Here is a 56,918-nt window from a genome sequence, read left to right on the forward strand (position 1 = left end):
GCCCATCAGGACCTGCCCTTCGACCGGCTTGTCGAAGAACTCAATCCCCAGCGGTCCGCCGCCCGCCACCCCTTCTTCCAGATCATGCTCACCCTGGGCGAGGCAACCACAGGAACGCGGCAACTGGCGGACATGCAAACCGTGTTGACGTTCGTAGACGCGGCCGCCTCCAAGTTCGACCTAACCTTCGGCTTCACCGAGCGGTTCACCGCCGACGGCCGTCCCGACGGCATCGACCTCGCTATCGAGTACGCCACCGACCTCTACGACCCGCAGACCGTCGACGCCCTCGCCAGTCGGCTCGTGCGCCTGATCGAAGCCGCCGCCGACGACCCGGCCGCCCCCATCGGCGGCCTTGACATCCTCACGCCGGCTGAGCGCTCACTGCTCCTCGCCTGGGGCGGTGCGATGCCCGACACGCCCCCACCCGGACTCGTCGAGCGGTTCGCCGCTCAGGCCGCCCGCACCCCGGCCGCCGTCGCCCTGCGCCACGACGAACAGTCCATCACCTACGAGGAGCTGAGCGTCTGGTCGAACCAGCTGGCGCACCACCTGGCAGCCCGCGGGGTCACCCCTGGTTCCCTCGTGGCGATCCACTTGGAACGCACCCCGCACCTTATCGCGACGCTGCTCGCGGTCCTGTCAGCGGGAGCCGGGTACACCCTGCTCGACCCGCAGTTCCCCGTGGACCGGCTCAACACGGTCCTCACCCAGGTCGACCCCTCCGTGCTCGTCACCCAGACCCATATGCAGCGCCTCGACACGGACGCGGTGGTGGTCGACCTGACCCTGGAGACTCCCGAGATCCACGAACGGCCCGCCACCCGGCCCGCCGTGGCCACGCACCCCGACGCGATCGCCTGCGTGATGTTCACCTCCGGGTCGACCGGCGTGCCCAAAGGCGTCGCCGCCCCCCGCCGCGCCCTGTCGTCGACGTTCGTCGGCCCGGACTATCTCCGCTTCGGCTCCGGACAGACGTACCTGCAGTGCTCGCCCATGTCCTGGGACGCCTTCGCCCTCGAGGTCTTCGGCGCACTGCTGCACGGTGGTTCCTGCGTCCTCCAACCAGGCGAGACAACCGAACCCCGTTACATCGCCGAACTGGTCGCCCACCACGGCATCACCACGCTCCAGATGTCGGCCAGCCTCTTCAATCACATGGCCGACGAGTACCCCGCCGTCTTCGGCCACCTGCGCGAGGCCATGACCGCGGGCGAGGCGGCCTCGCCCGCGCACACCGCGCGGGTCATGGCCGCCCATCCCCACCTGCACGTCGTCAACGGCTACGGCCCGGCCGAGAGCATGGGCTTCAGCACCGCCCACACCGTCCGGGGCACGGACGCCAAGGCCCCCGTCCCGATCGGGCGGCCCATCGCCGGCAAACAGGGCTACGTACTCGACGCGAACCTCGCGCTCGTTCCGCCCGAGGTGCCCGGTGAGCTGTACCTCGGCGGTGACGGGCTCGCGCTCGGCTACGTCGGCCGCACCGACCTGACTGCCGAACGCTTCGTCGCGAGCCCCTTCGGAGAGCCCGGCAGCCGCCTCTACCGGACCGGCGACCTCGTGCGCTGGAACCGGAACGGGGAACTGGAGTACCTCGGGCGTGCCGACCAGCAGGTGAAGGTGCGAGGCTTCCGGATCGAGCCCGGTGAGATCGAAGCGGTGCTCCTCGGCGCCGATGGTGTCGCGCAGGCGGCGGTGGTCGTGCGTGAGGACCGGCCCGGTGACAAGCGCCTGGTCGGGTATGTGGTGCCCGCAGAGGGCGCGTCCGTGGATTCCGGCGCGCTGCGGCGTGCGGTGGCCGCAGCGCTGCCCGAGTACATGGTGCCGTCCGCCTTCGTGGTCCTCCAAGCCCTGCCGCTGACGCCCAACGGCAAGCTCGACCGGAAGCAACTGCCCGAGCCGCGCTACGACAGCGCCGCGCGCGGAAGGGCGCCCCGCACCCCCACGGAGCAGACGCTGTGCTTGCTGTTCGCCGAGGTCCTCGACGTGCCGCAGGTCAGCATCGACGACGACTTCTTCCACCTGGGCGGCCACTCCTTGCTCGCCACCCGCCTGGTCAGCCGCGTCCGGGACGTCCTGGGCGCCGAACTGACCGTCCGGGACCTGTTCCGGCAGCCGGTGGTGCACGCCCTGGCCTCCGGCCTCGCCACCGGCCTGGGCGAGAACGATCTGGACACGGTGCTGCCGCTGCGCGGCGCGCGCGGGGGAGCGGGCGGCCCGGCCCCCCTGTTCTGCGTCCACCCCGTCTCCGGGATGAGCTGGTGCTACGCCGGTCTCCTGCGCCACCTCGACGAGGACCGCCCGGTCATCGGCTTGCAGGCCAGGCAGCTGACCGCCCCGCAGGACGCGCCGCGCACGATGGCGGAGATGGCGGACCAGTACGTCATCGAGCTGCGCACCCTCCAGCCCGAGGGGCCCTACCACCTGCTGGGCTGGTCCTTCGGCGGGCTGGTCGCACACGCGGTCGCGGTACGCCTGGAGGCGGCCGGCGAGACCGTCGGCTCGCTCACCCTCCTCGACTCGTATCCGCTGCCGGACGGCTTTCGGTCGTCTCCGGTCACCGGCCGGGACGTGCTCGTCGCACTGCTGGGCACGGCCGGCGCGGAACTCGACCTGCCGGACGCCGACGGCCCCCCCGACACCGAACGCCTGCTGGACGTGCTGCGCGTCCGGGAACCGGTGCTCGGCATGCTCGAGCGCCCGAAGGCGGCGGCTGTCGTCGAGGCGACCTCCCGCAATCTCGCCCTGCGCCAGCAGCACGAGCTGACCGGGAGGTTCACCGGGCCGATGCTCTTCTTCGACGCCGGCCGCACCCCGTGGCCGGTCACCCCGCAGGACGCCTGGGCCCCCTACACGAGCGGGACGATCGAGGTACACGAGATCGACTGCGATCACTGGGAGATGGCCGGCACCGAGCCTCTGGGGATCGTCGGCAAGACCCTGGCCGGGCAACTGCACGACTGAGCCGACCGCAGGCCTGACGACATCGACGAGAGACCGATCAGGGACCGAAGAGAGACGAAAGGGGGCCGGGGAATTGGTGACTCCGAGCAGTCGGCGGGTGGGCGTCGCGTCGTCCCCCGTACATCACGGCGAGATCCTGCAGGGCGTCTTCCACCACGGGGACGGGCTCAGCCGGGGCCTGGTCACCCTCCCATGTGCCATGTACTCCGTAGCAGCGAGGTTCACCCCGGCGGGCCCGGGCGACGACGCCGGGCTCACGGTGTGGCCGAGCTGGAAGAGCAAGGCGCGGCACGCCGCCGAGCTCACGCTGACCGGCGCGCGACTGCCGGTCCGGGGGCATCTGGAACTCTCCGGGGACGTGCCCCCGTGCCGCGGCTTCGGCTCCTCCACCAGCGATGTGCTCGCCGCGATCGGCGCGGTCAAGGACGCCTTCGCGCTGCCGCTGCCCGCCGAGCACGTGGCCCGGCTCGCGGTGCAGGCCGAAACGGCGTCGGACTCACTGATGTTCGTCTCGACCGCCGTCCTGTTCGCCCACCGGGAAGGCGTGGTCATCGAGGACTTCGAACACCCGCTGCCCCCGGTGCGGGTCCTCGGCTTTGGCTGCCGGCCCGAGGATGGCGGCCGGGGCACCGACACCCTGGCGCTGCCGCCCGCCAGGTACACGGTCGCCGAGATCCAGCAGTTCACCCGGCTGCGGAAGATGCTCCGGGACGCCGTACTGGCCAAGGACGTCGGGCTGCTGGGCAAGGTCGCCACCGCCAGCACTCGCATCAACCAGCGTCATCTGCCGATCCCCGCCCTGGAACGCATCCTCCCCATCGTCGAGGAGGTCGGCGCGGTCGGACTGCAGACCGCTCACAGCGGCGACATCGCGGGGGTCATCTTCGACCGGGACGACCCCGCCGTCGACACCTACACCGAACGTGCCCAGCAGATGCTGGGCGACATCGGAATCCTAGAGCAATGGAAGTTCACAACTGATGACTGAGACACAGTCGATAGCCCACCCCCCGCCCGCCCCCCACATACCCGTCCCGCAGGAGGGGGAGGTGTACCGCTCGGTACTCGAGGCCACGGAACTGCCCCGGATCATCCGGGTCACCGACAACCTCTACGCCGCCGCCTTCAGCCTGATGAAGCTCCTGCCGGCGCGTTACATCATCGACCGCGCCGAAGCCGCGGGCGTCCTCGCCCCCGGCACCCCGGTGATCGAAACCTCCTCCGGCACCTTCGGCCTGGGCCTCGCCATGGTGTGCCGGCTGCGTGGCTACCCGCTGACCATCGTCGGGGACTCGGCCATCGACGACGACCTGCGCAACCGGCTTCAACTGCTCGGCGCCCGGGTCGAGCTCGTGGAGGACCACGGGGCGCCCGGCGGCATCCAGGGCGCACGCCTGGCCAGGGTCGCCGAACTGCAACGGGAGTTCCCGGAGAGCTTCGTCCCCGGCCAGTACGACAACCCCGCCAACCCGGCGGCGTACGCGATGGTCGGCGACCTGGTCACCCGTACCCTCGGCGAGGTGGACTGTCTCGTGGGGCCGGTCGGTTCGGGCGGCTCCACATGCGGCCTCGCGGCCTCGCTGCGGCTGCGCAAGCCCAGCCTGCACCTCGTCGGCGTCGACACCCACGGTTCGATCATCTTCGGCCCTGCCGAAGGACGCAGGGTGCTGCGGGGCCTCGGCAGCAGCATCATCCCCGGCAACGTCGAGCACGTCGCGTACGACGAGGTGCACTGGGTCTCCCCGGCCGAGGCCTTCCACGCCACCCACGAGCTGTACCGGGAGAACGGCCTCTTCATGGGGCCCACCAGCGGCGCGTCCTTCCAGGTCGCCTCCTGGTGGGCGCAGCGCAACCCGTACAGCACCACCTTGATGGTCCTGCCCGACGAGGGCTACCGCTACCAGTCGACCGTCTACAGCAGCAGCTGGCTCGACGAGACCGGGATCGTCCCGTCACCCAACACCGATGGACCCCGCCTGATCGAGCACCCGGACGAGGCGGGCGACACCTGGTCCCGGCTGATCTGGGCCAGACGCAGCTACGAGAGCGTCACCGGCGGGGAGCTCCCGGCATGACGGCCACCGCCCTGCTCCTCCTCGTCGAGAGCAACACCACCGGCACCGGACGGCAGTTCGCCGCGCGCGCACGTGACCTGGGCATCGAACCGGTTCTGGTCACCGCCGACCCCGCCCGCTACCCGTACGTCGCCGAGGACCTCCTGCGGACGGCGGTCACCGACACCTCCAGCGAGGCAGCGGTGCTCGCCACGGCACGCGAACTGGCCGGGCGGGCCCCGATCGCTGGCGTCACCTCCAGCTCCGAGTACTACGTGGCGACGGCCGCGACCACCGCTCACCACCTGAGTCTGCCGGGGCCCGACGCCGACGCGGTGCGCGCCTGCCGGGACAAGAGCCGGCAGCGCCGGCTGCTCGCGGCGGCCGGCGTACCAGTGCCGGACTTCGTCCTGGTGCGGGACGTCGAGGGCGCGGTCCTGGCCGCCGCGGGCTTCGGGCATCCCGTGGTCCTCAAACCGCTGCAGGGCTCCGGCAGCCTCGGGGTGCGCCTGTGCGCCGACGCGGCCGAGACCGCCGCCCACGCGGCCGAACTGACCTCGGCCGTCGTCAACGAGCGGGGCGACGCGGTGCCGCCCGGGGTCCTCGTCGAGCGGTACGCGCGGGGCACCGAGTACTCCGTCGAAGTCCTCGGCGAGACCGCCGTGGTCGTGGTGCGCAAGTACCTGGGCCCGCTCCCGGACTTCGTCGAACTCGGCCACGACCTGCCCGCCGCGCTGGCTCCCGCCGACGAGACCCGCCTGAAGGACTGCGCGGTGCGGGCCGTGCGCGCCCTCGGTCTCGGCTGGGGTGCCGCCCATGTGGAGCTGCGCATGGACGGCGACGACATCCGGGTCATCGAGGTGAACCCCCGCCTGGCCGGTGGGATGATTCCCGAACTCGCCCGCCGGGCACGCGGCATCGACCTGGTCGGCGCACAGGTGCTAGCGGCACTGGGCCGCCCCGCCGACCTCGCCGGCGGTCCCGCCCGCGGCGCGGCCATCCGGTTCCTCACCGCCGAGCGCCCCGGAGCCCTCGCCGACGGCACCGCGACCGCGGCGGCCCTGTCGGCGGCGCGCGCGGTGCCGGGTGTCGTGGACGCGGTGCTCTACCGCGTACCGGGCGAGCAGGTGGCCCCGGCCCAGGACTTCAGAGGCCGCCTCGGCCATGTGATCGCGGTGACCGACCACACCGCCGCGGGCCCGGCCGCCGACAAGGGCAGGCAGGCGCTCGCCGCGGTCCTGGACACGCGTACGGCGGAGAAGGAGGCGGTGCTGTGAGCACGCACGTCACTCCACCCGGGGCACCAAACACCCCAGGGCTCGACACCGGGCGGCTGCGCACCGGGCTGGCCGCCGAGGCCCACCGCATCGTCTACGACCAGTACCTGCCCGAGGAACCGGGGCCGGGCCGGGACGGGCTCGGTGAGGAACTGCGTCTGATCAGCGAGGTCGACCGGGCCCACCTGGTGATGCTCAGCGAGCGCGACATCGTCGCCGCGCCCCGGGCCGCGGCGCTCCTGACGGCCATCGACGGACTGCGCCGCGCCGACTTCGCTCCGGTACGCGACCGCCTCATGCCGCGAGGTGTGTACCTCGCCTACGAGTCCTGGCTGGTGGAACAGCTCGGCGAGGAGACCGGCGGGGTCCTGCACACGGGGCGCTCACGCAACGACCTCAACGCCACCACGGCCCGGTTGCGCGGCCGCGGTCACTACGCCCCGCTCCTGGAGGCCGTCGAGGGACTCGCCGAGGTGCTCCTCGACCGGGCGCGGGAGTACCGGGCGGTGACGATGCCCGCCTACACGCACGGGCAGCCGGCGGTACCCATCACCTACGGCCACTACCTCGCCGGCCTCGGTCACGCCGTCGTGCGCAGTCTGTCCGGGCTCCTAGCCGCCGGGGAGGAACTGGACGTCAACCCGCTCGGCGCGGGAGCGGTCGGCGGCACCTCGGTGGCCATCGACACGCGGCGCACGAGCGGGCTTCTCGGCTTCGCCGGGCCCGCCCGCAACTCGGTGGACGCCGTCGCCTCCCGGGACTTCGGCCTGCGGCTCCTCTCGGCGGCCGCGGTCCTCGGCGTCGCGCTCGCCCGCGCGGCCCGCGACTTCTCGTCGTGGACCTCCGAGGAGGTGGCGCTGATCCGTCTCGGTGACGACCTGGTCGGGTCGAGCTCGATGATGCCGCAGAAGCGCAACCCCTTCCTCCTGGAACACATCCAGGGGCGGGCCACCGCGAGTCTCGGCGCGTTCACCGCGGCGGCGTCCGCGATGGTCACGGCCCCCTACTCCAACGCGATCGCGGTCGGCGGCGAAGGGCTGCGCCACGTCTGGCCCGGGCTGCGTGCCACCACCGACGCCGTGACGCTGCTGCGGCTCGTGGTGGCGGGAGCGGTGCCCGACGCCGACCGGATGACGGCACGCGCGGTGGACGGCTTCACCTCGGCGACGTACCTCGCGGAACAGCTCGTCGCGTCCGGCATGCCCTTCAGATCTGCGCACCACCTGGTGGGCCGCACCGTCCTCAGCGCTCTGGAGACCTCCGACTCGCTGGCCAAGGCGGCGACGGACGTCCCGGAGATCGCCCGGGTCGCCCCGGCGGACGCCGGCGAGGAGTGGCTGCACCCGGCGGCGGTCGCACAGGCCTGCGCCTACGGAGGGGGCCCCGGCACGGACTCCCGCACGGACCTGCTCGCCGAACTAGCCGCCCTGCGCGCGGAATCCGCCGCACGCCGCGAACGCTGGACGATGGCAGCCCGCCACCTCGACGAGGCCGTGTCCGGCCTGATCGCCGGGTCCTGAGCACACCGGCCGGCCCCCTCCCGGAGGGGGCCGGCACAGTGCCGCGCGGAGCCTGCCCGACGAGACGCGCGCTAGCCGCCGATCTCCTCGGCGAGGCCCGCCACCGTCGGCTTCATGTAGAGCGTCTGCGCGTTGAGCTCCACCCCGCAGTCCTGCTTGATCCGCGCGAGGAGCCGCACCGCGAGCAGGGAGTGTCCGCCCAGCTCGAAGAAGCTGTCGTGCACTCCGACCGGCTCCACGTCCAGGATGTCCCCCCAGACGTCGGCGAGGCGCCGCTCGGTGTCGGTGGCCGGAGCCACGTACTCGGAGGGCAGGGTGCGCACGGCGCGGTGCACGGCGGGCAGGACCTTGCGGTCCACCTTGCCGTTCTTGTTGAGCGGAAGCTCGCGGCGGCACAGCAGCGCCCACGGCACCATGTACGAGGGCAGCTCCGCGCGGAGCTCGGCGAGCACCTGCCGGCCGAGGCCTTCGAGGTCGTCGAGGAACGAGTCCTCCACGACCGCGTACGCGAGCAGCCGCTTGTCGCCGGCCGCGTCCCGCTGCGCCACGACCACGGCCTCGCGCACTCCCGAACGCCGCTCCAGGGCCGCTTCCACATGGCCCAGCTCGACCCGGAAGCCGCGCACCTTCACCTGCTGGTCGACCCGGCCAATGAACTCCACGTCGCCGTCGGCCAGCCGCCGCACCAGGTCACCCGTGCGGTACATCCGCGCACCGGGCCGGGACGCGTGCGGGTCGGCGACGAACCGCTCCGCAGTGGCACCGGGCCGTGCCGCGTAACCGCGGGCGAGCCCGTCGCCGCTCGCGTACAGCTCCCCGACGACTCCCACCGGGACCGGTTGGAGCGCCGCGTCGAGGATGGCGATCCTGGTGCCGCTGATGGGCCTGCCGATCGGGACGGGCCCGTCGTCCGGCAGGTCCCGGGAGGTCCAGCACGTGGTGTAGGAGGTGTTCTCGGTCGGACCGTAGCCGTTGGTGAACTTCAACGAGGGGTACGCGTCGAGCAGGCGCCGCACGTGTGCCGGGGACGCGGTGTCACCGCCGGTCAGGACGTGGCGAACGCCCGCGAAGGCGCCCAGCTGCTCGGTCACCATTTGGTTGAACAGGCCCGTGGTGAGCAGCAGCACGGTCACGCCGTGGTCCACGACGTTCTTGGCGAGTTCGCTGAGCTCCAGGGTGCGGTCCGGGTGGATCACCACCCGGCCGCCGTTGAGGAGCGGACCCCACACCTCGATGGTGGAGGCGTCGAAGGCGACCGGTGCCAGCTCCAGGAAGACGTCGTCGGGGCCGATGTCGACCCAGTCGGCACCGCGCAGCAGCCGGGCGACCGCCCGGTGCGGCACACCGACCCCCTTCGGCTCGCCGGTGGAGCCCGAAGTGAAACTCACATACGCGAGGTTGACAGGGGCCACGACCGGCGCCCCGTCCTCGCCGGGGCAGTCGGCGGCGGCTCCCGGCGTCACCAGCGCACGGCCGTAGCCTGCCGCCATGTCCGTCAGTTCCTCGGCGGACACGATCACGTCGACCCCGACCGTGTCGAGGAGCTGCTCGTGCCGGGCCGCCGGGTCGTCCGGGTCGAGCGCCAGGTACGCGCCGCCCGCCCGCAGCACCGCGAGCAGCGAGACGATCAGTTCCGGTGAGCGGTGCTGCAGCACGCCGACCACGGAGTCCGTGGTGACCCCCGCAGCCCGCAGCGCCCACGCCAGCGCGGTGGAACGGTCTACCAGTTCCCGATAGGTCAGGGACACATTGCCGCAGACCACCGCAGTGGCGTCCGGACGCTCGGCGGCCCGGTCGGACACCAGTTCATGCAGGCATCGCGCGGGTTCCGCCGCCTCACCCGTGCCGTTCAGCGCCGTCAGCACGGCCATGTCACCGGGCCCGAGCAGCGAGAGCTCCGACACCGGCCGGGTGCCGTCCAGGGTCCCGGACGCGAGGGCCGCGGCCAGTTGCTCCCCCGGCACCGATACGCCATCGTCGACGGTGAAGGAGATACGGCCCAGTGCGTCGGCCGACGCCCGCACCGCGGGGCCAGCGTCCGGCCCGTCGCCGTACACGAACCCGATGGCATCCTCCGCTTCGCCGGAGCCGGTCGCCCCGGCGAGCTGCTCCGCTGTGAGGTGCACCAGCTCGTCGAAGGTCGGGTCCGGGCCCAGGTCCACCGACACGACACCGCGGAAGGCGTCCACGTCACCACCCGGCTGTGCCACCGTGCAGAACAGGGAGACCTGGTCGTGCCCCTGGCGGCGATGCAGGACGACGAGGGCCGCGGCGATCGCGACGAGCGGATGGCGAGGCGGCGGAGCGGGCGCGAGCCGGTCGTCGCTGAGGAGCCCTGTTGTCATGTCGATCCCTTCGAGCAAAGACGGGAGGTGTGATGAGCCAGGGCAGGGCGTTGCCGCGAGGAAGGACACCCCGTCATGCCACGCGGCAGTGGGCATACGGCGGGCGGGTGAGGCGGAGTGGCCGTCCGGAACCCTAACAAGTCGATTCGGCTTGCGGAACACCGCCAAGCCCAGCTGCCGCCTCAAACTGCCGGTGTGACGGGGGCGATTGAACGATCCTGTCGTACATGGTTGATTTTCACGCCGCGCCCTTTAGAGCAGATCATCGCGTTGTGCGCGCACGGGCAGCCCGGTGGAAGAGGGGCAGGGCGTCATGACCCGGGGGACACCTGGCGGACTGTTGCGCCGGCACCGTGACTTCCGCCTGTTGTGGGGAGGTGAAGTCTCCGGCAAGTTCGGGGCGGCCGTCACAGGAGTCGCGATGCCGCTCGCCGCCATCTCCGCCATGGACGCGGGCACGTTCGCGGTCGGTCTGCTGAGCGCCGCGTCCTGGCTGCCGTGGCTGATCATCGGGCTGCCGGTGGGCGCCTGGGTCGATCGACTGCCACGCCGGCCCATCATGCTGGTCTCGGCGGCCTGCTCACTGCTGCTGTTCCTCACCGTTCCGGTGGCCGACGCGCTCCACCTGCTGGACTTCACCTGGCTGCTGGTGCTCGCCCTGCTCACCGGTGTGGCCGCGGTCTTCTTCCAGACCGCGTACACCGTCTATCTGCCGTCCCTGCTCGGCCCCGAGGACCTCCAGGAGGGCAACGCCAAACTGCACGGCAGTGCCTCCGCCGCGCAGATCGCCGGGCAGGGCGGCGGCGGTCTGCTGGTGCAGACGGTGGGTGCCATCAACGGTCTGCTCGCCAATGCGGCTACTTTCGCGGTCAGCCTCGTCTGCCTGGTGGCCATCCGGCACCGCGAATCCCCGGTCGCCCGGGGCAAGGAGTCACGCTCCTCCGGTTCGTTGTTCAAGGAGATGGCCGAGGGCCTGAGACTTGTCGCCCGCGACCGCTGGTTCCGCGCGTTCGCCCTGTACGGCGCTGCCTCGAACCTGGCGCTGATGGGCTACCAGTCAATCCTGGTGGTCTTCCTGGTCAGGGACGTCGGGCTGGCATCAGGTGTGGTTGGCGGCCTGATCGCCGTCGCCAACGCCGGCGGTGTCGCCGGGGCGATCGTCGCCCGCCTTGTCTCACGGCGGATGGGCACCGCGCGCGCCATTCTGCTCTTCGCGCTCGGCCTGGCCGCGCTGGCCCTGCTCATCCCGCTGACGTTCGCCGGCCCGGGCCTGCTGCTGTATGCCGTCGGAGGGTTCTGCACCTCGGCGGGCGTGGTCGCGGTGAACGTGATCAAGGCCGGTTTCCAGCAGTTATACTGCCCGCCCGACATGCTCGGCCGGCTCACCGCGAGCTCGTACTTCCTCAATTACGGTGCACTGCCGCTCGGCGCTGTATTCGGCGGTGCCCTCGGCTCCGCGCTCGGGGCCCGTGCGGCCATCTGGATCCTCACCGCCGGCGTTCCGCTGGCCGGCCTGATACTGCTGGCCTCGCCGGTGAGAAGCTGCCGGGATCTGCCGGTCGAGGTACGTGGCGGCAACTGCGACAACTCCCCGATGCAGCCCGTGCAGAGCGGCGACTGAGGCAGGCAGTTGGGCGGCAGTTGAATTCTGTTTCGTTGACGTCCAATTGGCAGGATGGAAGTCTTTCGACGGGGCCGGGCGAGAATTCCCCGCCGCAGTGGGCGGTCGGAACATTTAGTTGCTCCACCATTTTGCAACACCGTGGAGAACGCGCCGACGTGCGAATCCAAGAGAGACAGACCAACGATCAGGGATGGAAACCATGACACCTCAGAAGTCCCCGCGTCGGCTCGCCGACGAGATCGCGGCCAGCGGACCCGCGCCGAGGCTCGCCGCCGCCGCGGCCCTCCTCGAAATGGGTGACCGCCTGGGCGTCCTCGACGTGATCCTGCCCGGCAAGGAGTTCACCACCGCCGAGCTCGCTGCCGCCACCGAGCTGCCCGAGCAGGGTGTCGCCGGATACCTCGAGGCGCTGGAGTCGGCCGGGATCATCCGGCACGCCACCCTCGACAAGGACTCCTTCGTCACCGCGGACGACTTCGAGGAACTGCAACACCAGGCGGGCTACATCTCCTGGACCATGAACGCCAACCGTCCCTTCATCGAGAACGCACGGGCGTACCTCACCGACCAGTCGCTGCCGACCGGCGCCTACACCCGAGACGGTCGGCAGGTCGCGGTGAGCTCACAGTGGATGGGCTCCAAGGCCTTCTACCCGGCCGCGCTCGAGACCATCTTCGCGGCGAATCCGCAGCGCGTCGCCGACCTCGGCGCGGGCACCTGCCGCCTCCTCATCGAGGTGCTGCAGGCCTTCCCCGGCGCCAGTGGGGTCGGCCTCGACCTGGACGGCCCGTCGTGCGATGCCGCCACCGCAGCCGCGGAACAGGCGGGTGTCGGCGACCGGCTGACCGTCATCAAGCGGTCCATCCAGTCGATCGCCGACGACGCGACGCCCGTCGAGGGCGCCGATGTGATCCACGCCGGTTTCGTCTTCCACGACATGATGCCGGAGGAGGAGCACATCGCCGACAAGGTCCTCGCCAACTGCCGGGACGCGCTGCGCCCGGGCGGCATCATGGCCATCACTGACGCGGTCCCGTACCTGCGCAACGAGCGAGAGCGTGCCTTCAGCGCGGCTGTGACGTACTACCACCGCCAGTTCATGAAGCGGAAGCTGCTGAGCGAGCAGAAGTGGGAAGCAAAGCTCCTCGGTGCCGGATTCTCCAGCGTGAAGACCGTGGAGCTCGGATTCCCGACCGGTCGTCTCTTCATCGCCAACCGCTGATAGCCGCTGGAGAAGTCAATGTCTGCCACCGCTACCGGTTCCTGGTTTCCGCCGGCTGTTTCGTCGGAGATACCTGAGCTGCGCCTTTTCTGTCTGCATCACGCTGGGGCGGGAGCTTCCGCCTTTCGGGGCTGGCAGGAACTTGTCGGTCCTCGAATAGAGGTGATTCCGGCCCAGCTTCCGGGCCGAGAGGCGCGCTTCGCAGAACCGGCCGAGCGGTCCATGGCCACCCTCGCCGAGCGGCTCGTCGAGCCGCTCGGCGAGCGGGCCGGCTCCGTGCCGTTCGCCTTCTTCGGCCACAGCATGGGAGCGCTGCTCGGGTACGAGCTGACGCGGCGGCTGACCGCACTCGGCCGACCGCCCCTGCTGCTCGGCGCGTCGGGCTGTGTGGCACCGCAACTGCAGCGCCCGGAACGCGATGTTCACGGCCTGTCCGATGACGAATTCCTCCAGCACATCCGGAAGCTGGAGGGCACCCCGTCGGAGATCCTCGACGACCCGTCCCTTCGTGACCTCCTCCTGCCGGTGCTGCGAGACGACTTCATCGCCTGCGAGACGTACGTGTACGAAGAACACCCGCCGCTGGGCACGGCGATCGCTGTTTTCGGCGGCGATGCCGACCCGGGTGTCCCAGCGGACCAACTGGCGAGTTGGGGCGATCTCACCGAAGCGCGGACGGTCGTCAAGATCTTCCCCGGCGGCCACTTTTATCTCGCTGACCAACTCGGCGCGCTGGTGACCGCGCTCGTGGCCGAACTCCGTGCCGAACTCGGCACCCCGACCGGTTCCTGACGGAGGAGAAGAACAATGTCCGGCCCGCGAACCGTGGTGCCTCCCGTGATCCCCGACCTGTCCGACCCCAATCTCTACCACGCGGGGGACCAGTACGAAATCTGGGCACAGCTGCGTGAGCAGGCGCCGGTCTGTCGGGTGGAGCGGCCGAGCGAGCGACCGTTCTGGGCGGTGCTCACGTACGAACACGTCAACGCCTGCCTCGCCGACGCGGCCACCTTCAGTTCCGCGCGGGGCATGCGCCTCGACGCAGACCCGGTCGCCACCAAAGCGGCGACGGGCAAGATGATGGTGGTCACCGATCCGCCGCAGCACGGTAGGATCCGACGGATCGTCAGCAGCGCCTTTACCCCAAGGATGGTGCGTCGGCTCGAGAACAACATGCGCCTCACAGCGATCGACGTCATCGAGAACGCGCTCGCTGCGGGCGACGTCAACTTCGCGGATGTGGCCGCCCGGCTGCCGGTTTCGGTCATCTGCGACATGCTGGGCGTCCCACGTGAGGACTGGGACTTCATGCTGCAGCGCACGAAGGTCGCCTTCAGCGACACTCCGGATGCCGACAAGGGCCAGATCGCCGCGGCTCACACCGACATCTTCCTCTACTACCACGAGCTGATGCGCGAGCGGCGCGAGCGGCCCCAGGACGACATCATCAGCGCCCTGGTGCACGGCACCATCGACGGCCGGGCGCTGACCGACGAGGAGATCATCCTCAACTGCAACAACCTCGTCTCCGGCGGCAACGAGACCACCCGGCATTCGACCATCCAGGGCCTGCTCGCCTTCATCGAGAACCCGGACCAGTGGCACCGGCTGCGCGATGACCTCGAGCTGCTGCCCAGCGCCGTGCGCGAGATTCTGCGCTACACCACTCCCGCCATGCATGTGCTGCGCACCACCACCCGTGAGGTGGAGGTTGGTGGCCAGCTGATCGGTGCGGACGAGATGGTGACCCTCTGGCTCGCCTCCGCCAATCGGGACGAGAAGGTTTTCGCCGACCCGGACCGCTTCGACATCGAGCGCAACCCCACCCGCCACCTCACCTACGCCTACGGTGCGCACTTCTGCATAGGCGCGGCTCTTGCCTCCACCGAACTGAACATCTTCTTCGAGGAACTTCTGCGCCGCGCCGAGCTGGCCGAACTCACGGGTGAGGTGAAGCGGGTGCGGTCCAACCTGATCGGCGGTATCGAACGGATGCCGGTGAGGCTTACCCGGCACGCCGAGGCGGATGCCCGGGGTTCACGGGAATGACCACCACAGTGCCACCGTTGGCCGCTCGAGCCGCGGCAGAGGGGAGCACGGCAGTCGCCGAGATCCTGGCGCTAACGGCTCGACCGGAAGTCGTCTCCTTCGCCGGCGGGTTGCCCGCCCCCGAGCTGTTCGACGCCGAGGGTATAGCGGAGGCCTTCCAGCACGTGCTGACCCACAGCCCGCGCAGAGCTCTGCAGTACTCCACTTCCCAGGGCGACCCGGTCCTGCGCGCGTGCATCGCCGACCGCCTCACCGCCCGGGGCCTTGCGACGGCTGCTGGCGACCTGGCCGTGACGACCGGAGCGCAGCAGGGCCTGAGTCTGCTCGTGACGGCTCTGCTGGAGCCGGGCGACTCCGTCGTCGTCGAGGACCCGTGCTATCTGGCCGCCCTGCAGGCCTTCCGGCTCGCGGGCATCCGAATCGTGCCCGTCCACTGCGATGAAGAAGGAATCGATCCGGACGAACTCGCCCGTGTCGTTGCGGCCGAGCGTCCCAAACTCCTCTATATGGTTCCCACTTTTCAGAACCCCACAGGTCGCATCCTGCCCTCCGACCGTCGGGCCGCCGTGGCCGGAGTCGCGGCCCGGTACGGTCTGTGGATCGTGGAGGATGATCCGTACGGCGAGCTCCTCTACGAGGGTGAGCCGACCCCTTGGCTCGCGGGCTACCGGGGTGCGGAGGACCGTACGGCGCTGCTCGGTTCCTTCTCGAAGATCTTCGCGCCAGGCCTGCGCCTCGGCTGGCTGCGCGCGCCCGCCGAGGTGCGCTCCGCGTGCGTCAGGGTCAAGCAGGTCTCCGATGTGCACAGCTCGACCGTTGACCAGGCCGCTGCCGCGCACTACATGACCACTGCCGACCTCGACGCGCGCATCGCACTGCTGCGCACCGCCTACCGGGCCCGGCGCGACGCCCTTCTGGAGGGCCTCGCGGACGCACTCCCGGACGGCTCCCGGTGGAACCGGCCGAGGGGTGGCATGTTCGTCTGGTCCACGCTGCCGCCAGGTTATGACGCCACCGAGGTACTGTACCGGGCGATGCGCCATGACGTGGCCTTCGTACCGGGAGCGCCGTTCTTCGTGGGGAGCGCGGACCCCGGCGCACTGCGGCTCTCGTTCGTCACGCACTCGCCGGAGGAGATCCTCGAAGGCACGCGCCGACTGGCAAGGGCCTTCTGACGGATCGGGGAAACAACACCGTGAACCGCCACGGGTTCGTGCGGGGCTCGGGTTCACTCGGCGTTCAGGGCAAAGCAGTGCCGACAGGTCTCGCTGGGCTAAGCCCTTCCCGAATCCGGCTCATCGTGCTCGTCGTTCCTGCCCTTGGTCCGCAGCCGCTCCGACTCGGCATGCTCTCCCCATTACCTTTTTGGTGCTCCGCAACGGGGCGCCCGGCCTCCGGAGTTGGCATGACTGTCTCCCCCTGTCGATCGCATGTCTTGGGGGGTGGTGTCACCGGCTCCGGAGGCATCGACAGACCGCTGATTAGGGGCATGACCACCGGCTTCTTCGCAGGTCGGGAGGCTCTTCGTAATGTGGATGTGGCGATCGATGCCGTGGGACGGCCGGGTGGGGACGACCGGAGGACGAACGTGATCGACACCAGCGAGATCGGTGCCTTCCTCGGCCTGGATGTCGGCAAGGGCGAACACCACGCCACCGCCGTCACGCCTGCGGGGAAGAAGGCATTCGATAAACGGCTGCCCAACAGCGAGCCCAGGCTCCGCGAGGTCTTCGGCAAGCTGCAGGCCAGACACGGAACCGTACTGGTGGTAGTCGATCAGCCAGCCTCAATCGGGGCTCTGCCACTGGCGGTGGCCCGGGACATGGGCTGCCCGGTCGCCTATCTGCCCGGCCTTACGATGCGACGGATCGCCGATCTCTATCCCGGCGAGGCCAAGACCGACGCCCGCGACGCGTTCGTCATCGCGGACGCAGCCCGCGTCATGCCGCACACCCTTCGCTCGGTCGATCTCGAGGACGAGACCATCGCCGAGCTGGAGATGATCGTCGGGTTCGACGACGACCTGGCCGGCGAGGCCACCCGGATCAGCAACCGGCTTCGCGGCCTGATGACACAGATCCACCCGCATCTGGAACGAGTCCTCGGTCCGCGGATCCAGCACCCGGCCGTTCTGATGCTGCTGGAACGATTCGGGTCCCCCGCCCAGATCCGCAAGGCCGGACGCCGACGGCTGATCACGCTGATACGTCCGAAGGCGCCCAGGATGGCCGAGCGGCTGGTGGAAGAGATCTTCACCGCGCTGGACGAACAGACCGTCGTAGTCCCGGGCACGGACGCGGCCGCGCTGATCGTCCCGAGCCTGGCCGGCTCCCTCACCGCCGTCCTTGACCAGCGCAAACTCCTGGCCACGCGGATTGAGGAAGTGTTGGAGAACCACCCTCTTTCCAAGGTCCTGACGTCCATGCCGGGGATCGGCGTCAGGACCGGAGCCCGGATCCTCATCGACGTCGGCGATGGCAGTTCGTTCCCCTCCGCCGCCCACCTCGCCGCCTACGCCGGCCTCGCTCCAGCAACCCGAAGTTCGGGCTCCTCGATCCGCGGCGAGCAACCATCCCGGCGAGGAAACAAGCAGCTCAAGCGGGCCTTCTTCCTCTCCGCGTTCGCCGCCCTGGCCGACCCGGCCTCCCGCACCTACTACGACAAGAAGATCAGCCAGGGCAAGCACCACACCCAAGCCCTCCTCTGCCTCGCGAGACGACGAGCCGACGTGCTCTTCGCGATGCTCCGGGACGGCACCTTCTACGACCCCCAACCCGCCCCATCAGCTTGACCAAACCCATAGGGGCACCCCCCCAGCACCCGCGCCGGCCGATGGCTCGAGGCTGCCAGCCGGACGGCGACCGCTGCACCGCGCCCACGAGGCCCAGCCGCTAGCCGGCGCAGTGTATCGATGCCGGGCTGATCCCTACAGCACGGCCAGTTCCGCCTCAAGGTCGTCTAAGCCGAGGGATCCCTGGGACAGGGCTGCCATGTGCCACCGCTTGAGGTCGAATGCGGTGCCAGCGTCCTTGCGCGCGGCATCCCGGCCGCGCAGCCAGGCCCGCTCGCCGAGCTTGTAGCCGATAGCCTGCCCGGGCGCACTCTGGTAGCGAATCAGCTCGTTGTGGACGAAGGCTACGGGTCGGCCGCTATGCCGACGGAAGAACTCCTCCGCCAGGTCGGGGTTCCAGCGCTCGCCGGGGCTGAACGGCGAGTGGACAGGGATCTCCATCCCCAGGTGCATGCCGATGTCGATCACCACGCGTACCGCCCGCATCATCTGCGCGTCGAGATAGCCGAGGCGGTGTTCGGGATCGGAGAGGAAACCCAGCTCGTCCATGAGGCGTTCGGCGTACAGTGCCCATCCCTCGGCATTGGCACTGACCATCCCCACGCTGGTTTGGAAGCGGGACAGCGACCCGGCTACGTGCGCCCACTGGGCGAGTTGGAGATGGTGTCCCGGGACGCCCTCGTGGTACCAGGTCGAGACTAGTTCGTAGGTCGGGAAGCGGGTCCGGCCCGCGGTGGGCAGCCAGGTGCGGCCGGGTCGGGTGAAGTCCAGCGATGGTGGGGTGTAGTAGGGTGCCGGGCTGGCGCCGGACGGGGCAAGGCAGGACTCGACACGTTTGATACGCTCCGTCATGTCGAAGTGGGTGCCGCCGAGCTTGTGGATCGCCTCGTCCATCAGGTCCTGCAGCCAACTGCGCACCTCCTCGGCACCGTCGATGGCGTGGCCGTGGGTGTCCAGGTGCTCCAGGACCGACCAGGGTGTCTCGGCATCAGGCAGGATCTTCGTCGCTTCGACGTGCATCTCGGACAGCAGCCGGTGGAATTCTGACCAGCCGTAGTCGTAGGCCTCGGCCAGGTCGAGTTCGATCCCGTTGTAGTAGCGCGCCGAGCGGATGTAGCGCTCCTCGCCGACGACGTTCGGGGCGTCCGCGACGGCTGGGGCGTACTCGTCGCGCAACCAGTCGCGAAGCTGGGCCAGGGCGTCGGTGGCGGCTCGTGCGCAGCCGGTCAGTTCGGTACGCAGGGCGTCAGGTCCGGGGGTGATGAGGTCGACGAACCAGCCACCGTTATCGCCGATGGATTCATCCAACTGTCCTATTAGCGCGTCGACTTGACGTGGACCGCCGGGCAGGTTGCGATTCAGCCCTTCGGTCAGCGACGCCCGGTAGCTGGTTAAGGATTCAGGGATGGCCCGCAGCCGCCGGGCCAGGATCGCCCAGTCCTCGTGGTTCTGGGTGGGGGTGACGGTGAGGGCCGTACGTATCTGCGGGACGGGCGAGAAGATGTTGGAGACCGAGCGCAGTCGCTCGCCAGCCTCGATCATCGCCAGTTCGGCAGTGAGCCGTTCGCGCAGCAGCCGGGCGCAGATCCGCTCGGCCGGAGGCTCGGTCCCGGCCGGGGCGAGCCGACGCAGGGTGGACCGGGCCAGGTCCGCTAGCTCTTCCTGCCCCGCGGGGGAGAAATCGGGCAGCCTGGCGTGGCTGGCGCGGTCGCCGAGGTGGGTGCCGGTGATCGGATCCAGCTTGATCAGGGCATCCACGTATTCGTCCGCGATCTGCCGGGGCGAGGGAGATGCGTTCTTGGACTTAGACATGCTGGCCATCCTTGTACGCCAAGTGGGAGGTGGGGCAAGTCCGTCGCTCTCATCCGCCGGACAACTGCCTTGTACTTCGCCGGTGCCGGTAGGTGCCGTGCCGTTTACTGGACGGGTGCCCCGTGAATCAGCCGGTCCCTCTGCCGCAGCCGCCCGTCCGGCCGCAACCGCCGCCGTCATCGCCGCCGTCGCCGATGAGATGCCCTGGGCCCGTGCTGCACTGGCCGAGCTGGTCGCGTTCCGTTCGGTGGCGGACCCAGAGCGCTTTCCCGTCGCCGGCTGCGAGGCGGCGGCTGCTTGGGTGGCGGATGCGTTGCGCGCGGCCGGCTTCGCTGAGGTGGCACTGCTTGACACCCCGGACGGCTCCCGTTCGGTCTATGGCTTTCTGCCGGGCCCGCCTGGCTCCGCTACCGTGCTGCTTTACGCGCATTACGACGTGCAGCCGCCCCTGGACGAGGCGGGCTGGGATTCCCCGCCGTTCGAGATGACCGAGCGCACGGACGGCCGCTGGTACGGGCGTGGGACGGCGGACTGCAAGGGCGCCGTGCTGATGCATCTGCTGGCGCTGCGAGCCCTCCGGGCGACGGTCGGGGTACCGGTGAACGTCAAGGTGATAGTGGAGGGTTCGGAGGAGCAGGGCACCGGCGGTCTTGAGCAATACGCTCGGGACCATCCCGAACTGCTTCGCGCTGACACGATCCTCATAGCCGACACCGGCAACGTGCGGGCCGGACTGCCGACGGTTGTCTCCTCGCTGCGTGGCGCGGTCCTGGCCCGGATCGAGGTGCGCACCCTGAGCGGAGACCTGCACTCGGGCCAGTTTGGCGGGGCTGCGCCAGATGCGCTTGCGGCACTCGTCCGCACGCTGGCCTCGCTCCATGACCAGGCGGGCGCCACGGCCGTCGACGGCCTGAGCAACCTTGGTTGCTGGGAGGGAAGTTCGTACAATGAAGAGCTCTTCCGGCGTGATGCGCAGATCCTCGATGGTGTGTCCCTGGTCGGTACGGGCGAGGTCGCCGACCGGCTGTGGGCCCAGCCTTCCGTCACCATCATGGGCATCGACTGCCCTACGGTAAACGGCGCCACCCCGGCCGTTCAGGCACGGGCGCGTGCCATGGTGTGCCTGCGGATTCCGCCTGGGGCGCAGGCGCGGACCGCAGCGGAGCTGCTCACCAGCCATCTGCGCTCGCACGTGCCCTGGGGCGCGCGGGTGTCGGTGGAGGTGGTGGGGCAGGGAGAGCCGTTCACCGTGGACACCAGCACGCCCTCGTACACGGCGATGGCACGGGCCATGGAGACAGCGTATGGCGGTGAACGGATGCGGGTGGCGGGGCTTGGCGGATCGATCCCGCTGTGCTCGGCCCTGGCCGAGCTGTATCCGCAGGCCGAGATACTGCTGACTGGTCTGGGTGAGCCCGAGGCGCGGATCCACACGCTGAACGAGAGCGTGGATCCGCGCGAACTGAGCCGGATGGCAGCTGCCGAGGCGTTGTTCCTGTTGTTCAACGGAGAATCTTGAGACTTCCCCGGCCTGCTGAGGTGCGGGGCAACGCAGGCCATACGCCATGACCGTAGCGCCGCATTGCCTGGCTAACCGCAGTCTCACGCCGCGCCGAACATCCCGCTCACCGGCATCCCAGCGAAAGCCAATCCGGTCGTGATATCCCACCGCCGCCACCGCGTCGAGCGCGCCGCCGCTCGTCAAGACTGGCACCGTCTTGGCCGGCCTGCTCGCCCTGACGGCCTCGCGTCGCTGGGCCCGCCGGCGCGGCCTGCATCCCAGGCCTCCCGGCTAACCGCCGCCCACCGGAGCGTGATACCCGCCCATTCCACTCTCAGCCCGAGGGCACTGCCATGACCAACCTCCGCCCCGGCGACCGAACGTTCGCCTTCACTGCGGCCGCCTCTGTTCTTGTCGTGATCCAAGCCCCCGACGAGCAGACAGCCCGCGCCACCTACGAGCAGATCAACACTGAGACGTTCGCCATCGCGTTCACCACCCGCGTCGGTCATGGCCTCGACGCCCTCACCCTGGCAGACGACACCCCGGAGCTGCATCAGGTCGACGGTGAAGAGCCCGTGGAGAACTGCCCCCAGCCCGACTGTGGAGGCTACCTAATCAACAACTGGTGCACCGACGCCGACTGCCCCACCGCTAACTTGATCTTTAACGTGTGACGTCGAACGGTGCGTCGTACTTGATCACTCGGTTCGGTAACTGCCGTATGGGGAAGTGGCCTTCGTCTGAACATGTGCTCCGGCCAAGGAACACACACGTCCTGCATGAAGGCCGTGAGGACGAGTCTGCTGCATCGCGATGTCCGGCAGGAGCCGGTAGCCGAACTGTCGCGCTTCCGGGGTGAGTTCTACTCGGGCCTTGACCCTTGATCCTGGACACACGAGACACTGGATCCTGAGGATCTGAGAACGGACATCTCGTGGTCATGAAGAACTATCCGCCGCAGTTCAAGGCGGACGCGGTCGCGCTGTACCAGTCGCGGCCCGAGGCGACGATCAGACAGGTCGCCGCCGATCTGGGGATCAACCCCGAGACCCTGCGGAACTGGGTCCGGGCGGCCGGAGCGAGCCGGCCCCGGGGGCGCCGGGCGGAGGTGTCGGCGGAGCCGCCGATGCCGTTGGAGGCGGAGAACGCCGCTCTGCGCAAGAAGGTCCGTGAGCTGGAGGAAGAGCGCGAGATCCTGCGGAAGGCGGCGAAGTATTTCGCCGGGGAGACGCGCTGGTGAACCGCTTCCAGTTCGTCGCCGACCACCACCGCCGCTACGGCGTGAAGCGGCTGTGCACCATCCTCGGCATCGCCCGCTCCAGCTTCTACTACTGGCGCCGCACCGCCGCGGACCGGGCCGCTCGCAAGGCGGCCGACGCCCGCCTCGCTGCCCGGATACGGGCCGTGCACCGCGAGTCGGACGGCACCTACGGCGTCCCCAGGATCACCGCCGAAATCCGCGAGGCAGGCGAGCGCGTCAACCACAAGCGGATCGCGCGCGTGATGCGAATCATCGGCTTGGCAGGCGTGCACTTGCGCCGCAGCCACCGCACCACGATCACGGACCCGGCCGCGGCGAAGGCCCCGGACCTGATCGGCCGCAACTTCACGGCACGCAAACCGAACACGAAGTACGTCGGCGACATCACCTATCTCCCCGTGGACGGCGGGAAGTTCCTCTACCTGGCCACCGTCATCGACCTCGCCTCACGCCGCCTGACCGGCTGGGCGATCGCAGACCACATGCGCACCGACCTCGTCACCGACGCCCTGGCCGCCGCCGAACAAACCCGCGGCAACCTCGCCGGGGCGGTCATGCACACCGACCACGGGGCCCAATACACCAGCCGGGCCTTCGCCGACGCCTGCCGCCAGGCCGGCGTCCGTCAGTCCATGAGCGCGATCGGCTCCAGCGCGGACAACGCTCTCGCCGAGTCCTTCAACGCGACGTTCAAACGCGAGACGCTCCAGGGCCGAAAGCGCTGGTCCAGCGAGCGCGAGGCCCGCCTCGACGCGTTCCGCTGGCTGCACCGCTACAACACCCGACGCCGCCACTCCCGCCTCGGACAACGCAGTCCCATCGCCTACGAGACAGCACTCGACACAACATCAACTACCCTGGCCCAAGCCGCATAGCCCGTGTCCAAGATTCCGGGTCAAGGCCCGTTCGCCTTCGACGAGTTTGGGCCCCTGGGGATCAGACCCATCGCAGGCTCCTGCTGGGCGAAGCAGGGCAAGCCCGACCGCCTGCCGGCAACCTACCGCCGCACCCACGGCGTCACCTACTTCCACGGCTGCTACTCCGTGGGCGACGATCGGCTGTGGGGCGTCAACCGACGCCGCAAGGGCACTGCCAACACACTGGCCGCGCTGAAATCGATCCGCGCCGCCCGGCCAGACGGAGCCCCGATCTACGTCATCCTGGACAATCTCTCCGCCCATACCGGAGTGGACATCCGCCGCTGGGCGGAGAAGAAAAAGGTCGAGCTGTGCTTCACTCCGACCTACGCCTCCTGGGCCAACCCGATTGAGGCCCACTTCGGCCCGCTGCGGCAGTTCACCCTGGCCAACTCGAACCATCGCAGCCACCCCGCGCAAACCCGGGCCCTGCACCGATACCTGTGCTGGCGCAATACCAATGCCCGCCACCCCGACGTCCTTGCAGCCCAGCGCAGAGAACGCGCCCGCATCCGCAGCGAAACGGGCATCCGCTGGGGCGGGCGCCCCCTCGCACCCGCAGCCTGAACACCGCCTGGCGGCCAGTGACTCAGAAGCCTCGGAAAACGCCGTCGTCGTCGACGGCGCCGGCGAACTCCTCGAAGTCCATGTTCGCCTCCGAGAGGTTGTTCTCGATGCTCCACAGCTCGGCTGCCACAACGCGGACACACCGCCCACGCTCACGCCGCAGATCCACTACGAGAAGCGGCAAGTCAGTCGAGGCGACAGCTACAGGGTCTGCAAGGACAAGAAGTGGATGCTGATACTCCGCCGGGATGAGGCCGAGGGCCGACTCGGGCGTCAAGCCCTCGTATCTCCGGTCATCGACAAGTGCGACGTTGGCCAAGAAGCCGTCCCTGCTGGGCGAGTACAGCGCCGCCCGCAGAGCGTCCCAAGCACCGTCTGCCGAGAAATCGGTGCGCACAACGAGGGCTTCCAAAGTGCATGGGAACTGATGCATGCGCGGACAGTACCGCTGTGACTGAGTCCTCTAGTTGGCCAGTTGAGCGAGACCCGGCAGGGTTGGCACATGACACGCGATGACCTCTGCGAGATGCTCTCCGAGCAGACGCCTGCATGCGGCCCCGCGCGGGAGGCCCTGCTCTCCGGAGGAGCCTTCGACGTCTGGGAGGGCCTGGTCCCCGTCGGCCAGCTCTTCCACACCTACCGGGTTCGCCACCGGGTCGCGCAGAGGCACGGGCAACCAACGCTCGGCCTCGATGAGACGCTCGGCATTCTCGACGCCGCAGAAGACGAGGTTCTTCGCATCGGCTCGATCAGGACGGCAGATGGGCATTGGGCGTTCGTGCTCTTCTTCAACGCCGCTGCCACGACAGTGCTGGCCTGCGCTGGCGTCGCCCGCACCTCGCACGACGGACACTGACAGAAGCCGAACACCCAGCTGGCCAACTACAACGCTCAGTGGCCAACTAGAACGCTCAGTCACAACCGCCAACCCGGTGAACCAATCCGGTCACAGCACTGTAGTGCTTCGTTAGGTTCTGCGCTGTCTGTGGCGGCCTCGTCGGGCGGGCAGGGGGCGTCCGCAGGTGGAGCAGGTACCGGCCCAGCACCTCAGCAGGTCCTGAAGGACGTCGAGGACCTGGTAGAGGGTCAGGCCGGTGTGTGGACTTTTGGGTCGAGCCGCCTGAGGGTGAGGAAGGCCTGGGCGGCGGTGACGAGGGTGACGTGGTGGTGCCAGCCGCGCCAGGTGCGGCCCTCGAAGTGGTCCAGGCCGAGGCCGTGCTTGAGTTCGCGGTAGTCGTGCTCGATCCGCCAGCGCATCTTCGCCCACCGCACCAGGTCGGCGACCGGAGTCGAAGCGGGCAGGTTCGATATCCAGTAGTCCGTCGGAGCGTCCTGGCCGTCCGGCCATTCGACCAGCAGGGTCTGGGTGGGCAGGACTCCGTTCCAGTGGTTGCGGCCGCCGCCCGCCTCCTGGGCGGCAGCCAGGGACTGCTTGCCCGCAGGCCGGACGGTCAGCACCGCGAACCGCGAGGTCATCGCGCCTTTGCTGCCGCGGCGCCAGGTCACCTCGGTGAACCGGCCGGCACCGGCCTTCGCCGCAAGGGCGGAAACGGCTCGTGGTGGGGTGCGGTAGCGGGGCAGGGTCGGCGGACCGAGCCCGCCGTAGACGGGCTGGTGCGGCGCGGCCTCCTCCGGGTGAGCGACTTCCTTGCCGGTCAGCGCGAGGACGTAGGACAGTCCTCGCTCCTCGAGACCGAGGCGGAAGGGGGTACTGACGCCGTAGCCGGCATCGGCGACCACCACCAGCGCCTTCAACCGCCAGTCGGTCAGGCTGTCGAGCAGGCCGAGCGCGAGACGCCACTTCTCCTGGTGGACGACGCCGTCGGGGACACCGGCCCGGCGACAGCGGTCCGCTTCGTCCGTCCACTCGCGCGGCAGATACAACTCCCAGTTCAGCGGGCAGGATGCGGTGTCGGTGGCGGCATGGACGCTGACCGCGACCTGGCAGTTCGCCCGCTTGCCGACCGCTCCGCAGTACTGACGAGCCACCCCGACCGATGCTCTGCCGCACTTGGGGAACGACACGTCGTCGACCACCCACACCTCCGGCGTGATCACCTCGGACAGCCGCTCAGCGATCCGCCGCCGCACCGGCAGCGGATCCCATGGCGACTGGTTCACGAACTGCTGCAGGGCCTGCATGTTCCCGTCCGGCAACCGCTCGGCCATCGGCTGGACCGACTTCCGCCGGCCATCGAGCATCAGGCCCCGCAGATAACACTCGCCCCAGCGCCGCTGATCCCGACGCGGCAACGACCCGAACACCTCGGCAACGAACCCCGCCAACTCGCCCCGGATCCGTTCCACTTCCCCCAGCTTCACTCTGGGAGGCTGCCCACCACCAGCCGAGATCACACAACGTAACGAAGCACTACTAGCGGCCTGCGTACCAGTTGTTGCAAATCTCGGTGATGTCGACCACGACGAACGTTCACCTCGCCATCCAGGTGCCCATCGGCCTTCCGAGCTATGGGACGAGGAACATGAGCAGCTCCGCGCGACCAGGTCCCTCGATTCCGGACTCCACCCAGGCCAGTCGACAAAATGCGCATCCATCCATATCGTCACTAATAGGGTTTAACATGCCGAAATTGCACTACTCCACTGGGCGCTGCGAGGTGTAACAACTCACAAAGAACCGGCTGCAAAAGGTCCATTGCAAATATGTCTTTGCGGCGCTACTTTGTAGGCATGAACGAGCACCAGGATCCACTGGTCCGCAGTCTCGACGCCCGATCCCTTCGTGGGCTCGCACACCCACTGCGCATGCAGCTGATGGCTGCCTTGCGCTACGGCGGTCCGGCCACCGCGTCCCAACTCGCCGAAAAACTGGGCGAGTCAAGCGGTGCCACCAGCTACCACCTGCGACAGCTCGCCGTTCACGGCTTCATTGAGGACGCCCCCGAGCGCGGCAAGGGCCGGGAGCGGTGGTGGAGGGCGGTTCACAAGGGCCTGCGCTTCGACGATGCGCTACTCACGGACGCCAACCCGGACGTTCGAGGGGCCGCCGACATGTACCTGCACGAGGTCGCGACCGCCCAGACCCGGGATCTGTCGACCTGGCTCGGCAACCGCGAGGCATGGCCGGAGGAGTGGAACCGCGCCTGGGACATGAGCAGCGCGACGCTGCAACTGACGCCCGAACTGACCCGGGAACTCGTCGAGAAGATGCACACACTCGTCGACACCTACCGCGACCGGGCCGCCGGCGAGGACGACGCCAACACCGCCCAGGTACGCATCCACACACACGCGTTCCCCCTCACCACAGAATGAAAGGCCACAGTCCGATGCACCCCGAGACCTACCTCGCCCTTCACTACGCTCGCGCCGCCGACCTCCGTGCCCAAGCCGACGCATACCGCCTCGCCGCAGCGGCCTGGCGCCCCCGGCATCTCCGTAGCCGCCTTGGCTGGACCCTTGTGGAAGTCGGCCTGCGGCTGGCCGCCGCACCCAAGGCGGCAGCGGCCATTCCTTAGTGTTAACCGCTGCGAACGCCGACAGGCCAACCCATCCGGTCACAGCGGCGTTGGCCGGGCCCCAGGTGGGAGCGGCGCGGAACGGCCGAGTTCTGGAGTGCAGCCTAAGGGCTTGCCGGGAAACAAGTCGTGGCTTCCGGCTGCGGGGATCGTTGTTCTGGTATGGGGAGACCGGAGGGGATCGAGACCGTCCTGGCTGCGAAGTTCCAGGCGTTGTTGCCGCATCTGGACGAGCGTCAGCGTCGACTGGCCATAGGGGCGGAAGCGCGGTCGCTGGGGCATGGCGGGATCAGGCTCGTCGCCGCTGCGGCCGGAGTGCGGGAGGGCACAGTCTCGCGCGGGGTGGCTGAACTTGAGTCCGGTGAGACCCCGTTGGGGCGGGTCCGTCGTCCTGGTGGAGGCCGGAAGAAGGCGACCGAGCTGGATGCGGGGCTGCGGCCGGCGTTGTTGGCTTTGGTCGAGCCCGACGAGCGGGGCGATCCGATGTCGCCGCTGCGCTGGACGACGAAGTCGACCCGGAAACTGGCAGTGGAGCTGACCCGGCAGGGCCACCGGGTCTCCGCCGACACCGTCGCCGGCCTGCTGCGGGAGGAATGCTTCAGCCTGCAGGGCAACGCCAAGACCCTCGAGGGTGCCCAACACCCGGACCGGAATGCCCAGTTCAACTACCTCAACGAGCAGGCACGTAATCACCGGGACGCCGGTGACCCGGTGATCAGCGTGGACACCAAGAAGAAGGAGCTGATCGGCGACTACAAGAACGCCGGGCAGGAATGGCGGCCCGCCGGACACCCTGTGAGAGTCAAAACGCACGACTTCCCCGGCCAGGCCGAGAAGGCGATTCCGTACGGGATCTACGACCTGGCGGCGAACACCGGCTGGGTCAGCATCGGCACCGATCACGACACCGCGGCGTTCGCCGTCGCCTCGATCCGCCGCTGGTGGCAGGCGGTCGGCCAGCACGACTACCCCCACGCTCGCCGTCTGCTGATCACCGCTGACGGCGGAGGTTCCAACGGCTACCGCACCCGCGGCTGGAAGACCCACCTGGCCGACCTCGCCGCCGAGACCGGCCTGGAGATCACCGTGTGTCACCTGCCTCCCGGCACCTCCAAATGGAACAAGATCGAGCACAGGCTGTTCTCCCACATCACCATGAACTGGCGCGGCAGGCCCCTGACCAGCCATGAAGTCATGCTCCAGACCATCGCAGCGACGACCAGCCGCACCGGCCTGACGGTGCACGCCGAACTCGACAGCGGCGAATACCCCACCGGCATCCGCATCACCGACGAGGCCATCGCCGCCCTGCTGATCACACGCCACCGCTTCCACGGAGACTGGAACTACACCTTTCACCCCGCAGACCATCAACCAAGCCCACGCCTGCCCCGGCAACGCGGGCGGGCAGTCGAGGGCTCTCGCCCCCTCCCGCTCCACGACCTGCAGCACCCTGAGCTGACCGGCATGCCCCGCAAGCAACTCAGCGACCTCATCGAAACCTTGATCCCCGCGCTGGAGAAGCACCGCGAACAAGTCCGCCAAGCAGCCCGCGGCGGCCCACGCCGCGTCGCCCCGGGCACCGGCCGCAAACCCACACTCACCCCCGCCGACCAGATCCTGGTCACGATCCTCTACCTGCGGAAACACTCGCTTCAGGAGCTTCTCGGCCAGCTCTTCAACACCACTGCCATGACCATCAGCCGTGCAGCGAAAGACGTCCGTCCACTCCTGGAAGCCAACGGTGTCCGCCTCCCTGCTTCAACAGCCCGTTTCCGGACACCGGACGACGTCGCCCGGTTCCTCGACCTTGACGAAACCAAGATCAAACCAACGTGTTGATTCCCGGCAAGCCCTAAGGGCGTGCAGATTTGTGATCCGGAGGGTTGAGCGGCCTGTGCCGACTGTTCGCGATCACGCATCGGGTGTTCTCGTGATGTGCTCTTGGAGCTGTTTTCGTACCTGTCCGCGCTGCTGATCGAGGAGGTCGAGCGACAGCCGGACGAGGTAGTACTGCGGGCACGCGTGCGGTCGACGACGGCACGGTGCTGATCGACATGGCCACCCACCGGCCGCTGCATCTCCACGACGGCCGCGACGGCGAGGACCTGGCCGCCTGGCTCCAAGGCCATCCCGAGGTGAAGGTCATCTGCCGGGACCGCTCCAGTGGTTACGGGGAGGGCGCGCGGGTCGGGGCGCCCCAGGCACAGCAGGTCGCGGACCGATATCACTTGTGGGCCAACCTCGGCCAGGCGGTTGAGAAGACGGTCAACGCCCACCGCTCCCACCTGGCCGAACCGCTTGCCGCAGCGGAAGACGGCCCTGGCCACCCGGAAACGGAGCCCGAGGTGGTGTAGCCGTCCAAGGAGCTGAAGATCGTGACCCGACTGCGGTAGCAGCATGCCGTCGCCCACGAGCTGCGGGCCCAGGGGATGTCGAAGGCGGTGATCGGCCGGAAGCTCGGGCCGCACCAGGCCACCGTCCGCAAGCTGGTCAACGCCCGCTCCGCTGATGATGTCGTCGCCAAGACCCTGCAGCGGGCGCATGTCGTCGACCCGTACGTCGGCTACCTGCACCGACGCTGGAACGAAGGCATAAGAAATGCCGCACAGCTCCACCGAGAGATCCAAAAACTCGGCTATCCCGGAGGCGAGTTGGCCGTCCAGCGTCAGCTGCGGCGCTACCGCACCGGGCGCGGGTATGCACCCGCCGTCGGCCCCAAGCCTCCCTCGGTCCGCGAGGTCACCTCATGGATCATGACCCATCCCGAACACCTCCACGACGGCGATGCCGACAAGCTGCACCGCCTGCGTGAGCGCGACCCCGAAATGGACCGGCTCACCGGCCACGTCAGGAAGTTCGCTGTCATGATGACCGCACGCCAAGGCGACCGGCTCGAAGAGTGGATCGCCTCGATCTCCTTCGCAAACGCGTCTTGCTCGCACGGTGACGACCTCCGCGCTGGATCACAAGATCGTCGACAGAACCCTGACCTTCACGTTCACGCAGTCGATGAAGACGACCGGGTAGACGCTGTCCAGGGGACGGTTCTGTCATTCCGCCATGCCGGCCATCACGCTGTCGGTGATCGTGGAGATCGCGGACTTGGAGATGTCCGCTCCGTAGCCCTCGGCGAGATGCGCGGAGATCTCCCCGTGCGTCAGCCCTTTCGCCGACAGGAACAGAACCATCTCGTCCACCCCGCCCAACCGGCGCTGCCGCTTCTTGACCAGCTGCGGTTCGAACGACCCAGCCCGGTCCCGCGGCACCACGATCTCAACCGGCTCCGACTCAGTGATCACCGTCTTCGACCGGTGCCCGTTGCGGTAGTTCTCCCGGCCGCCTTCGGCCCGCTCACCGGGCTCATGGCCCAGATGATCGGTGAGCTCGCTCCAGCGCGGACTCCAGCACCCGCTTCGTCAGCTGCTGCAGCAGGCCGCCCTCCCTGGTGAGCTTCACCCCACCAGCCTGAGCCCGGGCCACCAGCTCGGCAACCAGCCCGCCATCCAACGGCGCCCGTCCCACTCACCACCGCCTTCATATCACTCGTCACGTCAGTCATCAACTGTCGCTTCAAACTCGAGAGTTACACCGCTCACCGGGACCTTCCAAGATTTTCGTAGGCGTTGATCGCCCGTGACTGTGCGTCAGTTGAGCAGGATGATGTGACACAGGAGGCGGTGGGCGGCACGGCCATACATCTGCCGCTTGAGGAGCTTGATCTTGGTGTTGGCACCCTCGGTGCGGCCGTTGTGGTGGGGCAGGGTGAGGGAGGCGTCGACGGCGGTTCGGTCGCGCTCCAGGCCGTTCGCGAAGGAGTGGAGAAAGGGCAGGTCAGCGCTGCGGCTCCGGGTGATCCAGGCCGTCAGCCTCGCCGCGTTGCCCTCGCGCGGGATGAGTAGGTCGGCAAAGGCATGGATCTGGCCGGTCAGTACGGCCATGTCGGGGCAGGCGTGGGCGAGCTGGTTGCGCAGAGTGTGCTGGTCCTCGTCGAGGCGGTCGGGGTGGCGGGTGAGCAGGCCGGTGACCTTGCAGGGGAAAGGGCAGCGTGGTCGGCCTCGACGCGACCTTGGTTGATGTAGAGGACCAGGAGGTCGGACGGGAAGCTGAACAGAAACGGATGGGGCGCCCTGAAACGCCCCCAGTCAGAGGATTCCCTTCCATGACCACGGCCGGGGGCCGGATCGACCACGCAGACAGTCGATCCGGTGCTGCGCCTGGGGGATCCACTGTGCGTTGCTGGCTGCGTGCTGGGCTGCGTACGTCACCATCCGCAGCTCTCGGGCTCGCGCGAGGATGGGGTAGCCCTCCCACTCCGTCACATCATGGCTGTAGGTCGCACAGAACTGGTCGTACTCGCGCGTGCTGACGGCACCCGTAGTCTTTGCCCGTACGGCGGTGGACACGAGATCCCACTCCGGGGGCCCAACAGAGAAGCGCTCCAGATCTATCATCAGGACCCCGTCGGCCGTGCGGACGATGTTGCCGGGCCAGGCGTCGCCGTGCACAGCCCGGTCGGGGAGACCAGCCGGCCGCCCGGCCCAGGCCGCTGCGAGGTCGCGGTGAAGGTCCTGCAGCCACTCTTTGTCGTCGTCGCGGATCGTCGTGGCCGCTTGCAGCCGTTCGCCGACCCGGACGAAGGGATCGAGGTACCCCAGTTCGATGTCTGGTGTGGGCAAGGAGTGGAGCTGTGACAGGAGTTGGGCGACTTCTTGGACGGATCCGTGCTCTGGCGGCGGAAGTTCGACCCAGAAGGTCACGGATCTACCGTCTGCCTGAACCGGCTGCTCCACGTCGATCAGGCGAACAGCCGGGACGTTCTCCTGGGCGAGCCAACGTGCGACGCGCACCTCGCGGGCCGCTGCAGCACTCTGGCCTTCCGGTGCGATCCGCACGATCACCCGCTGATGAGGTAGCCGCCATATCTGGTTTTCGGCCAGGCGTAGAGGTTCCGCTCCGTCGGAGTCCAATCCGACCGTTGAGCATGCCTGCTCCAGGACGTGGCGCGCAGGTGCGGCTGCCGAAGAAGTCATGCGGAAACCGTAGCGGCGATCCGCTCTCGCAGCCCCGAAGCCTCTTGGACCCCCCGGTGCTTCGAGGCGAAACGGCCGAGCTGCCGTAGATCGTCGGCAGCTCGCCGGGAGGTGAGCCGGCCAACCTCGTCCAAGGCGTCGTGGCCGAGCGCCGCCGCCTGGCGAGGGTCGCCCTTGGCCATGATCAGGGAGGCCAGTTTGGTCCGCGAGATCGCTCGGGACCGCTTGTAGGCGTCGGTGTGTCCCTTCACCGCTGTGTCGAATCGGCGGGCTGCCCGGCCCGGGTCCTGTCCCGCAAGGATGGCGAGATCAAACAGGGCGTGAGCCGTGTCCCCGTTGTGCTGCGCCTCGTCGTAGTAGGCCATCCACGGCGATTCTTCGGCGGGCCTGGCCCGGGTGAACGCTTCATCCGCGGCGCCGACGGCCGCCATGGTGTCGCGGACGTTGCCCATCTTCCCGAAGGCCCTGGCCCGTGCTGTGTGAAGCATCGCCTGCTCCGTCGCGGTCAGACGGTCGGAGCGCACGAGTCCCTTCTCGGCGTAGGTGAGGCCGTCATCGGGGGCTCCGATCCATACGGCTTGCCGTGCGAGGAACGAGTACGTCTTGGCTCGTAGGTGCCAGTCGCCGGCTTCCTCGGCGCAGTCTGCTGCGAACCGGAACGTCTGGGTGGCTTCAGCGTGGTGGTAGGCATCGAAGGCAGAGGCGCCGACCACGATGCCGAGTCGCGATACAGCGGCGAACAGTTGGGTTCGCAGGTTTTCGGGGCACTGCGCTTGTAGCAGGCCGGCCGACCACTGCATCGCTCGACTGGCTACGTCACGCACCATGCCACCGCCGCCCAGCTCGTTGTCCATGCCGCTGATGGCGGTGGCCGCTGCCAAGACCTGGTCGATGTGGCTCGGGTTGACGTTTGCCGGGAGAGACAGCTCGGCGGGGGCGAAGACGTCGGTGAGGTCGAGGGGGGCTAGGGCGGCGAGGCCGCTGATTTGGAGGAACGAGCGTCGAATCACGGGCTCATGGCTCCCAGGGCGAGGAGTTGGTTCGTCTCTGCCCAGGATGCGGCCTGTCGGCGCCTGAACGGGTTGCTCCCCTCTGCGCTTGGCAGCCTTTTCGGCATCAGCCCGTTCTTTATCGGCATCACGGTTGACGAAGGCCATCGGCCACGCGCGGTCAAGCAGCCCTCCCGTGTGGAGCACATCGTCGAGCCGTTGAGCCACGTCGCGACGGCAGCTCGGGTATTTCCCCTTCTCGATCGACAAGATCATGTCGTCGCTGACCTGTACTAACCGTCCCAGCTCCTTGGCTGACAGTCCCTGCTCCAGGCGCAGTCTGCGCAACTCGTTCCCAAACCACTCCTGGGGGGACGCCCCCGGGTCGAGCTGCTTCATCGGCTGCGGCATGTTCTGTCCCCGAAGTCGTTGATGCCGAACTTTTCACCTGTCGGCATCAGGCTCTGCACGTTCTCGGTGCGCTCTGCCTAAATGGTTGCTGATCGGTTCCAGTCCAGTACACACCGCAACCACCCCTGATGAAGGGGTTCTGGCAGAACGGAGGAAGCAGCGATGGAACTACTCGTCGACCCCCGCAAGCGGGACGCTTCTGTTCGAGCCACGTCCAGAAGCGTGGACGGCCAACTCGACATGAGTTTCGACGTCCGGGCTGAAGACCTGGGGACCGTCCGGGACATCGTTGCAACGCACCTCTGCTGGTGGCGCGTCGACAACGACACCGTGCACCGCATGCTGACCGTGGTCAACGAACTTCTCACCAACGTCTTGCAGCACACTCCTGCGGATGCCGACGGATGCCGGATGGCCAGTCTGCTCCTCCAGAAGGTGCCGGACGGTGTCACCGCCGTCGTCCGCGACCAGGACCCTTGCCCGCCTGTGTACACGTCTCCGGACCTCCTTGCCGAAGAGGGGCGCGGACTGATGCTGCTGCGCGCCTTGGCTGACGACACTTCCGTGTCCGTGACTTCAGCGGGCAAGGACGTGTGGGTCTTCCTAGTGGCCCCGGAAACTACCGAGCACTTCTAGCCCCCCTCACGGCCGGCACTTGGCCCTCTCCAGGAGTTTCGATGTCCCTCACCGTTCTGGTCCCGGAGAACGACGTGGTTCCTCCGCCAGCCGACGAGCCCGGCACACCGAAGTGGACACTTCCACTCGACGCAGAGGGCTTGAGGTGCGTCCTGGAACGGATCAAGGACTGGGAATCGCTTGACGTGGAGGAAGTCTGCGACGACCTCGACACGGCAATCGGAAACCAGCCGCCGCCCGTCGCGACGACCGGCCCCCTGGTCGACCGCCTCCGCGGCCACCTGAAGCAGCTCAGCGACATCGCCGTCGCGGACGAGCGGTACCCGCCCACCGCGGCGATGGTCCAGCTCGTCGAACAAGGGCTCTCCTTGCGAGGCGAGTACACACCGGTCGCATACCGGCAGGCTGTCGGCCTTGCTCGTCGCCTGGCCTTCGTGACCTCCGACCTGGTCGAAGAGCTGATCGAAGCCCGCTACCTCAAGGGGCCGGAGTGATGCACAGCCCCAACTCCGTGAGGCACCCGGCGGTGACCGCCGAGGTGATGGCCGGCCCACGAGACGCGTACGACTTCGACTTCTACGAGCAGCGGATCGCCGACACCTGGCTCTTGGAGAAGAGCGTCGCTGTGCGCACTCTGCGCGTGCCGTTCCTCGCGGTCCCCGTCGGAGGCACGAGGCAAGGCGGGTACTATCCGGTGCCGTGTCTTTGCGTCGGGATCAAGGTCCGTGACCTCCTGCTGGAGCATCCTGGCTTCCCCAATGCGCGCCTGCGGTTGTCGACCCACCCGGATACCTGCGCCGTTGTCGAGTGGGGAGAGAGACCACCGACGCTGTGGGGCAACCGCGACGACACCACCCTTGGACGCTTCTACGGCTACAGCGAAGCAGCCATCGCCGACTTCGTACCGCAGCGCCTTACGACTCCCTCTTCGACAATCTCCGTTCCGTGTTCCCCCACGGCACCGTAGCTCGCCGAAGAGGGCCCGACTTCCCACCCGAGAGGACGAGCACCATGTGTGCGCACAACCCGCCGTGCCCCACGGCTGAGCATCCGGACAGGGAGGCCGCGCGCCCCTTCGCTCACCGCCCTGAACAGGGCTGGAGTCCGCTGTGCGACACAGTGAGCGCAGCCGCGTGAAGCGGGCCGGCGTAGCGCCGAGACTCGTCCCGTACATCACCTCGCGAGAGGGCGAGTACGGCGGGCTGGAGTCGGAACTCGCGCTGAGCATGAACGCCTTCGGCTCCGTGCGTCTCGCCTACCAGGACGAAACCCCGACCGACCGTGGGCCGCGCGGTGAGCTGTGGGCGCGGTGCTCCCAGTCGCTCAATGCTGCCGGGAAGCCGACGGGCAAGCCGCGGTGGCGCTTGGTCAACCCCATCCGGCAGCGGGAGGCGATGGAGCAGCTTCGGTGCCAGGTCGGCTTCTGCCCGGCCGAGACCGACCGGGGGTACATCTTCCTCGCCGGGGCCGCGGAAGACGCGTCTCACCGAGCTGGTGAACCGGTGAGGACGGCGCAGCCGCCGGTGTGCCTGAAGCATCTGCGGCCGGCCATAGAGCTGTGCCCGCACCTTCGGCAGGGGCACGTCGCCTTCCGCGCGCGGGCGACAGCGGTCTGGGGCGTCATCGGCTCCCGGTACCGCCTTACCGCCACCGGCCTGGAGCCGCTTCCGGTCGAGGACGACGATGGGCCGGTGGCGTACGAGCACCCACAGTTGGGCTGGTTCCTGGCGAGCCAACTCGTGTGCGAGCTGCGGGACTACGAGGTCGTCAATCTGGACGATCTCATGCCCGCCGCATAGACGGCCGCCTGACGGCCCTGAGTGATACGGACAGGTCCGCCGGGCGGCTCACCACCGGCGCCAGAGCACTCGCGCGCCGTCCATAACGCCACCGCCCAGCTTGGCCAGTCCGGCGAGAACGGAGATCGTTCGCCGATAACCTCCCGGCCCACCGGCACGCGGTGCTGGTCTACCTCCCCCGAACACGAACGACCGAAGGAAGTTCATGACGAACACGACCGTCGAACCCGACGAGGCGACCCGCCTGCGGAACAAGGTGGTGGACGAACTGTGCGCGGACGGCAACATCTCCTCCCCGGAGATCGAAGCGGTGATGCGCAAGGTGCCCCGGCACGAGTTCATCCCCGACACCTCGCTGGACAAGGCGTACGACCCGTACGCCGCCGTGATCACCAAGACGGACGAGCACGGTGTGCAGCTCAGCTCTGTGTCCGCACCGCAGATCCAGGCCATGATGCTGGAGCAGGCCCAGGTGAAGTCCGGGATGCGGGTGCTGGAGATCGGCTCGGGCGGCCTGAACGCGGCCTACCTCGCTGAGCTCGTCGGCGAGGACGGTGAGGTCGTCACCGTGGATATCGACCCCGTCGTCACCGATCGGGCGCGCCGGCTCCTGGGCGAGCAAGGCTACAGTCGGGTGCACGTCGTCACCGCCGACGCCGCCGAGCCCATTCCGGAGCTCGGCGAAGTCGACGTGGTCATGGTGACTGCCGGGGCCTGGGACATCTCCCCGGCGTGGACCGCGCAGCTCAAACAGGGCGGCCGGCTCGTGGTGCCGCTGCGGATGCGGGGTTTGACCCGGTCGGTTTCCTTCACCCGGATCACGGGCGAGCACGGTCCCTACCTGGAGAGCGAGTCGGCGCGGATCTGCGGCTTCGTCCCGATGCGGGGCTCGACCGCCCACCGGGAAGAACTCCTCCTGGTCAACGGCACCCCGGAGATCGGGCTCAAGTTCGATGATGGCCTGCCGGCCGACCCGCACCGGCTCGACAACGCCGTCGCGACACCGCGGCACGAACTGTGGACCGGGGTCACCGTTCGGATCCAGGAACTCATCGACACCCTCCAGATGGCAATGGCGATCAGCCTGCCGGGCTTCTGCACGATGGCTGTCGATGACGACCTGGACACGGGCCTGGTCGCCCCCGTGAACAAGCGGTTCGCCCTCGCCGCCGTCGAGGACGACACCTTCGGCTACCTCGTCACCCGCCGCACCGAGGACAACAAGCACCTGGAGTACGGCGTGCACGCTCTCGGTCCGAATGCGAAGCAGTTCGCTGACAAGATCGCTTACGTGCTCCGCGACTGGGAGGCCAACAGGCGCGGCGGCCCCGGCCCGGTCATCCGGGTCTATTCGGCCAACACCCCCGATGACCAGATCCCGGCCGACCGGGTCATCGACAAGGTGCACAGCCGGATCTCGCTCTCCTGGCCCGCGGCGTAACGCCGGGAGCCAGGTCGTCCCGCACATCCCAACAAGAGGAAGGCACACCATGACGAGCGCCACTCTGGCCCCGCCCGCCCCGCTGGCAGGCCTGGACGACGACTTCGCGCCTCTGGACGTGAAGGTCGTCATCGCCGAGCACCCGTACGGCAAGCTCATGTGCTCCACGGGCGACGGCTGCGGCACCACCTGCGCGACCGGTGCCTCCGCCTGCGGTTCCTTCACGGAGGACCCGGCCTGATCCAGGCCGTCCTCACCGGTGGGCCGGGCGAAGCACTTCGCCCGGCCTGCCATCCCCTCTCCTACCCGCGCCGCCTCATGGAAGGGCCTCATGGCTTCCCGAGCAGTCGCCAACTACGAGTGGCAAGGCGTTGCGTTGCTGCGCGCCACCACCAGCCCCGGGCCGGCAGACATCCCTCGTACCCTCAATCTGGACAACGTGGCCGTCACCCGCGGATGGCTGAGCCGCGTCTGGCAGCGCGGGGACTTTCGCAGCGCGCTGGAGCTGGCAACTCCCGTCCTGTCCGACGCCATCGAGGCAGTCGTCCAGGGCAGGCAGACCAAGCCCCGTCAGGTCCGCCGCACGGCACTGTCGACGGTCTCCTACCTTCTGCGATGGCAGCACCGACCGACTCCGCTCGGCTTGTTCGCCGGCACCGCGCCGGTGTCTGTCAGGCCCCGGGCGAGCGCGCGGTGGCGCGACAAGCACCGCGCGATGATTCGGCCGGATGCCGAATGGGTCACCGAAATGGTCCTCCGGCTCCAGCGCACCCCCGCATTACTGAAGCGGTTACCGCTGGTCGCCAACAACGCCGCCCGCACCCGCGGTGACCGGCTCGTGGCGCCGGGCCCGCCCTCTGACGGCCACGCCGTCCTTCTGGCCCCGGTCGAGATATCCGTCCGCAACGCCCGGCCGGTGGCCGTCGCCATGGACGCGGCCCGCACCCTCATCCCCTACAGCGACCTCCACGGCCATCTGCGCGACGGATTCCCGCAGGCCACACCCGAGAAGATCGACGCTCTTCTCACCAGTCTGGTCGAGCAGCAGTTCCTCATCACCAGCCTGTGGGCACCCATGACCACCGTGGACGCCTTCCAACACCTGTGCCGCGAACTGAAACGGCACCAAGCGGACAACGTCCCCGAGGTGCGGGACCTGGTTCACGCGCTGTACGCGCTGAGCGACGACGTGTCCACCCACCAGCCGACACTCTCCGGCACCAGCGCGAGCGCCCTCGCCGCGCGGATGCGAGACCTCACCCCCGTGACTCCGACACCGCTGTTCATTGACACCGCCCTCGACTGCGAGACCCAGCTCCCGCAGACCGTGATCGCGGAAGTACAAGCAGCCGTGTCCGCCCTGTACCGGACCACCCCGCAGCCCTACGGCTACCAGCACTGGCGCGACTACCACAGCCGGTTCCGGGCCCGGTACGGCGTCGGCGCCCTGGTGCCGGTTATGGAGCTGGTCTCCGACAGCGGCCTGGGCCTGCCCGCCGGATACATCGGCTCCGAACGTTCCGCCGCCCTGAAACTGCGCACCGACCGCGATGAACTACTGGTGGCTCTGCTGCAACAAGTCCTCCTGGACGGCCGCGATGAACTCCGGCTCACAGACGACATGGTCGAGGCGTTGGAGAAGGCTGCCGGAAGCGACGACCGGCTGTTCGTACCCCGCGTGGAGGCCGCCTTCGAAGTGCACTCCTCCGGCACCACGGCTCTGTCACACGGTTCCTTCGACGTCGTGCTCACGTCAGCGCCTCGCCCCGGTAGCAGCATGGCTGGCCGATTTGCTCACCTCCTGCCACCCGAGCATCAGGACGCGCTCGCCACCACGTACGACGGAGCGCCGGGCGGTCTCACGGCGCAGCTCGTCTTCCCGCCGCGCCGACACCGCAACGAGAACGTCACCCGTACACCGCGGCTGCTGCCGTACGTCATCGAACTGTCCAGCCACCAGGAGGCCGACGAGACGACGATCCAGCTCGCCGACATCGCCGTCACCGCGGACCCGCGCAGCTTCCACCTCGTACAGCTCTCAACCGGCCGGCCAATCGACGTGCGAGTCCTGCACGCGCTGGAGGGCGGGACCCAGACCCCACCGCTGGCCCGCTTCCTCGCCGAAGTGGCCAACGGACGGTACGCCGCCTACAAGCCGTTCGACTTCGGAGCCGCCTCCCGGCTCCCGTTCCTTCCACGGGTGCGCTACCGCCGCACCATCCTCGCTCAGGCCCGATGGCTACTGACGGCCGACGACCTGCCCGGACGTACAGTCCCGACGGAGGAGTGGGAGCACGCCTTCACCGCCTGGCGCGGCCGACTGAGGGTTCCGCTGCAGGTCGCCATCATCGAGTACGACCAGCGCCTCCCCCTCGACCTGTCCCACCCGGTCCACCGCCGGGTACTGCGCGCACACCTCGACAGCACCCGCCGCCTGGAGCTGCGCGAGGTACCGGACGGGGACGCCCACGGCTGGATCGGGAGGGCACACGAAATCTGGCTCTCCCTGGGCCGGTCCCAGTCCGACACCACCGACGCCCCCCGGTTCCGCCCCACCACGCCGTCGGCTCCCGAGCGGCACCTCCCAGGAGCCGGGGAGGTCTTCCTTGCGCAGCTCCATGCCCACCCGCGCCGCTACGACGAGATCCTGAGCCGATATCTGCCCCACCTTCTCGCCGCGTTCGGTGAGACACAGCCGGCCTGGTGGTTCACGCGGCACCGGGAGATGGCTCGCCCGGATGCCGACCAGCATCTCGACCTCATGCTGCACCTGCCGCAAGGCGCATACGTGTCCGCCGCCCAGCACTTCCGTACCTGGGCAGACAGTCTGCACGGGCTCGGGTTGGCGTCAGGGCTCGTGCTGGCTCCCTATCAGCCGCAGACCGGGCGCTTCGGCGGCGGAGCGGCCATGGACGCCGCGCACCAGGTGTTCGCGGCGGACTCCGCCGCCGCCCTCGCGCAGATCCAGCTCGCCGAGCGCACCGACGCCTTCGCCCCGCAGGCCCTCGCAGCGGCCAGCGTCCTGCACCTCGTCACCCCCCTGGCGCCGACCACCGCCGCAGCCGAGGAGTGGTTGGTACGCAACCTTCCCAAGGGTCAGGGACGACTGGACCGGGCACTGCGTGGCCAGGTACTCGAACTCACTGCGCCGAACACTGCCTCCGCTCTCGCGGCCCTCCCCGGCGGCTCTCTGCTCACCAACGCGTGGCGAGCCCGTGCCGCCGCCGTGGAGACCTACCGGAACACCTTGACCGGCGAGCGTGATCCGCTCGATGTCGCCCGGTCGCTACTGCACCAGCACCACGTCCGGGCCCTGGGCGTCGACCCGCGCACCGAGGAGACCACGATCCGGCTCGTACGAACCGCGGCCCTTCAGCACCGGATGGCGACCCGATGACCGCGCAGGCCGCCACCGCCGCGGCGATCCTGGAACAGTACGCCGCCCATCTGGCGCAACCCTCTGCTCCGCCCTCGAACGAGCCCTGGGCGGTGCAGTCCCTCGCCGACGGCGCCGCCGGAATCAGCCTGCTACACATCGAGATGGCCAGCCGGTACGGCGGCTCTTGGCGGCCTGCCCACCGATGGATCACCACCGCAGCGGCCGGGCACATCAGCGCGGCCGACACGACCGGGCTGTTCCTCGGTGCCCCGGCCGTCGGCTTCCTCCTCACCACCGTCCCGCCGCCCTTCCAGCACCTGTACGCCTCCGCTCGCACCACCCTCGACCAGCACATCACCGACCTGACCCAGCGCCGCGTCGATGCCGCGCTGACCCGCATCCGTAAACGCCACCTGCCCACGTTCGCCGAGTACGACCTCTTCTACGGTCTCACCGGTCTCGGGGCGTACTTCCTGCGCACCGATCCCGAAGGGCCCGCCCTGGAGAGGGTCTTGCGGTATCTCGTCACACTGACCCGGCCGCTCGCGCCCGGCCGGCGCGGCTTGCCCGGCTGGTGGGTCCGCCATGACCCGGCTCGCGGGGAGTCACCCCACTTTTCTGGCGGGCACGGCAACTTCGGTGCCGCGCACGGCATCACCGGCCCGCTCCTCCTCCTGGCCCAGGCCATGCGCCGCGGTATCACCGTCAGCGGCCACCGAGAGGCCATGTGGACCATCTGTGAACACCTCGACGCATGGTCCCAGCCCGGGCCCGCCGGCCCCTGGTGGCCCGAGTACATCTCGCGCAACGACCTTGACCGCGGACACCCTCACCACGACGCCCCCGTCCGGCCGAGCTGGTGCTACGGAACGACGGGCATCGCACGGGCCGGGCAACTTGCCGGCCTCGCCCTGCGCGCTCCCGACGTCCAGGCGTTCCACGAGGACGCCCTGTACCGAGCCCTGACCGATCCCAAGCAGCTCGCCCAGGTCACCGACCCTGGCCTGTGCCACGGCTGGGCAGGCATCTACCAGACCGCCGTCCGCGCAGCCGCCGACGCGCTCGACCCCCGGCTACGCACCCTCCCGACGCGCCTCGGGGCCATCCTCGCGGCGCAGGCTCGGCCCGGCACCGTCCCGGCGGCGGGGCTGATCAACGGTGATGCCGGTACCGCGCTCGCCCTCACCACCTTCGCCTCGCAGCAGGCCCCGATCACCGGATGGGACGCATGTCTCCTGATCAACTGATCCAGGCGGAACCGAGTCCGATCCAGCACGCGGTTCTCGCCGTCCTAACCGGTCTTCCCATCGCCGACACGGCACACCAGTACCGGATACACCCCACGACCCTGTCCGACGCCGCCGCCGTCTATGACCAGGCGGGCCGGGATGCCCTGGCCCGCCACGCCGCCACCGGCGACTGGTGGCAGGCTTACATCCACTTCACCGACTGGACGAACGCGGACGCCACCTTCACCACGCACGTGCTGCCCTTGCTGCAAGAAGCGGAGGCCGACGGCACCCTCGACGGCTGGTGGTACACCAGGAAGCACCCCTGCTGGCGTCTGCGCCTCCGCCCACGACCTCGGATCGGAGCCAAGCTCGACATCGGTGACGGCCTCGACCGCCTCGTTGTAGATGGACACCTGCAACGGTGGTGGCCCGGCATCTACGAGCCGGAGACCGCAGCATTCGGCGGCGCGACCAGCATGACAACCGCGAACTCTCTCTTCATCACCGACAGCCGGGAGGCTCAGCGGCTGCGGCGGCGTGGCGACCTTGCCGTCGGGCCAAGGGAACTGTCCGTCCTCCTCTGCACGATCATGATGCGCGCCGCCAGACTGGAGTGGTACGAGCAGGGAGATGTGTGGCATCGCGTCATCACGAAGGAACACCGATCGGCCATCAGCGCCGTACCCGCAGAACGGCTTGACGCCCGTGCCCAGGAGATCCGCTCTCTGCTACTCGCCGACTGTGATGCCCTGCTGCGTTCCGGAGGACCGCTGGAGCCTGTCGCCGAGTGGGCAGCCGCCTTCCGCAGCACGGGGCAGGCTCTCGGTCGCGCCGTACAGGACGGGACACTCGACCGGGGGCTGAGGCAGGTGCTCAGCTATCACGTGATCTTCCACTGGAACCGGCTCGGGCTGTCCATGCGAACACAGAGCATCCTGGCTTGGGCGGCGAGGGCGGCGATCCTGGACCAGGACAGCGGTTCCTAGTCTTTGAGTTGCGCGTTCGACCTTCTCCAGGACGCCGTTGGTGTGACATCCCATGAGTTTCCCTGAGCCCGCCGACGTTCTGCTCCCGTGGCCACGGGTTCCACCTCGTCCAGGAACACCTGGCTGGCTGTGCACAGGCGCTGACCATGTACTTCCTGTTCCTGGAGCTGCGGCCCAGGGTCGAGACCCACCGGATGACGAGCCGCGTGGTCGAGTGCCCGATCGATGAGATGAACAGGCCGCGCGGCTACAAGGATGCGGCTCTGCGGTTCCCACAGGCCGTGCCCGAGGTCAAGACGCTGGTCCCCGGCTGGGGCGGTCAACTGGCTACGTGCCGCATGTACGACCTGATCCCACTGACCTGCAACGAGAACCAGCGCCTGTTCACCACACTCGTCACCCAGCCCATCCACACAGCCGCACACCGGCTCCGCTGGTCCGACTGGCGACGCCGCCGTCAAGCCCGGGCCCGCACCTGCCACTACCAGCGCTAGGCCGCCCACCAACCATGAAGATCACGATCTACGGCTGGAGCCTGCAGGAGCTCCGCGGCCGTTGAGGTCACGCGTGCGACCTCGTTGGGCTGTGGGCGGGGGCGGATAGTACTCACGGCCATACTCTCGCAGACGCTGGACGCGGTCGAGGACCTGAAGAGCGACCCTCAGACTGCTGTTCTGGGGAAGGAAGTCGAGGCCTTCCGGGCCGACGCCGGTGTTCGGCAACCATACGGAGCCGTCCTCTAGGAGGCGGCCAATCTCGACCGACTCGTCACAAACCTGGGGTCAAGGGCCTCGACAAGCACTTGATCCGAACCAGCGCAGAGCGATGCCGTCATCGCGACGTGAGTGCTCTTCAGCCGGGGCCATACTCGAGCCCCTGTAGTTCGTGGTTACGCCAGGACGGGGAGCGACGCAAGTCCGCGGACGAGACGGGTGCGCCGCCAGTCCAGTCGATCAACCGGTATGGCAAGGCGGATACCGGGGAACCGGGTCAGCACTGCTCGCAGGGCGATTTCCAGCTCGGCCTTGGCCAGGGGCGCGCCGACGCAGCGGTGGATCCCGTGGCCGAAGGCGAGGTGGGCAGCCGCGTTGCGGTCCAGGTCGAGCTGGTCCGGCACCGGGAACCGCGCTGGGTCGCGGTTGGCTGCCCCGAGGGCGACCAGGACAGGGGTGTCTGCTGGGATATCGGTATCGCCGAGCGGGACGGCTTCCGTGGTGTACCGGAAGGTGGCCGTGCTCACGGGAGAGTCGAAGCGGAGCAGTTCGTCCAGCGCGACTGGGACCTCCTCCAGATTCACCCGCAGGCGATCCAGCGCAGCCGGGTGCAGAAGCAGCGCGAGGACGGCGTTGCCCAGGGCGTTGGTGGTGGTCTCGTGGCCGGCCACGAGCAGCAGCACGGCCAGAGAGACCAACTCCTCTTCGCTCAGATGGTCGTCTCCGTCGCGAGCCGAAATGAGTCGGTCGAGGAGAGAGCTGCCGGGGTCCGAGCGCTTGGCGGCGATGAGGCCCGTCATGTAGTCGGCCATCGCGTGCGAGGCTGCGTCGATGACGTCGGGCGCCCCTGCCGCGAACAGCTCGGCGGACCAGCGCTGGACATCGGGCCGGTCGGCATGCGGAACTCCGAGCAGTTCGCAGATCACGACGACCGGCAGTGGCACCGCCAGGCCGGCCACGAAGTCGAACGGCTCATCTGCGGGCCACTGGTCCAGCAGTTCGTCGGTGAACCGGGCGATGAACGGGCGCAGCTCCGCGACGGCCCCGGTGGTGAACGCCTTGGTCACCAGCTTGCGCAACCGGGTGTGCTGGGGCGGGTCGCTCGCCAGCATGGTGTGGGCTACCGCGGGGTGTAGGCGGCGCCGTGACTCCTTGCCCGCGAAGAAGACGGCCGTGTCCTTCGAGAGTCGGGCGTCGCCGAGGGCTTCTCTGGCTTCCGCGTAGCCGGTGACCAGGTAGCTGGGACGTCCGCCGGAGCCGGAGCGTACGGGCTGTACCGGGCACGTGGACCTCATGGCCGCGTAGGCCGGATAGGGGTCCTGGAGGAAGCGGGGGTCCTGAGTCGGGTCGGTCATGACCTCAGGCTCCAATGGGTTTCGGCTGGCCGTCATCGGCGACACGCCCGTTACGGCTGGCGTAGGCGCGCGCCACCAGGAGGAGCCACTCTGTGTCCGCGCGCAGGTCTCTGCGGGAGGCGGCCACCGACGAGGGCGGGGCAACGTTGTCAGGGACCCGTCCGGCCTTCAGGCCGACCAGCGCTGCTCTTACGACGGCTGCCTCGACCACAGCGGCGCCTCGCACCGTTCCGGCGTCGACAGTGCCCTGAACCGTTTGCTGCACCTCGAGGGGCCGGTAGGGCCGCAGAGCGAGGATGCCGTCGCTGATCTCGATGACCCGCCGCTGAAGCAGGAAGTCCGAGTCGGTCGCCTCGGCCGATGAGTTCTCGGCGTCCACGGACGAGAGGGCGATATGCGGCATCGCGGCCGACAGGTCCTGCCACAGGGGGCCGAGCTTCTCGAAGGACTGCACCTCCCAGCGCCGGCGGCGGGCCTGGTTGATCGGGTAGGCCACAGCGGGCAAGGTCAGGCCGAGGCAGATCAGCAGGACGGCGAGCGCCGGAGCGGTCACGCTGAAGGCACATCTGCCGCCGAGCGAGGGGCACTCCGAATTGCCGTCGATGATGCCCAGCCCGAGGCCCAGGCCGACGAGTCGCGTCAGCTTGTAGGCGACGTAGACCAGGGCGAAGACGCAACCCGCCGCTGCCATCCGAAGGCCTGTCCGGACGCTGCCTCGCCGTGTCGAGTTCGACTGGCGTACGGCTTGCGTCAGGAAGTCGACGACCGCGAAGCCGAGGTAGGAGACGTAGGGGAGCAAGTAGAGCGCGTACACCTGCGGAGAACGGTGGGTCAGCCCCTCGATGGCGAACAGGACGGTCATGCCGGAGACCGCCGCGACGAGGAGGGCGAGGCGCAAACGGATTCGCTGCCGAGCCTCCTCGGGATCCAGGTTGAGCTGGAGGATGACGGCCACGACCGCCGTGGCAGCAGCCAGTGACGCACAGTTGCTCAGCAGCCGGGCGACGTGCGGCACGATCGTCTCGACGGCGTCGTCGACCAGCGGCGCGTAGGAGGCGAAGGCCAGGGCGAAGGCTCCGAGGAGCGCGCCCATGGCCCATGTGCCAGTCGGACGGGGCGTCCCTCGACCGAAGACCCAGTAGCCGGCTGCCGCAGCTAGCAGGAGAGCCATGCCAAGGAATACAGCGTTCATCGGCCGAACCGACCCTTCCTGAAAGGCTGGGCGAAGAGCGCGTCCCAGCTGTCCGGTCCCTTTTCCGGCCAGCGGGAAGGAGATTCGCGATCGCGATAGATGCGCCGTCGGATGACCGAGGCCATCATTTCCGCCTGACGTTCGTCGCTTGTCGAGTAACTCGTACGTCCCGACATGCGCATCACCAGGGTGGGGTTCACCCCGAGGGCACGGGCCGTCTTCGCGTCGACTTCCAGGTCTCCCGGGTGATCGCAGTACACGTGACAGAGCTCGTGCGTGAGGATGTGCCGCTGATGGTGTACAGAGGTGCCTTCCTCGTAGAAGAGGAGGTCCGCCTCCGGGGTTTCCATCCGTATGCCGCAAGGCGCATTGACGGCGCCGAGCGTGGTCAGCGGTTTCAGGATGATCGGTTTCCCGTGCTGTTCGGATATCGCGTCACGCAGTTCCCGCGTGCTGAAGCGGTACGGCAGGCGCAGGAGATCGACCTGCTCCTCGCACCAATCGCGCAGTCGACTCTCGTCGTTCTCTGGCAAGGGCATGGCAATCCCCCTCGGCCTCGGCTATGTGCCACCTTGCTGGTGAGCGGCCATGAGGATGTCAAGAGGAAGGTGGAACTCGCGCTTCCTGGAAGTCACAGTTCCGATCACGCAAAGTGAGCCGCAAGGGTGCCGCCGACCGGCGTGCGGTATGCCTTTCGATCTTTCCGGAAACGATCTGATGCCGACCGGCTCGGGGTGGCGTATCGCGCTGTCAGGTTGATTGAAAGATTGACCACCCGTTATGTCTGACTACGCTGAATGACTGATCCATGATCCGTTGGCGGTGTTTCGGAGGGTGTTGTGGCACATGTCACCCGGCGACGGTCTCTAATTTCAGGTCATGGACTCTCGGGGTGGGTGGGTCGAGGGCAGTGACAGCAACGGTGAGCCGCTGCCTGCGCTGCTGCGATCATGGCGCAGGCGTATAAACCCCCTGAAGATCCCGGGTCTGGTGGTCGCCGGGCGAAGGGGTGAAGGGCTGACGCAGAGCGATGTGGCCCGCCTGGCAGGGGTGAGTGTCCGTTGGTACGGGGCCTTGGAGCGCGGCGTTGAAGCCGACTACTCGGCCGACTTCCTGGACCGGGTCTCGTCCGCGCTACGGCTGAACCCCGCAGAACGCCGCGCTCTGTACCTGAAGGCGGTCGGCCGCCCACCGGCCCTAGCCACACCGCCGGAAGAGGGTGAGGCGGTAGAGATGGACGCGGCACTGCTGCAGCAGTTCCTGGACAATCAGGCCCCCGCCCCCGCCTTCGCGACGGACCTCGAATGGAACGTGATCAGCCACAACCAGCCGTTGCGGGACTGGTTCCCCTGGGCCGCCCACCGGGCCGCCAATCAGATGCGATGGACGTTCTTGGCGCCGGAGGCTCGTGAGCAGCTCGTGGCCTGGGAGCAGGACTGGGCACGCCCCTTCTTGGGGCAGATTCGCTATGAACGGACCCATCACCCGAAGAACCAAGCGCTCCTGCGCCTGGAGCGGGACATCCTGACGGGGTCGCCGGCTGCGCGGGAGATATGGGATCGCCGTGAGGTGGTCGAGCACTCCCATGGCGCCCTACGCCGACTCAGGCTGCCGTATCACGAGGGTTGCGAGGTGGCTGTTCGCATCGTCGCCTTGCGCCCGATGCGCAGCGATCTCCTCCGCGTGGTCGTACTGATGGAGGACCGCCGTGGAGTCGGTGGCGCCTGAATCCGGGCAGGTGTGTGCCGCGTTCCGGCAGGGACTTACTCGTCGTCGAGCAGTTCCGAGTCTGCCGTCTCCGGCACCCCCTCGAGCCGACGGGCCTGGTTGATCACGGTGGTCAGCATGTCCAGGCTCTCCGGGCTGAGCCCGTTGGCGCGCAGGGCGATCCGGCGCACGCCCTGGTCGCGCATAGCGGCGACCACTTGGATCTCGGCGCGCTGGCGCTCGGCCTCCCCCTCGTCGAAGAAGTAGCTCGGCTCCACCCCGAAGAAGCCGGCCAACGCCCGGATGGTCTGCATCTTCGGGTTCTTGTTGACCCCGGTGCGGAGCTGCTGGATGGCGCTTGCGGAGATTGCCACGCCGGAGGCGTCGCGGATGCCCTGAGAGACCTCCGCGTACGTGTACGAGCCGCGTCCCGTCGGGTGCACCGTCCGGAATAGGTGGTCGAGCAGCTCCGCGAAGCTCTTCTCGGTCGTCATCCCCTGCCCTTCGTCATGACCGACATCCTATCCACTCCAGTGGTGATTGCGTCCAGCCTTGGCCCGCCCACTACCACCGCAGTTGACGATGACGTGCCATTGCAGTGTACGTTTGCCCTCGAAGTCGTCCACTTAAGTGTTCCGCACCTGGTCGGAGTGGGTCTAAAGGGTCTGGACTTGTGCCAGGGGTCCCCATATGGTCTGGTCCCGCGCAACCGGATCACTGGCCGGGGACGGAACAGGAGGGAAAGGGTGATGTAGGTACACGGACCATGAACCTGCAGGGTAAAAGTGACCGGCGCCCGGGAGCTACCAACTCCCAAGCGCCGGGCCGGCACCGCTAAGGATGCCAATCACATCACGCGAGCGGCGGGGCTTTTGCACGAGAACCGCCGCACCGCGCTCCTACGAACAACGGAGTATCGCATGCTCGCCCTTCCGAGCGGAACCTCGGCCTGCCCGGATACCGGCCGCCGGCGCCGCCTCGCAGCCCAGCTCGCCGACATGATCCCGGGCGCTGCCACCATCCGGGTCAGCCTCACGGACCCGAAGCAGACGTGGCCCCATCTGCACGCGACAGTCAAGGGCGAGGCCGGGAAGATCATGGAGCCGTCCCAAACCACCGCCAGGGTGGCGGCCCGCTGGATCCTGCGGGTCTGGCCGGAGGTGGACTGGACGCGTCCGCACACCTTCCACCTCGTCGACGCCACCCTCACCCGCAGCGACCTGATCACCACCGTGCGGGGCCGCTGACATGGCGCGGATACGAACCATCAAACCGGAGGCGTTCATCTCCGAGTCGCTCGCCGAAGTGAGCGTCGAGGCCGAGCGGACCTTTTTCGGACTGCTCACCCAGGCCGACGACCACGGCCGCCACCGCGACTCCGCCGCGATCATCGCCGGACTCCTCTGGCCCCTCCGTGCCGAGCACACCTCGGTCCACGTCGAGGACGACCTCCACCAGCTCGCGACCGCCGGCCTGATTTGCCGGTACACCGGCTGCGACGGCCGCCTGTACCTCCACATCGTGACCTGGTCGGACCACCAGAAGATCGACAAGCCGAGCCAGTCGCGCCTGCCCTCCTGCGCGCAGCACCAGGCTGCCGACCGGTGCGCTCCCTGCAAGGGCGCCTGCACCAAGCGGACCGAGGGTTCGTCCACCGCTCCCCGAGGACTCGCCGAAACCTCGCCGAACGCTCCCCGAGCCCTCGACCTGCCCGTGAAAAGGACCTCGACGTCTCCCGGACGCGCGGGCAGGGCTCCCGCTGATCGGCAGGAAGCCACCGACTGCACGGTCGGCGCTCCCGGCCGCGGTGAAACGAAAAACGCAGGTCAGGACGCGCTCCCCGAGGACGCCCCGAACCTTCCCCGAAACGTCGGAGAGGGCTCGGCGCCTGGATCTAGGATCCTGGATCCTGGATCTCTTGTCCCTACGGGGCGCACCGCGCCCGCAGCCACCGTCTCGGCCAACCAGCTCGTCGGCGAGTATCTCGCCGCCTGCGACGAGCGCCCGCCCAGCGACGTGCTCGGGCACCTCGGGCGGATCGCCAAGAAGCTCCTGGCAGAAGGCATCGCCCCGGAGCACATCAGGGCCGGGCTGGCGAATTTCGCGGCCAACCCGAAGCACCCGAGTGTGCTGACCAGCATGGTCAACGAGGCCATGAACGCACGCTCCGGCGGTTTGGCGCGGCCGGGAATCCGGCCTAACGTCCCCGCCCACCAGGCGTGGACCAACCCGGCCAACGCTGCCGCCGCCTACGCCGAGGAGCTGTGATGCGCACCCGCAACCGCGAACCGCAGCTCCTCGGCGAGGTTGCCCGGGACCGGATGGCCCGGATCCTGGCTGCCCGCAACATCGACCCGGCCGCCGTCGCCGCGCTCCCCGACGAGCCCGAGCCGTTCTCCCCGCTGGACGCCCTGCTGGCCGGGATGCCGCCGCGCTACCAGGCGGCCGTCGCCGACCACCCGCAGGTCCTGGCCTGGGTACGGGAGGTCGTCGAGGCGGCCGTCGCCCCCAGCCGGGGAGCCCGGCGGCAGGTCACTACCGGTTCCAGCCTGCTGATGGCCGGGGTCGTCGGCGCGGGCAAGACACACCAGGCGTACGGCGCGGTCCGGCGGCTTGTGCAGAGCGGAGTCGGCGTGCGCTGGCGCGCGACCACCGCCGCCGACCTGTACGCCGACCTGCGCCCTCGACCCGGCGTCGACAGCGAGCGGGAGCTGGAGGCCGTCAGTCGCTGCCCGCTGCTGATCATCGACGACCTCGGCGCGGCCAAGGCGAGCGAGTGGGTCGAGGAAGTGACGTACCGGCTGATCAACCGTCGGTACAACTACGAGCTCCCGACCTTGATCACCACCAATCTGGCGATCAAGGACCTCCGGTCCTACCTCGGTGACCGCGTCACCAGCAGGCTTGCGCAGATGACCACCCGGGTCGAATTCGAGCCAGTCGACCGCAGACGCCGGAGCGCCGCCGGCTGACCCGCCGCAGGCCGTCACCCCGGGCCGCGCCCTCTGCGCGCCGCCCGGAGCACCTTCCCCGACCCAGCGCACCTCTCCGCCGACGCCCTGTGCGCGGAGAGCGATCGGAGTAACCCGCATGACCATTAGCCCTGCCCGCCACCGGTCGCTCGGCGACCACACCTGGCAGGACGAGGCCGTCTGCCAGAGCACCGAGTACAACCCGGTGGACCCCGAGATCTTCTTCCCGGAGCCCGACGAGACCGACAAGATCACCACCGCGAAGGCGCTGTGCAGTCAGTGCCCGGTGCGCCGCGCCTGCCTGGACGCCGCGCTGGAAGGCGGCAACGCCCACGGCATCCGAGGCGGACTGACCGAGGAGGAGCGCGGGCCGCTGCACGAGAAGATTGCCCACCGCCTCGACTACAGCCGCGTCAACGACACGATCGCCGGGCGCGACGTCCACCTCACCAAGGTTGAGCGCCGCGCGGTCGTCTACGCCGCCTTCCGCCACGGGGTGACCGAGCAGCGCCTGGCCTGGCTCCTGAAGATCACCGAGGAGCACGCCCAGAAGCTGTACCGCGAACTCCGCCGCGCCCTGCGCAACCGAGACCTGGACCAGCCCGCGCCGACCACCCCGCCATCCGAGGCCGGCAGCGAGCGCCTGGTCCGCAATGACTTCGGGACGGCGGCATGACCACCACGAGCGTGCTGAAGACGGCGCACATTTCCGGCTGGGACCGCGCAGTCGTCATTGCCCTGGGCGGCGCGGGATGCGCGCTGTCGTACGACGCCCTCCAGCAGATGGCCGTCGCCATTCACGTCCGAGGCTTCCTCACCTACCTCTTCCCCCTGGTGATCGACGGGTTCATCGCCTACGGCATCCGGGCACTCCTGGTCCTCCGTAACGCGCCCCTGCGCGCACGACTCTACGTCTGGACCCTCTTCGGCACGGCCACCGCCGCCAGCATCTGGGCCAACGCGCTCCACGCGGTGCGGCTCAACGAGGACGCGGTCGTCGGCACCGGGCTCCGGCTCGGCGACACGGTGGTCGCGGTGCTGTCCACCATCGCGCCGCTCGCCCTGGCCGGAGCGGTCCACCTCTACATCCTCATCGCCCGGGGCCCGCTCCAGGGCAGTGACCGCGAGGCCCTGGGTCAGGGTGCCCACCTCGGTCAGACCGACCGGCGCGACGCCACCGAGGTCACCCTGACCGACCGGGTCGGTCAGCAGCCGGAGGTCGGTCAGGTCAAAGCCGGTCAGCCGGTCACCGCCCTGACCGACCGGCCACCACTGTCCCTGGACAAGTCGATCCACGCCTCCCGGTCACTGACCGGGGGCAGCGCTCCGGCGGACAGCAGCGACTCGGCCACCGGTGACCGATGTCAGCCGCACGAGACCGCTGACCTGCACGGACAGCTGGACATGGCGCGGCCGACCACAGACCGCCCCGGCACCACCTCGGTCACCGGCGACCAGGACAGCCCGGCGCCGGTCACAGGACCACCGGTCACTCCTCCGCCGGTCACTGACCGAGAGGCCCGGACACCCGGTGACCGGCGGCCCGATCCGGACACCGAGGAGCTGCTGAAGATCGCACGGTCAGCGGTCAGGGCCGAGGACAAGTTGACCCGCAAGGTGGTCGCCCAGGCAATCCGCGGTCAGCAGATCCCGCTCTCCAGCGACACCTTGACCGCCCTGATGGCCCAGCTCCGCGCCCAGCACGGACAGTCGGTCACCTCCGCCCGGACCTGACCGGACACCACGGAGCGGGTGACCGAGCCGGTCACCCTGGCCGGTCGCCCGCTCCGGATACACGCTCCACGCCCTTCCAGAGCAGAAGCGGAGAACACCCGATGCGCACCCACCCGGCCACTCCCGCAGAAGTCGACTCCTGGCTGACCGTCCTGCACCAGCACGGGCACCTCCACCGCGCCCAGTCCGGCCCCGACACCACCTGGATCGTGCAACGAGAGCAGTGCAGTCGCCCCTGGACCCTGCACCACCCGGTCCTGGCCATGGACTGGATCGAGGAACTCGTCCGCGAGATCCAGCAGCAGAATCCGGATACGAGCCGGTGACCACCGACGACCCGGCGGCGACCACCGACGGACAGCAGCGTGACCCCACGACGGCTCCTGGCGGAGCAAGCTATCGCGTACGACGGTCCTACGGCCCGTCGTACGCACTTGCCCCCGCTCGGGAGGGCGAGGGAAGCCCGGCTGGTCCCCGAGCGAGGGCGCACGGGGACCAGCCGGGCAACCGGCACCAGGGGGTGCCGGTCACCGGGGGAGAAGCCGACCGCCGCGAGCAGCCGAGCCCGAGCACGCCCGCCTTCCCCGACCGCGCACCGCGCCGCCGCAGCCGCAACCCGAGCGAGCGCACCCGCAAGACGACCACCCGCCTCTCTGACACCGAGAAAGCCGAGATCGTCACCGCCGCCGCGCAGCGCGGCGTCACGGTCGCCCGCTTCCTCGCCACCGCCAGCCTGACCGCCGCCCGCGGGCGCGCCGCCGTGCACAGCCACGACCAGCTCGACACAGCGATCGACGAACTCGCCGCCCTGCGCACCGGGCTGGCCCGCATCGGCAACAACATCAACCAGATCGCCTACGTCCTCAACAGCGGCGGCCACCCGCGCGCCGGCGAACTCGAGCACGCGCTGCGCGCACTGACCGAGCTTCTGGCCCGCGTCGACGACGTGGCGAACGACCTGGTGACCAGGCGGCTGTGATGGTTCCCGACATCGGACGCGGTTCCCGCACCCACGGACTCCTCGTTTACCTGTACGGTCCCGGAAGGCGTGAGGAGCACACCGATGCGCACCTCGTCGGCTCCTGGGACGGCTTCGCCCCCGACCCCGGCCGCGACACCAGCCTCGATCCCGACCCGAAGGTCACCCTCTCCCGGCTCACCGCCGCCCTGGACCTCCGGGTCAAGCAGGCCGGCGACCGAGCGCCCGTCAAGCACGTCTGGCACTGCTCGGTCCGCACCGCCCCCGGCGACCGGCGGCTCGGCGACGCGGAGTGGAACGCCGTGGCCCAGCGCATCGTCCACGCCACCGGCATCGCCCCGGACGGTGATCCCGACGGGTGCCGGTGGATCGCAGTCCGCCACGCAGAGGACCACATCCACATCGTCGCCACGCTGGTCCGTGGCGACCTGCGCAACCCACGCCTGAACTACGACTTCAACAAGGCCCAGGCCGAATGCCGCCGCATTGAGAAGGAGATGGGCCTGCGGCGCCTGAACGCCGGCGACGGCACCGCAGCGAAGAATCCGACCAGCGCCGAGAAGCTCAAGGCCGAGCGCACCGGCCGACCCGAGACCTCTCGCGAGACGCTCCGCGAAGCCGTGCGCCAGGCCCTCGCCGGAGCCGACGATGAGAAGGAGTTTTTCACTCGTCTGCGCGAGGCGGGCCTGCGGGTCAAGGTGCGCCACGCCCCGTCCGGTGACCCCCTCGGCTACAACGTGGCCCTGCCCGGTGACCGCAACCGCCACGGCGAGCCGGTCTGGTACCCCGGCTCCAAGCTGGCCCCCGACCTCTCCTTGCCGAAGATTCGCCTCCGGCTGGCCGACGGTACCGCCGAGCGAACAACGCCCTCGGCAGCCGACGGACGGACGGTCTGGCCTGCGCCCGCCCGAGAACGACGGAACGCCACCGGCATCGCCGAACGCGCCGCCGTCCTCCTGGACCGCGACGACGACGGCGAAGCCGCCGCCCAGCTCGTCGGCGTCGGAGAACTCCTGGACGCGGTCGCCCAGACTTCCCCGGCCGCCACCCGTACCGAGCTCGCTGCCGCCGCCCGCGCCTTCGAGCGGTCAACCCGCAGCCACATCCGAGCGGAACGCGAGGACACCCGAGCTCTCCGCTCGGCCGCCCGGGGCATCGTCCAGGCCGGCAGCGCGCTCGGCCGGGGCGAGGACGGCGGCACCACCGCCATGCTCGTCTCCACCCTTGTCCTGGTCACTCTCGCCGCCGCCCGCTGGCACTCCGCCCGCGGTCACGCCCAGCAGGCCCACGCCTCCCGCCAAGCCGCCGCGCACCTGCGCACTGCCTACCGCCAGGCCGCCGCCACCCCGATGCGAGCGCTGCACGACCAAGGCCGCGCCCTGCCCGAGGCCCGGCGCCGCACGCACGAGGCCACCCTCCGCGCCGTTCTGCCGGAGCACAGCGTACGAGCGGACGGCATGCCGACGAGGACCGACGCCCTGGTCGCCACCCTTGACCAGGCCGAGCAGGCGGGCCACGACCCCGAAGCACTCCTGCGGCAGGCCATCGACATGCGCGAACTCGACACCGCCGAGGACGTCAACGACGTCCTGGTCTGGCGCCTTCGCCGCATCGCCCACCTCCCCGCCCACCCGGGCGAAGCTCCGCGTCACCCGCAGGCCGGCGCCCGCCCGGCCAAGACCTCGGCCAGCCGGACCAGCGATCGGAACGCCCCCGCAGCGGCGCCGCGCCCTGCCGTCTCCGATCCGAGCAGCCGCCGACCGCGTCGCTGATCAGCTCGTCCGGATAGCCGGCCACTGGCCGACCGGACTCCACGAAATGCCTGGACAGCCGGTTCCAGCGGCTGTTATGGATGAAAATTCAACCCTCGACCGGGAGATGACGCTCGTGCCCAGAACCACCGACCGCACCACGGAGCCGGCACCCGCGCAGCCCGTCCTCCCCGCCGGCACCGACCCCCTGCTGCAGCTCCAGTACGAGACGCAGCGGGCCGACGGCCCCGGCGCGACCCGCTGCGTCGGCCATCCACGCGAACTCGCTCTCGGCGGCATACCCGTGATGTGCTCCGCCTGCCGGGCCCGACGCGACTGGCTGCTCATCAACCACGGCCGCAAGGTCTGGATCCACTGCCGGTGCGGCAACCAGTGGCTCGAACCCGAGATCAGCCGCGCCGACTTCGACGCCCTGGTCGGCGGTCCGAACGGGACGACCTACCCGAGCGTCGAAGCGGGCCTGTTCGCGCTTGGTTTCGACGGCGTCTTCGCCGGCACCTACCTGGAGTAGGCGAGCAACAGACCAAACGCCGAGGAGCGCCACCGATACGTCGGTGGCGCTCCTCGGCGTTTCAGGTGTGGTCAGTCACGCGCGCGCTGTCCGTCGACAGCCCGCCCCGGAAGTCACACCAGGGGCACGCACTCGTCCTCACCCTGGACATGGCCCTCGTAACAGCCTGGACCATCGCCTGCAGGAGGGCCTCCTCCACGGGGGCCCTAGGGACCGACTCGACGGCATTACTGACGATCAAGCCGAGCACGGCGTTGCCCTACTCGTTCGTCGGGATGAGCGTACGCATCACGCGGGTGGGCGTACGGCAAGGCCGCCCCTGCCTGATCGGCGCGGGGCGGCCGAGTGCCGTTCTCGGTCAGACTCCGGCGAGGCGGTTCGAGAGGTCGAGGGCGTCGGTCGCGAAGGCGAGGGCGGCGCACAGGCCGATCGCCTCGTGGATGGTCGGACGGACCAGGCACGGCCAGTCGTCCGGGGCTGCGGGCCAGGAGCCGAGATGGACCTCTGTGGTGGCCAGACCCAGGTGGGCGGTGACGTCCCAGCCGGCGAGGGAGGCGGGCTCCCAGTGCAGACGGATGCGACCGAAGGGGAGGCGGGGAGTTCCGACGGCGAGCCATGTGACGTCGAGCGGGCCGTTGGGTCGGGCGGAGACGCGCCGGACCAGCGCGCCGCGCACGCCGTGTGGCAT

General features: G+C 69.0%; 51 protein-coding genes and 3 pseudogenes. 41 read left to right on the top strand and 13 right to left on the bottom strand.

Going from position 1 to position 56,918, the window contains the following annotated elements:
- From ACH4NX_RS30035 to ACH4NX_RS30055, 5 genes are all read left to right on the top strand, one after another.
- Positions 1-2,967 (top strand): amino acid adenylation domain-containing protein (locus ACH4NX_RS30035; RefSeq protein ID WP_398129412.1); only part of this gene is annotated, 2,967 nt, incomplete at its 5' end.
- A 199-nt stretch (positions 2,968-3,166) separates the two neighbouring features.
- Positions 3,167-3,955, top strand: a complete 789-nt coding sequence (locus tag ACH4NX_RS30040; protein ID WP_398153371.1) for a kinase — start codon at positions 3,167-3,169, stop codon at positions 3,953-3,955.
- Entirely contained in the window at positions 3,948-5,042 is a 1,095-nt protein-coding gene (locus ACH4NX_RS30045; RefSeq protein ID WP_398129414.1) for a PLP-dependent cysteine synthase family protein, read from the top strand. The genes ACH4NX_RS30040 and ACH4NX_RS30045 overlap by 8 nt, the downstream gene beginning before the upstream one ends.
- Complete coding sequence (locus tag ACH4NX_RS30050) at positions 5,039-6,298, top strand: ATP-grasp domain-containing protein (protein ID WP_398129415.1); 1,260 nt, start codon at positions 5,039-5,041, stop codon at positions 6,296-6,298. The genes ACH4NX_RS30045 and ACH4NX_RS30050 overlap by 4 nt, the downstream gene beginning before the upstream one ends.
- Positions 6,295-7,818, top strand: a complete 1,524-nt coding sequence (locus tag ACH4NX_RS30055) for a lyase family protein (protein WP_398129416.1) — start codon at positions 6,295-6,297, stop codon at positions 7,816-7,818. Before ACH4NX_RS30050 ends, ACH4NX_RS30055 begins: the two co-directional genes overlap by 4 nt.
- A gap of 71 nt (positions 7,819-7,889) precedes the next feature.
- Here ACH4NX_RS30055 and ACH4NX_RS30060 read toward each other — a convergent pair whose 3' ends face one another.
- Positions 7,890-10,163 (bottom strand): amino acid adenylation domain-containing protein, encoded by a 2,274-nt coding sequence (locus tag ACH4NX_RS30060; protein WP_398129417.1) that lies wholly within the window; start codon positions 10,161-10,163, stop codon positions 7,890-7,892.
- Positions 10,164-10,476: 313 nt separating this feature from the next.
- Between ACH4NX_RS30060 and ACH4NX_RS30065 the strand changes: the two genes are divergently transcribed.
- The 6 genes from ACH4NX_RS30065 to ACH4NX_RS30090 all read left to right on the top strand — a co-directional run bounded on the left by ACH4NX_RS30065 (position 10,477) and on the right by ACH4NX_RS30090 (position 17,849).
- Entirely contained in the window at positions 10,477-11,784 is a 1,308-nt protein-coding gene (locus ACH4NX_RS30065; RefSeq protein WP_398129418.1) for an MFS transporter, read from the top strand.
- 202 nt (positions 11,785-11,986) lie between these two features.
- Positions 11,987-13,009: a methyltransferase gene (locus ACH4NX_RS30070; protein ID WP_398129419.1), complete on the top strand. Its 1,023-nt coding sequence runs from the start codon at positions 11,987-11,989 to the stop codon at positions 13,007-13,009.
- A gap of 18 nt (positions 13,010-13,027) precedes the next feature.
- Positions 13,028-13,801, top strand: a complete 774-nt coding sequence (locus tag ACH4NX_RS30075) for a thioesterase II family protein (RefSeq protein ID WP_398129420.1) — start codon at positions 13,028-13,030, stop codon at positions 13,799-13,801.
- Between the two features lie 45 nt (positions 13,802-13,846).
- A complete protein-coding gene (locus tag ACH4NX_RS30080) occupies positions 13,847-15,058 on the top strand; it encodes a cytochrome P450 (protein ID WP_398129421.1) in 1,212 nt (403 codons plus the stop codon).
- Complete coding sequence (locus ACH4NX_RS30085; RefSeq protein ID WP_398129422.1) at positions 15,055-16,233, top strand: PLP-dependent aminotransferase family protein; 1,179 nt, start codon at positions 15,055-15,057, stop codon at positions 16,231-16,233. The genes ACH4NX_RS30080 and ACH4NX_RS30085 overlap by 4 nt, the downstream gene beginning before the upstream one ends.
- Positions 16,234-16,646: 413 nt before the next feature.
- On the top strand, positions 16,647-17,849 hold the full coding sequence (locus ACH4NX_RS30090; protein ID WP_398129515.1) for an IS110 family transposase: 1,203 nt from the start codon (positions 16,647-16,649) through the stop codon (positions 17,847-17,849).
- Between the two features lie 135 nt (positions 17,850-17,984).
- Here ACH4NX_RS30090 and ACH4NX_RS30095 read toward each other — a convergent pair whose 3' ends face one another.
- Positions 17,985-19,661, bottom strand: coding sequence for a DUF885 domain-containing protein (locus ACH4NX_RS30095; RefSeq protein WP_398129423.1), 1,677 nt, complete (start codon positions 19,659-19,661; stop codon positions 17,985-17,987).
- A 115-nt stretch (positions 19,662-19,776) separates the two neighbouring features.
- On the opposite strand from ACH4NX_RS30095, the gene ACH4NX_RS30100 reads away from it, so the two are divergent.
- From ACH4NX_RS30100 to ACH4NX_RS30115, 4 genes and pseudogenes are all read left to right on the top strand, one after another.
- Positions 19,777-21,180 carry a dipeptidase gene (locus ACH4NX_RS30100; RefSeq protein WP_398129424.1) on the top strand — a complete coding sequence of 468 codons (1,404 nt, stop codon included), beginning with the start codon at positions 19,777-19,779 and terminating at the stop codon, positions 21,178-21,180.
- A 335-nt stretch (positions 21,181-21,515) separates the two neighbouring features.
- A complete protein-coding gene (locus ACH4NX_RS30105; protein WP_398129425.1) occupies positions 21,516-21,839 on the top strand; it encodes a hypothetical protein in 324 nt (107 codons plus the stop codon).
- Positions 21,840-22,099: 260 nt separating this feature from the next.
- Positions 22,100-23,301, top strand: a protein-coding gene (locus ACH4NX_RS30110) for an IS3 family transposase (RefSeq protein ID WP_398129426.1) whose coding sequence is annotated in 2 segments (ribosomal slippage) — positions 22,100-22,391 and positions 22,391-23,301 — 1,203 coding nt in all. Because the reading frame shifts where the segments join, the coding sequence is not laid out codon by codon here.
- Between the two features lie 30 nt (positions 23,302-23,331).
- Positions 23,332-23,910, top strand: a pseudogene (locus tag ACH4NX_RS30115) (transposase); the annotation flags it as partial.
- Positions 23,911-23,932: 22 nt separating this feature from the next.
- Here the strand turns inward: ACH4NX_RS30115 and ACH4NX_RS30120 are convergent.
- On the bottom strand, positions 23,933-24,343 hold the full coding sequence (locus ACH4NX_RS30120; protein ID WP_398129427.1) for a DUF6924 domain-containing protein: 411 nt from the start codon (positions 24,341-24,343) through the stop codon (positions 23,933-23,935).
- Positions 24,344-24,412: 69 nt separating this feature from the next.
- Here ACH4NX_RS30120 and ACH4NX_RS30125 point away from each other — a divergent pair, with 69 nt between their 5' ends.
- A complete protein-coding gene (locus ACH4NX_RS30125) occupies positions 24,413-24,766 on the top strand; it encodes a hypothetical protein (RefSeq protein WP_351400568.1) in 354 nt (117 codons plus the stop codon).
- Positions 24,767-24,996: 230 nt separating this feature from the next.
- Here ACH4NX_RS30125 and ACH4NX_RS30130 read toward each other — a convergent pair whose 3' ends face one another.
- The gene (locus tag ACH4NX_RS30130) at positions 24,997-26,232 is read right to left on the bottom strand and encodes an IS701 family transposase (RefSeq protein WP_398129428.1); all 1,236 of its coding nucleotides are present in this window, start codon (positions 26,230-26,232) and stop codon (positions 24,997-24,999) included.
- A gap of 369 nt (positions 26,233-26,601) precedes the next feature.
- Here ACH4NX_RS30130 and ACH4NX_RS30135 point away from each other — a divergent pair, with 369 nt between their 5' ends.
- The 4 genes from ACH4NX_RS30135 (at position 26,602) to ACH4NX_RS30150 (ending at position 29,746) form a co-directional block, all read left to right on the top strand.
- A complete protein-coding gene (locus ACH4NX_RS30135) occupies positions 26,602-27,186 on the top strand; it encodes an ArsR/SmtB family transcription factor (protein WP_398129429.1) in 585 nt (194 codons plus the stop codon).
- 14 nt (positions 27,187-27,200) lie between these two features.
- Positions 27,201-27,389 (top strand): hypothetical protein, encoded by a 189-nt coding sequence (locus ACH4NX_RS30140; RefSeq protein ID WP_398129430.1) that lies wholly within the window; start codon positions 27,201-27,203, stop codon positions 27,387-27,389.
- A gap of 162 nt (positions 27,390-27,551) precedes the next feature.
- Positions 27,552-29,231 carry an ISAzo13 family transposase gene (locus ACH4NX_RS30145; RefSeq protein ID WP_398129431.1) on the top strand — a complete coding sequence of 560 codons (1,680 nt, stop codon included), beginning with the start codon at positions 27,552-27,554 and terminating at the stop codon, positions 29,229-29,231.
- A gap of 203 nt (positions 29,232-29,434) precedes the next feature.
- Positions 29,435-29,746, top strand: coding sequence for a transposase (locus ACH4NX_RS30150; RefSeq protein ID WP_398129432.1), 312 nt, complete (start codon positions 29,435-29,437; stop codon positions 29,744-29,746).
- A 630-nt stretch (positions 29,747-30,376) separates the two neighbouring features.
- Here the strand turns inward: ACH4NX_RS30150 and ACH4NX_RS30155 are convergent.
- From ACH4NX_RS30155 to ACH4NX_RS30170, 4 genes and pseudogenes are all read right to left on the bottom strand, one after another.
- Positions 30,377-30,914 (bottom strand): annotated as a pseudogene (locus tag ACH4NX_RS30155) (transposase); the annotation flags it as partial.
- A gap of 122 nt (positions 30,915-31,036) precedes the next feature.
- On the bottom strand, positions 31,037-31,534 hold the full coding sequence (locus ACH4NX_RS30160) for a transposase (RefSeq protein WP_398129516.1): 498 nt from the start codon (positions 31,532-31,534) through the stop codon (positions 31,037-31,039).
- Positions 31,535-32,422, bottom strand: coding sequence for a phosphotransferase family protein (locus ACH4NX_RS30165; RefSeq protein ID WP_398129433.1), 888 nt, complete (start codon positions 32,420-32,422; stop codon positions 31,535-31,537).
- A complete protein-coding gene (locus ACH4NX_RS30170; protein ID WP_398129434.1) occupies positions 32,419-33,810 on the bottom strand; it encodes a helix-turn-helix domain-containing protein in 1,392 nt (463 codons plus the stop codon). Before ACH4NX_RS30170 ends, ACH4NX_RS30165 begins: the two co-directional genes overlap by 4 nt.
- A gap of 174 nt (positions 33,811-33,984) precedes the next feature.
- Here ACH4NX_RS30170 and ACH4NX_RS30175 point away from each other — a divergent pair, with 174 nt between their 5' ends.
- The 11 genes and pseudogenes from ACH4NX_RS30175 to ACH4NX_RS30225 all read left to right on the top strand — a co-directional run.
- The gene (locus tag ACH4NX_RS30175) at positions 33,985-34,458 is read left to right on the top strand and encodes an ATP-binding protein (protein WP_398129435.1); all 474 of its coding nucleotides are present in this window, start codon (positions 33,985-33,987) and stop codon (positions 34,456-34,458) included.
- 41 nt (positions 34,459-34,499) lie between these two features.
- Positions 34,500-34,952, top strand: a complete 453-nt coding sequence (locus ACH4NX_RS30180) for a DUF6415 family natural product biosynthesis protein (RefSeq protein ID WP_398129436.1) — start codon at positions 34,500-34,502, stop codon at positions 34,950-34,952.
- Entirely contained in the window at positions 34,952-35,425 is a 474-nt protein-coding gene (locus ACH4NX_RS30185) for a DUF6302 family protein (protein WP_398129437.1), read from the top strand. Before ACH4NX_RS30180 ends, ACH4NX_RS30185 begins: the two co-directional genes overlap by 1 nt.
- A gap of 44 nt (positions 35,426-35,469) precedes the next feature.
- Positions 35,470-35,595: a DUF5999 family protein gene (locus ACH4NX_RS30190; RefSeq protein WP_398129438.1), complete on the top strand. Its 126-nt coding sequence runs from the start codon at positions 35,470-35,472 to the stop codon at positions 35,593-35,595.
- Positions 35,568-36,257 (top strand): hypothetical protein, encoded by a 690-nt coding sequence (locus ACH4NX_RS30195; RefSeq protein ID WP_398129439.1) that lies wholly within the window; start codon positions 35,568-35,570, stop codon positions 36,255-36,257. The genes ACH4NX_RS30190 and ACH4NX_RS30195 overlap by 28 nt, the downstream gene beginning before the upstream one ends.
- 205 nt (positions 36,258-36,462) lie before the next feature.
- Positions 36,463-37,698 carry a methyltransferase, FxLD system gene (fxlM, locus tag ACH4NX_RS30200; RefSeq protein ID WP_398129440.1) on the top strand — a complete coding sequence of 412 codons (1,236 nt, stop codon included), beginning with the start codon at positions 36,463-36,465 and terminating at the stop codon, positions 37,696-37,698.
- Between the two features lie 49 nt (positions 37,699-37,747).
- Positions 37,748-37,939: an FxLD family lanthipeptide gene (gene fxlA / locus ACH4NX_RS30205; protein ID WP_398129441.1), complete on the top strand. Its 192-nt coding sequence runs from the start codon at positions 37,748-37,750 to the stop codon at positions 37,937-37,939.
- Between the two features lie 90 nt (positions 37,940-38,029).
- Positions 38,030-41,095 (top strand): lantibiotic dehydratase, encoded by a 3,066-nt coding sequence (locus ACH4NX_RS30210; protein WP_398129442.1) that lies wholly within the window; start codon positions 38,030-38,032, stop codon positions 41,093-41,095.
- The gene (locus tag ACH4NX_RS30215) at positions 41,092-42,324 is read left to right on the top strand and encodes a lanthionine synthetase C family protein (RefSeq protein WP_398129443.1); all 1,233 of its coding nucleotides are present in this window, start codon (positions 41,092-41,094) and stop codon (positions 42,322-42,324) included. The genes ACH4NX_RS30210 and ACH4NX_RS30215 overlap by 4 nt, the downstream gene beginning before the upstream one ends.
- Positions 42,306-43,295, top strand: coding sequence for a thiopeptide-type bacteriocin biosynthesis protein (locus ACH4NX_RS30220; protein WP_398129444.1), 990 nt, complete (start codon positions 42,306-42,308; stop codon positions 43,293-43,295). The genes ACH4NX_RS30215 and ACH4NX_RS30220 overlap by 19 nt, the downstream gene beginning before the upstream one ends.
- 344 nt (positions 43,296-43,639) lie before the next feature.
- Positions 43,640-43,789, top strand: a pseudogene (locus ACH4NX_RS30225) (IS701 family transposase); the annotation flags it as partial.
- Positions 43,790-44,184: 395 nt separating this feature from the next.
- Here ACH4NX_RS30225 and ACH4NX_RS30230 read toward each other — a convergent pair.
- From ACH4NX_RS30230 to ACH4NX_RS30240, 3 genes are read right to left on the bottom strand one after another with little or no spacing between them, the layout of a single operon-like run.
- Entirely contained in the window at positions 44,185-45,363 is a 1,179-nt protein-coding gene (locus tag ACH4NX_RS30230) for a cytochrome P450 (protein ID WP_398129445.1), read from the bottom strand.
- Positions 45,364-45,367: 4 nt separating this feature from the next.
- The gene (locus tag ACH4NX_RS30235; RefSeq protein ID WP_398129446.1) at positions 45,368-46,555 is read right to left on the bottom strand and encodes an MAB_1171c family putative transporter; all 1,188 of its coding nucleotides are present in this window, start codon (positions 46,553-46,555) and stop codon (positions 45,368-45,370) included.
- Positions 46,552-47,094 (bottom strand): regulator component, encoded by a 543-nt coding sequence (locus ACH4NX_RS30240; RefSeq protein ID WP_398129447.1) that lies wholly within the window; start codon positions 47,092-47,094, stop codon positions 46,552-46,554. Before ACH4NX_RS30240 ends, ACH4NX_RS30235 begins: the two co-directional genes overlap by 4 nt.
- Before the next feature lie 340 nt (positions 47,095-47,434).
- Here ACH4NX_RS30240 and ACH4NX_RS30245 point away from each other — a divergent pair, with 340 nt between their 5' ends.
- On the top strand, positions 47,435-48,283 hold the full coding sequence (locus tag ACH4NX_RS30245) for a helix-turn-helix domain-containing protein (RefSeq protein WP_398129448.1): 849 nt from the start codon (positions 47,435-47,437) through the stop codon (positions 48,281-48,283).
- A gap of 35 nt (positions 48,284-48,318) precedes the next feature.
- Here the strand turns inward: ACH4NX_RS30245 and ACH4NX_RS30250 are convergent, their stop codons facing one another.
- Entirely contained in the window at positions 48,319-48,756 is a 438-nt protein-coding gene (locus ACH4NX_RS30250) for a Secondary metabolite protein (RefSeq protein WP_398129449.1), read from the bottom strand.
- A gap of 426 nt (positions 48,757-49,182) precedes the next feature.
- Here ACH4NX_RS30250 and ACH4NX_RS30255 point away from each other — a divergent pair, with 426 nt between their 5' ends.
- The 9 genes from ACH4NX_RS30255 (at position 49,183) to ACH4NX_RS30295 (ending at position 56,230) form a co-directional block, all read left to right on the top strand.
- A complete protein-coding gene (locus tag ACH4NX_RS30255) occupies positions 49,183-49,509 on the top strand; it encodes a transcriptional regulator (RefSeq protein ID WP_398129450.1) in 327 nt (108 codons plus the stop codon).
- Between the two features lies 1 nt (position 49,510).
- Positions 49,511-50,530, top strand: coding sequence for a hypothetical protein (locus ACH4NX_RS30260; RefSeq protein ID WP_398129451.1), 1,020 nt, complete (start codon positions 49,511-49,513; stop codon positions 50,528-50,530).
- Positions 50,530-51,234 (top strand): ATP-binding protein, encoded by a 705-nt coding sequence (locus ACH4NX_RS30265; protein ID WP_398129452.1) that lies wholly within the window; start codon positions 50,530-50,532, stop codon positions 51,232-51,234. The genes ACH4NX_RS30260 and ACH4NX_RS30265 overlap by 1 nt, the downstream gene beginning before the upstream one ends.
- Positions 51,235-51,352: 118 nt before the next feature.
- Positions 51,353-51,910 (top strand): WhiB family transcriptional regulator, encoded by a 558-nt coding sequence (locus tag ACH4NX_RS30270; protein ID WP_398129453.1) that lies wholly within the window; start codon positions 51,353-51,355, stop codon positions 51,908-51,910.
- The gene (locus ACH4NX_RS30275) at positions 51,907-52,968 is read left to right on the top strand and encodes a DUF2637 domain-containing protein (RefSeq protein WP_398129454.1); all 1,062 of its coding nucleotides are present in this window, start codon (positions 51,907-51,909) and stop codon (positions 52,966-52,968) included. Before ACH4NX_RS30270 ends, ACH4NX_RS30275 begins: the two co-directional genes overlap by 4 nt.
- A 101-nt stretch (positions 52,969-53,069) precedes the next feature.
- Entirely contained in the window at positions 53,070-53,294 is a 225-nt protein-coding gene (locus tag ACH4NX_RS30280; RefSeq protein ID WP_398129455.1) for a hypothetical protein, read from the top strand.
- Positions 53,291-53,947, top strand: a complete 657-nt coding sequence (locus ACH4NX_RS30285; protein ID WP_398129456.1) for a MobC family plasmid mobilization relaxosome protein — start codon at positions 53,291-53,293, stop codon at positions 53,945-53,947. Before ACH4NX_RS30280 ends, ACH4NX_RS30285 begins: the two co-directional genes overlap by 4 nt.
- A complete protein-coding gene (locus tag ACH4NX_RS30290; protein WP_398129457.1) occupies positions 53,947-55,719 on the top strand; it encodes a relaxase/mobilization nuclease domain-containing protein in 1,773 nt (590 codons plus the stop codon). Before ACH4NX_RS30285 ends, ACH4NX_RS30290 begins: the two co-directional genes overlap by 1 nt.
- A 106-nt stretch (positions 55,720-55,825) precedes the next feature.
- Positions 55,826-56,230: a hypothetical protein gene (locus ACH4NX_RS30295; protein ID WP_398129517.1), complete on the top strand. Its 405-nt coding sequence runs from the start codon at positions 55,826-55,828 to the stop codon at positions 56,228-56,230.
- Between the two features lie 358 nt (positions 56,231-56,588).
- Here the strand turns inward: ACH4NX_RS30295 and ACH4NX_RS30300 are convergent, their stop codons facing one another.
- Positions 56,589-56,918 (bottom strand): esterase, encoded by a 330-nt coding sequence (locus ACH4NX_RS30300; protein ID WP_398129458.1) that lies wholly within the window; start codon positions 56,916-56,918, stop codon positions 56,589-56,591.

Origin of the sequence: Streptomyces sp. NPDC017225, assembly GCF_044331465.1 — a bacterium.
Taxonomy (GTDB): Bacteria; Actinomycetota; Actinomycetes; order Streptomycetales; family Streptomycetaceae; genus Streptomyces.

Excerpts from the sequence above, each read along its gene's own strand:
- ACH4NX_RS30040 (WP_398153371.1), top strand. The coding sequence starts at position 3,167 with ATGTACTCCGTAGCAGCGAGGTTCACCCCGGCGGGCCCGGGCGACGAC.
- ACH4NX_RS30045 (WP_398129414.1), top strand. The coding sequence starts at position 3,948 with ATGACTGAGACACAGTCGATAGCCCACCCCCCGCCCGCCCCCCACATA.
- ACH4NX_RS30050 (WP_398129415.1), top strand. The coding sequence starts at position 5,039 with ATGACGGCCACCGCCCTGCTCCTCCTCGTCGAGAGCAACACCACCGGC.
- ACH4NX_RS30060 (WP_398129417.1), bottom strand. The coding sequence starts at position 10,163 with ATGACAACAGGGCTCCTCAGCGACGACCGGCTCGCGCCCGCTCCGCCG.
- ACH4NX_RS30065 (WP_398129418.1), top strand. The coding sequence starts at position 10,477 with ATGACCCGGGGGACACCTGGCGGACTGTTGCGCCGGCACCGTGACTTC.
- ACH4NX_RS30070 (WP_398129419.1), top strand. The coding sequence starts at position 11,987 with ATGACACCTCAGAAGTCCCCGCGTCGGCTCGCCGACGAGATCGCGGCC.
- ACH4NX_RS30075 (WP_398129420.1), top strand. The coding sequence starts at position 13,028 with ATGTCTGCCACCGCTACCGGTTCCTGGTTTCCGCCGGCTGTTTCGTCG.
- ACH4NX_RS30085 (WP_398129422.1), top strand. The coding sequence starts at position 15,055 with ATGACCACCACAGTGCCACCGTTGGCCGCTCGAGCCGCGGCAGAGGGG.
- ACH4NX_RS30095 (WP_398129423.1), bottom strand. The coding sequence starts at position 19,661 with ATGTCTAAGTCCAAGAACGCATCTCCCTCGCCCCGGCAGATCGCGGAC.
- ACH4NX_RS30105 (WP_398129425.1), top strand. The coding sequence starts at position 21,516 with ATGACCAACCTCCGCCCCGGCGACCGAACGTTCGCCTTCACTGCGGCC.
- ACH4NX_RS30120 (WP_398129427.1), bottom strand. The coding sequence starts at position 24,343 with ATGCATCAGTTCCCATGCACTTTGGAAGCCCTCGTTGTGCGCACCGAT.
- ACH4NX_RS30125 (WP_351400568.1), top strand. The coding sequence starts at position 24,413 with ATGACACGCGATGACCTCTGCGAGATGCTCTCCGAGCAGACGCCTGCA.
- ACH4NX_RS30135 (WP_398129429.1), top strand. The coding sequence starts at position 26,602 with ATGAACGAGCACCAGGATCCACTGGTCCGCAGTCTCGACGCCCGATCC.
- ACH4NX_RS30140 (WP_398129430.1), top strand. The coding sequence starts at position 27,201 with ATGCACCCCGAGACCTACCTCGCCCTTCACTACGCTCGCGCCGCCGAC.
- ACH4NX_RS30145 (WP_398129431.1), top strand. The coding sequence starts at position 27,552 with ATGGGGAGACCGGAGGGGATCGAGACCGTCCTGGCTGCGAAGTTCCAG.
- ACH4NX_RS30165 (WP_398129433.1), bottom strand. The coding sequence starts at position 32,422 with ATGACTTCTTCGGCAGCCGCACCTGCGCGCCACGTCCTGGAGCAGGCA.
- ACH4NX_RS30170 (WP_398129434.1), bottom strand. The coding sequence starts at position 33,810 with ATGAAGCAGCTCGACCCGGGGGCGTCCCCCCAGGAGTGGTTTGGGAAC.
- ACH4NX_RS30175 (WP_398129435.1), top strand. The coding sequence starts at position 33,985 with ATGGAACTACTCGTCGACCCCCGCAAGCGGGACGCTTCTGTTCGAGCC.
- ACH4NX_RS30180 (WP_398129436.1), top strand. The coding sequence starts at position 34,500 with ATGTCCCTCACCGTTCTGGTCCCGGAGAACGACGTGGTTCCTCCGCCA.
- ACH4NX_RS30185 (WP_398129437.1), top strand. The coding sequence starts at position 34,952 with ATGCACAGCCCCAACTCCGTGAGGCACCCGGCGGTGACCGCCGAGGTG.
- ACH4NX_RS30190 (WP_398129438.1), top strand. The coding sequence starts at position 35,470 with ATGTGTGCGCACAACCCGCCGTGCCCCACGGCTGAGCATCCGGACAGG.
- fxlM (WP_398129440.1), top strand. The coding sequence starts at position 36,463 with ATGACGAACACGACCGTCGAACCCGACGAGGCGACCCGCCTGCGGAAC.
- fxlA (WP_398129441.1), top strand. The coding sequence starts at position 37,748 with ATGACGAGCGCCACTCTGGCCCCGCCCGCCCCGCTGGCAGGCCTGGAC.
- ACH4NX_RS30210 (WP_398129442.1), top strand. The coding sequence starts at position 38,030 with ATGGCTTCCCGAGCAGTCGCCAACTACGAGTGGCAAGGCGTTGCGTTG.
- ACH4NX_RS30215 (WP_398129443.1), top strand. The coding sequence starts at position 41,092 with ATGACCGCGCAGGCCGCCACCGCCGCGGCGATCCTGGAACAGTACGCC.
- ACH4NX_RS30220 (WP_398129444.1), top strand. The coding sequence starts at position 42,306 with ATGTCTCCTGATCAACTGATCCAGGCGGAACCGAGTCCGATCCAGCAC.
- ACH4NX_RS30230 (WP_398129445.1), bottom strand. The coding sequence starts at position 45,363 with ATGACCGACCCGACTCAGGACCCCCGCTTCCTCCAGGACCCCTATCCG.
- ACH4NX_RS30235 (WP_398129446.1), bottom strand. The coding sequence starts at position 46,555 with ATGAACGCTGTATTCCTTGGCATGGCTCTCCTGCTAGCTGCGGCAGCC.
- ACH4NX_RS30240 (WP_398129447.1), bottom strand. The coding sequence starts at position 47,094 with ATGCCCTTGCCAGAGAACGACGAGAGTCGACTGCGCGATTGGTGCGAG.
- ACH4NX_RS30245 (WP_398129448.1), top strand. The coding sequence starts at position 47,435 with ATGGACTCTCGGGGTGGGTGGGTCGAGGGCAGTGACAGCAACGGTGAG.
- ACH4NX_RS30250 (WP_398129449.1), bottom strand. The coding sequence starts at position 48,756 with ATGACGACCGAGAAGAGCTTCGCGGAGCTGCTCGACCACCTATTCCGG.
- ACH4NX_RS30255 (WP_398129450.1), top strand. The coding sequence starts at position 49,183 with ATGCTCGCCCTTCCGAGCGGAACCTCGGCCTGCCCGGATACCGGCCGC.
- ACH4NX_RS30260 (WP_398129451.1), top strand. The coding sequence starts at position 49,511 with ATGGCGCGGATACGAACCATCAAACCGGAGGCGTTCATCTCCGAGTCG.
- ACH4NX_RS30265 (WP_398129452.1), top strand. The coding sequence starts at position 50,530 with ATGCGCACCCGCAACCGCGAACCGCAGCTCCTCGGCGAGGTTGCCCGG.
- ACH4NX_RS30270 (WP_398129453.1), top strand. The coding sequence starts at position 51,353 with ATGACCATTAGCCCTGCCCGCCACCGGTCGCTCGGCGACCACACCTGG.
- ACH4NX_RS30275 (WP_398129454.1), top strand. The coding sequence starts at position 51,907 with ATGACCACCACGAGCGTGCTGAAGACGGCGCACATTTCCGGCTGGGAC.
- ACH4NX_RS30280 (WP_398129455.1), top strand. The coding sequence starts at position 53,070 with ATGCGCACCCACCCGGCCACTCCCGCAGAAGTCGACTCCTGGCTGACC.
- ACH4NX_RS30290 (WP_398129457.1), top strand. The coding sequence starts at position 53,947 with ATGGTTCCCGACATCGGACGCGGTTCCCGCACCCACGGACTCCTCGTT.
- ACH4NX_RS30295 (WP_398129517.1), top strand. The coding sequence starts at position 55,826 with ATGACGCTCGTGCCCAGAACCACCGACCGCACCACGGAGCCGGCACCC.
- ACH4NX_RS30300 (WP_398129458.1), bottom strand. The coding sequence starts at position 56,918 with ATGCCACACGGCGTGCGCGGCGCGCTGGTCCGGCGCGTCTCCGCCCGA.